The sequence below is a fragment of the Alcanivorax sp. UBA3183 genome (assembly GCF_002364155.1).
GTDB lineage: Bacteria > Pseudomonadota > Gammaproteobacteria > Pseudomonadales > Alcanivoracaceae > Alcanivorax > Alcanivorax jadensis.
On record NZ_DEXN01000044.1, the window covers coordinates 336 to 55,511 of the forward strand.

Annotated in this window: 48 protein-coding genes and 2 tRNA genes; 36 read left to right on the forward strand and 14 right to left on the reverse strand. The window is 57.6% G+C overall.

Features of this window, described 5'->3' with window-relative positions; translation table 11 throughout:
- The first annotated feature begins 163 nt into the window (after positions 1-163).
- The 13 genes from B3Q33_RS13795 (at position 164) to B3Q33_RS13855 (ending at position 18,856) form a co-directional block, all read left to right on the forward strand.
- Positions 164-239 (forward strand) — tRNA-Val (locus B3Q33_RS13795).
- A gap of 34 nt (positions 240-273) precedes the next feature.
- Positions 274-350 (forward strand) — tRNA-Asp (locus tag B3Q33_RS13800).
- Positions 351-1,020: 670 nt separating this feature from the next.
- Entirely contained in the window at positions 1,021-2,397 is a 1,377-nt protein-coding gene (locus B3Q33_RS13805; protein ID WP_273008810.1) for a hypothetical protein, read from the forward strand.
- A 110-nt stretch (positions 2,398-2,507) separates the two neighbouring features.
- Entirely contained in the window at positions 2,508-3,581 is a 1,074-nt protein-coding gene (locus B3Q33_RS13810; protein WP_273008809.1) for a cyclic nucleotide-binding domain-containing protein, read from the forward strand.
- Between the two features lie 78 nt (positions 3,582-3,659).
- Positions 3,660-4,589, forward strand: coding sequence for an NAD(+) kinase (locus B3Q33_RS13815; protein ID WP_273008808.1), 930 nt, complete (start codon positions 3,660-3,662; stop codon positions 4,587-4,589).
- A 143-nt stretch (positions 4,590-4,732) separates the two neighbouring features.
- The gene (locus tag B3Q33_RS13820; RefSeq protein WP_273008807.1) at positions 4,733-5,005 is read left to right on the forward strand and encodes a YeaC family protein; all 273 of its coding nucleotides are present in this window, start codon (positions 4,733-4,735) and stop codon (positions 5,003-5,005) included.
- Positions 5,006-5,260: 255 nt separating this feature from the next.
- Positions 5,261-7,633 (forward strand): hypothetical protein, encoded by a 2,373-nt coding sequence (locus tag B3Q33_RS13825; RefSeq protein ID WP_273008806.1) that lies wholly within the window; start codon positions 5,261-5,263, stop codon positions 7,631-7,633.
- Positions 7,634-7,742: 109 nt separating this feature from the next.
- Positions 7,743-10,355, forward strand: coding sequence for an aminopeptidase N (pepN, locus tag B3Q33_RS13830; RefSeq protein ID WP_273008805.1), 2,613 nt, complete (start codon positions 7,743-7,745; stop codon positions 10,353-10,355).
- A gap of 215 nt (positions 10,356-10,570) precedes the next feature.
- Positions 10,571-12,541 (forward strand): DUF1302 domain-containing protein, encoded by a 1,971-nt coding sequence (locus tag B3Q33_RS13835; RefSeq protein ID WP_273008804.1) that lies wholly within the window; start codon positions 10,571-10,573, stop codon positions 12,539-12,541.
- A gap of 45 nt (positions 12,542-12,586) precedes the next feature.
- Positions 12,587-13,993, forward strand: a complete 1,407-nt coding sequence (locus tag B3Q33_RS13840; RefSeq protein WP_286828144.1) for a DUF1329 domain-containing protein — start codon at positions 12,587-12,589, stop codon at positions 13,991-13,993.
- A 116-nt stretch (positions 13,994-14,109) separates the two neighbouring features.
- Positions 14,110-15,201 (forward strand): WD40/YVTN/BNR-like repeat-containing protein, encoded by a 1,092-nt coding sequence (locus B3Q33_RS13845; RefSeq protein ID WP_286828145.1) that lies wholly within the window; start codon positions 14,110-14,112, stop codon positions 15,199-15,201.
- Positions 15,202-15,211: 10 nt separating this feature from the next.
- A complete protein-coding gene (locus B3Q33_RS13850) occupies positions 15,212-17,593 on the forward strand; it encodes an efflux RND transporter permease subunit (protein WP_286828147.1) in 2,382 nt (793 codons plus the stop codon).
- 252 nt (positions 17,594-17,845) lie between these two features.
- Positions 17,846-18,856 (forward strand): quinone-dependent dihydroorotate dehydrogenase, encoded by a 1,011-nt coding sequence (locus tag B3Q33_RS13855; RefSeq protein ID WP_286828149.1) that lies wholly within the window; start codon positions 17,846-17,848, stop codon positions 18,854-18,856.
- A 316-nt stretch (positions 18,857-19,172) separates the two neighbouring features.
- Here the strand turns inward: B3Q33_RS13855 and rmf are convergent, their stop codons facing one another.
- Complete coding sequence (rmf, locus tag B3Q33_RS13860) at positions 19,173-19,379, reverse strand: ribosome modulation factor (RefSeq protein WP_035247144.1); 207 nt, start codon at positions 19,377-19,379, stop codon at positions 19,173-19,175.
- A gap of 252 nt (positions 19,380-19,631) precedes the next feature.
- Between rmf and rlmKL the strand changes: the two genes are divergently transcribed.
- Genes rlmKL through B3Q33_RS13875 form a run of 3 tightly spaced genes read left to right on the forward strand, consistent with a single transcriptional unit; the run spans position 19,632 to position 22,317 of the window.
- Entirely contained in the window at positions 19,632-21,743 is a 2,112-nt protein-coding gene (rlmKL, locus tag B3Q33_RS13865) for a bifunctional 23S rRNA (guanine(2069)-N(7))-methyltransferase RlmK/23S rRNA (guanine(2445)-N(2))-methyltransferase RlmL (RefSeq protein ID WP_277672776.1), read from the forward strand.
- Complete coding sequence (locus B3Q33_RS13870) at positions 21,743-21,967, forward strand: glutaredoxin family protein (RefSeq protein WP_035247149.1); 225 nt, start codon at positions 21,743-21,745, stop codon at positions 21,965-21,967. The genes rlmKL and B3Q33_RS13870 overlap by 1 nt, the downstream gene beginning before the upstream one ends.
- 44 nt (positions 21,968-22,011) lie before the next feature.
- Positions 22,012-22,317 (forward strand): DUF6482 family protein, encoded by a 306-nt coding sequence (locus tag B3Q33_RS13875; protein WP_035247152.1) that lies wholly within the window; start codon positions 22,012-22,014, stop codon positions 22,315-22,317.
- A gap of 105 nt (positions 22,318-22,422) precedes the next feature.
- Here B3Q33_RS13875 and B3Q33_RS13880 read toward each other — a convergent pair whose 3' ends face one another.
- Genes B3Q33_RS13880 through lexA form a run of 3 tightly spaced genes read right to left on the reverse strand, consistent with a single transcriptional unit; the run spans position 22,423 to position 24,254 of the window.
- Positions 22,423-23,244: a TatD family hydrolase gene (locus B3Q33_RS13880; protein ID WP_286828153.1), complete on the reverse strand. Its 822-nt coding sequence runs from the start codon at positions 23,242-23,244 to the stop codon at positions 22,423-22,425.
- On the reverse strand, positions 23,192-23,608 hold the full coding sequence (locus B3Q33_RS13885; RefSeq protein ID WP_052042703.1) for a DUF1499 domain-containing protein: 417 nt from the start codon (positions 23,606-23,608) through the stop codon (positions 23,192-23,194). The genes B3Q33_RS13880 and B3Q33_RS13885 overlap by 53 nt, the downstream gene beginning before the upstream one ends.
- 31 nt (positions 23,609-23,639) lie before the next feature.
- Positions 23,640-24,254: a transcriptional repressor LexA gene (lexA, locus tag B3Q33_RS13890; RefSeq protein ID WP_035247154.1), complete on the reverse strand. Its 615-nt coding sequence runs from the start codon at positions 24,252-24,254 to the stop codon at positions 23,640-23,642.
- Positions 24,255-24,572: 318 nt separating this feature from the next.
- Here lexA and B3Q33_RS13895 point away from each other — a divergent pair, with 318 nt between their 5' ends.
- Positions 24,573-25,223 carry a Crp/Fnr family transcriptional regulator gene (locus B3Q33_RS13895; protein WP_286828156.1) on the forward strand — a complete coding sequence of 217 codons (651 nt, stop codon included), beginning with the start codon at positions 24,573-24,575 and terminating at the stop codon, positions 25,221-25,223.
- A 137-nt stretch (positions 25,224-25,360) separates the two neighbouring features.
- On the opposite strand, the gene B3Q33_RS13900 is transcribed toward B3Q33_RS13895, so the two are convergent.
- Entirely contained in the window at positions 25,361-25,807 is a 447-nt protein-coding gene (locus B3Q33_RS13900; RefSeq protein ID WP_272963480.1) for a universal stress protein, read from the reverse strand.
- Positions 25,808-26,078: 271 nt separating this feature from the next.
- Between B3Q33_RS13900 and topA the strand changes: the two genes are divergently transcribed.
- The 17 genes from topA to B3Q33_RS13985 all read left to right on the forward strand — a co-directional run bounded on the left by topA (position 26,079) and on the right by B3Q33_RS13985 (position 44,783).
- Entirely contained in the window at positions 26,079-28,829 is a 2,751-nt protein-coding gene (gene topA, locus B3Q33_RS13905) for a type I DNA topoisomerase (RefSeq protein WP_286828159.1), read from the forward strand.
- 129 nt (positions 28,830-28,958) lie between these two features.
- On the forward strand, positions 28,959-29,489 hold the full coding sequence (locus tag B3Q33_RS13910; protein ID WP_035247165.1) for a hypothetical protein: 531 nt from the start codon (positions 28,959-28,961) through the stop codon (positions 29,487-29,489).
- Between the two features lie 278 nt (positions 29,490-29,767).
- Positions 29,768-30,556 carry an outer membrane lipoprotein-sorting protein gene (locus tag B3Q33_RS13915; RefSeq protein WP_272975332.1) on the forward strand — a complete coding sequence of 263 codons (789 nt, stop codon included), beginning with the start codon at positions 29,768-29,770 and terminating at the stop codon, positions 30,554-30,556.
- A 2-nt stretch (positions 30,557-30,558) separates the two neighbouring features.
- The gene (locus B3Q33_RS13920) at positions 30,559-31,842 is read left to right on the forward strand and encodes a hypothetical protein (protein ID WP_273008794.1); all 1,284 of its coding nucleotides are present in this window, start codon (positions 30,559-30,561) and stop codon (positions 31,840-31,842) included.
- Between the two features lie 366 nt (positions 31,843-32,208).
- Positions 32,209-32,844 (forward strand): TetR/AcrR family transcriptional regulator, encoded by a 636-nt coding sequence (locus B3Q33_RS13925; RefSeq protein ID WP_273008793.1) that lies wholly within the window; start codon positions 32,209-32,211, stop codon positions 32,842-32,844.
- A gap of 127 nt (positions 32,845-32,971) precedes the next feature.
- Complete coding sequence (locus tag B3Q33_RS13930) at positions 32,972-33,442, forward strand: L,D-transpeptidase (RefSeq protein WP_273008792.1); 471 nt, start codon at positions 32,972-32,974, stop codon at positions 33,440-33,442.
- A gap of 11 nt (positions 33,443-33,453) precedes the next feature.
- On the forward strand, positions 33,454-34,467 hold the full coding sequence (gene nagZ, locus B3Q33_RS13935; RefSeq protein ID WP_273008791.1) for a beta-N-acetylhexosaminidase: 1,014 nt from the start codon (positions 33,454-33,456) through the stop codon (positions 34,465-34,467).
- An 8-nt stretch (positions 34,468-34,475) separates the two neighbouring features.
- Complete coding sequence (locus B3Q33_RS13940; RefSeq protein ID WP_035247175.1) at positions 34,476-35,633, forward strand: mechanosensitive ion channel family protein; 1,158 nt, start codon at positions 34,476-34,478, stop codon at positions 35,631-35,633.
- A complete protein-coding gene (locus B3Q33_RS13945; protein WP_272963271.1) occupies positions 35,620-36,186 on the forward strand; it encodes a hypoxanthine-guanine phosphoribosyltransferase in 567 nt (188 codons plus the stop codon). The genes B3Q33_RS13940 and B3Q33_RS13945 overlap by 14 nt, the downstream gene beginning before the upstream one ends.
- 2 nt (positions 36,187-36,188) lie before the next feature.
- A complete protein-coding gene (locus tag B3Q33_RS13950; RefSeq protein ID WP_273008790.1) occupies positions 36,189-36,929 on the forward strand; it encodes an S-methyl-5'-thioinosine phosphorylase in 741 nt (246 codons plus the stop codon).
- Between the two features lie 48 nt (positions 36,930-36,977).
- Complete coding sequence (locus tag B3Q33_RS13955; protein ID WP_035247182.1) at positions 36,978-38,003, forward strand: CNNM domain-containing protein; 1,026 nt, start codon at positions 36,978-36,980, stop codon at positions 38,001-38,003.
- 32 nt (positions 38,004-38,035) lie between these two features.
- Positions 38,036-39,004, forward strand: coding sequence for a cysteine synthase A (gene cysK / locus B3Q33_RS13960; RefSeq protein WP_035247186.1), 969 nt, complete (start codon positions 38,036-38,038; stop codon positions 39,002-39,004).
- A gap of 153 nt (positions 39,005-39,157) precedes the next feature.
- Entirely contained in the window at positions 39,158-39,421 is a 264-nt protein-coding gene (locus tag B3Q33_RS13965) for a hypothetical protein (protein WP_273008789.1), read from the forward strand.
- A 126-nt stretch (positions 39,422-39,547) separates the two neighbouring features.
- Complete coding sequence (locus B3Q33_RS13970) at positions 39,548-40,738, forward strand: NAD(P)/FAD-dependent oxidoreductase (protein ID WP_273008788.1); 1,191 nt, start codon at positions 39,548-39,550, stop codon at positions 40,736-40,738.
- 166 nt (positions 40,739-40,904) lie between these two features.
- Complete coding sequence (locus B3Q33_RS13975; RefSeq protein WP_035247195.1) at positions 40,905-41,288, forward strand: DUF6394 family protein; 384 nt, start codon at positions 40,905-40,907, stop codon at positions 41,286-41,288.
- 5 nt (positions 41,289-41,293) lie between these two features.
- Entirely contained in the window at positions 41,294-43,012 is a 1,719-nt protein-coding gene (locus B3Q33_RS13980) for a potassium channel family protein (protein WP_035247198.1), read from the forward strand.
- Positions 43,013-43,091: 79 nt separating this feature from the next.
- Positions 43,092-44,783, forward strand: coding sequence for an alpha/beta hydrolase (locus tag B3Q33_RS13985; protein ID WP_272975337.1), 1,692 nt, complete (start codon positions 43,092-43,094; stop codon positions 44,781-44,783).
- Between the two features lie 60 nt (positions 44,784-44,843).
- Here the strand turns inward: B3Q33_RS13985 and B3Q33_RS13990 are convergent, their stop codons facing one another.
- From B3Q33_RS13990 to B3Q33_RS14020, 7 genes are all read right to left on the reverse strand, one after another.
- Positions 44,844-45,275 (reverse strand): thioesterase family protein, encoded by a 432-nt coding sequence (locus B3Q33_RS13990; RefSeq protein ID WP_272963266.1) that lies wholly within the window; start codon positions 45,273-45,275, stop codon positions 44,844-44,846.
- A 195-nt stretch (positions 45,276-45,470) separates the two neighbouring features.
- The gene (locus B3Q33_RS13995) at positions 45,471-45,830 is read right to left on the reverse strand and encodes a hypothetical protein (protein ID WP_272975338.1); all 360 of its coding nucleotides are present in this window, start codon (positions 45,828-45,830) and stop codon (positions 45,471-45,473) included.
- A 41-nt stretch (positions 45,831-45,871) separates the two neighbouring features.
- Positions 45,872-46,282 (reverse strand): roadblock/LC7 domain-containing protein, encoded by a 411-nt coding sequence (locus B3Q33_RS14000; RefSeq protein WP_035247212.1) that lies wholly within the window; start codon positions 46,280-46,282, stop codon positions 45,872-45,874.
- Entirely contained in the window at positions 46,279-46,830 is a 552-nt protein-coding gene (locus B3Q33_RS14005) for a GTP-binding protein (RefSeq protein WP_035247214.1), read from the reverse strand. The genes B3Q33_RS14000 and B3Q33_RS14005 overlap by 4 nt, the downstream gene beginning before the upstream one ends.
- Positions 46,831-46,834: 4 nt before the next feature.
- On the reverse strand, positions 46,835-47,806 hold the full coding sequence (locus tag B3Q33_RS14010; protein WP_035247216.1) for a hypothetical protein: 972 nt from the start codon (positions 47,804-47,806) through the stop codon (positions 46,835-46,837).
- Between the two features lie 374 nt (positions 47,807-48,180).
- Complete coding sequence (locus B3Q33_RS14015) at positions 48,181-49,716, reverse strand: glutamate synthase-related protein (protein ID WP_272975339.1); 1,536 nt, start codon at positions 49,714-49,716, stop codon at positions 48,181-48,183.
- A gap of 153 nt (positions 49,717-49,869) precedes the next feature.
- Positions 49,870-50,721 carry an SDR family NAD(P)-dependent oxidoreductase gene (locus B3Q33_RS14020; RefSeq protein WP_273008787.1) on the reverse strand — a complete coding sequence of 284 codons (852 nt, stop codon included), beginning with the start codon at positions 50,719-50,721 and terminating at the stop codon, positions 49,870-49,872.
- 251 nt (positions 50,722-50,972) lie between these two features.
- Between B3Q33_RS14020 and B3Q33_RS14025 the strand changes: the two genes are divergently transcribed.
- Positions 50,973-51,881, forward strand: coding sequence for an oxidoreductase (locus B3Q33_RS14025; protein ID WP_272975341.1), 909 nt, complete (start codon positions 50,973-50,975; stop codon positions 51,879-51,881).
- Between the two features lie 103 nt (positions 51,882-51,984).
- Positions 51,985-52,707, forward strand: coding sequence for a YebC/PmpR family DNA-binding transcriptional regulator (locus B3Q33_RS14030; RefSeq protein ID WP_035247227.1), 723 nt, complete (start codon positions 51,985-51,987; stop codon positions 52,705-52,707).
- 64 nt (positions 52,708-52,771) lie between these two features.
- Here B3Q33_RS14030 and B3Q33_RS14035 read toward each other — a convergent pair whose 3' ends face one another.
- Entirely contained in the window at positions 52,772-53,365 is a 594-nt protein-coding gene (locus B3Q33_RS14035; protein WP_035247229.1) for a peptidoglycan binding protein CsiV, read from the reverse strand.
- A gap of 248 nt (positions 53,366-53,613) precedes the next feature.
- A partial coding sequence (locus B3Q33_RS14040) for a TRCF domain-containing protein (RefSeq protein ID WP_286828170.1) occupies positions 53,614-55,176 on the reverse strand: 1,563 nt, incomplete at its 5' end.

A 55,176-nucleotide genomic window follows, 5' to 3' on the forward strand; every position in this document is an offset into this window, starting at 1 on the left:
GGAACTACGTGCGTTACTCCGCTACGCTCCGTTCCTACAGGGCTATTCTGTGCAAGATTTGCCCGTTCCGCCCATTTTCTAGGCAAACGGACTTTTTTCTGCAAAAAGCCGTTGACACCCCCGGCCCAATCCCTAAAATGGCGCCCACTTCGCAGCGCGATGCGGGTGGTTAGCTCAGCTGGGAGAGCATCTGCCTTACAAGCAGAGGGTCGGCGGTTCGATCCCGTCACCACCCACCATATTTTGTAAGTGAAGAGTTCCGTAAGGAAAAGTGGAGCGGTAGTTCAGTTGGTTAGAATACCGGCCTGTCACGCCGGGGGTCGCGGGTTCGAGTCCCGTCCGCTCCGCCACTATTCAGCATTAAAGGCTCCCATTTATGGGGGCCTTTTTTGTTTCTGCTCCCCTGTCATCCTTTGTCTGACGCCTGATCTATTGCGGCTGTGCGTTGTGCCTTGCTCTGTTTTATTGCATTCGACGTCGAGCATCAGGCGTGATGCGTTCTATTTCATGAACTTGTCACCTAAACCCTGTCTAATTTCAGGCCCACAACACTGAAAAAGACAAGGAGGGCAAGCAAATGGAAGACTATCTGGAAGAGCGACTGGAAGAGAAGCAGCTGATGGAATGCCTGGAAGAGTGGCAGGAAGAAGACAGCTGGGTGGACGACGGAGAGGAGCTCTGATTCCTCTCCGTACCACCCCTCTCTGATTTTCCAGTCTCCATCCCTATCTGTTAATCCTTCGCGGTTTGATCCTACCCCCCCCCCCTTCAATACACATTGATTCTGGCAACGTGATGCCGTTATTGGTCTTCGTCAGCTGCTTTGCGGCATAGTAATGGGCGCATTTTCGTATGCTTTTTTTTTACTGCCATTCAGGTCACACTCTTTTATTAGGGGCTGACTATAATTGGCAGCACCCTGATTTTGCCGTCGCTACTGTGTTTTCTGGATCTTGCAGGGAGTGATGTTGTGGCGAGTCAGTGGCCAACTACAATAATTCTCAAGGGAAGGAAGGACACATGCCTCTATCCTCCGTGACGTCCGAAGCGATTCTGTTTTTTGATCATCGGGGCATTACCAAAAGCATGCTGTATGCGGATTTTGAGGCGATCCTCGATGGCATGGTGGGTGTGCCGGAATTTGCAGATAAGGAAGTTCGCGGTGCCTACTGCCTGGTGAATGGTCAGTTACGGGTACGTTCGCTGGTCCTTTTTACGATCGATTTTGATGAAGACGGCATGGCCGACACCACCTGGAATGTGCCGCTGCGCCATCTGGCAGAACATGCCGGGCAGGGGCCGGATATGGGGGCCGGGCCGATTCGTCTGGCCTGCCGCAGCCAGTGTCCGGTGGCCTGGCACCAGGATCAGATGTGGGATCCGGGCATGAAGCCGGGAGCCAACGACTTTATCGCCATTCGCGACACCATTCGTGAGCGCGGTCCGAAACTGGGGCTGGAAATCGATGACGAGCTGGATTCGACCCCTGCCGCTGCGCCGCCAGTCATTGGTGCCGAAACGGCAGCGCCCACCATTGCCCCGGACGATGACGAGAGCAAGAAAGAGGCCGATGAAGAAAGGGTGCGACTGGCTCGCATTATCAAGGAGCTGCGCCTGCGGGTACAGACACTGGAAAATTCCCAGTCCGAAGAAGTGGGCCAACTCCGCTACGCCGCCCAGCAAAAGGAGGAAATCCTCAATGCTCAGCTGGAAAAGGTTCTGGGCCAGTTCAAAACGCTCAAATCCCAAAATGGGGCGTTGCGTGAACAGAATGATTCTCTCAAGGCTCAGGTGGTCTCACTGACTCAGAGCCTGGAGGAGCAGAGCCACCAAAGCCAGACTCAGGGCAGCGAACTGGAAGTGCTTACCGAACAGTACAAGCTGGCACTGGAGCAGCGAATCGAGGAGGAACGGGCGAAGCTTTCCGAGCAGATCCATGCCAAGGAAATGGATGTGCTGACCCGCGATGATCTGATTAACCAGCTCAAGGAGGAACTGGGCGAGCTAAAACGAAATCGGGTGAAGGAAGCCAGCACTGGAGCCCAGAAGATGCTGGAAAAACTGGAAAATCTCGGCCTCAGCTTTATCGCCTTCCACCCTGGTGCGGGACATATTTCCATTTCGGCCGATCAGATCGGCAGTTACATGGAAAATCCAGTGGCTTTCGCTGCGCGTAAATGTCTCGTCACTGAAGATCACTACCGGGCCTGGCTGGCCCATTATGAAAATCCCGTGTGCCAGGTATCGGTGGGCTCTGATCAACAGCCCTGCGGTAAGCGAGTGATCCGGGTGGAAGTGCCTAACCAGTTCAAACCCGGCGTCTCCGACTGCAATGCCAATCGTTGTCCAAACTGTCGCAACGACTCGGCGATCGATAACGTGCTGCGCTTTCGCTGATAAACAGATGTGACTCAGTGCCACTTCACTGAAAAATGGTAGGTTTTTTGCATTATCTACGCTGAAAGCATGATGTTGTTGTCACAATAAGAACACCGGGAGCGGCAGTTATGGCACAGGAATCCATTGATAAAAGCCTTTTACAGACCTTTGTGCCAGTGAATGCGCTGTCTGGAGACCAGCTGGACTGGCTCCTGGATCAGCAGGAGGTGTGCCGTTATTCGTCAGGAGATGCCCTTTTTTCGCTTGGCGACAAGGACAACACCACCATCTATCTGCTCAGCGGCAAGGTAGAGCTTACCGATGAAGCGGGCAAAACCCGTACCGTCAGTGCCGGAGATACCGCATCCTGGCATCCGCTGGAGCATGCCCAGCCCCGCCGCAGTACGGCTCGGGCTCTGACCGAAGTCAGTGTGGTCCGCTTTGACAGCTTTCGGCTGGACACCATTCTTTCCTGGGACCAGTCTGCCGGTTACGTGATTCTCGATATCAACGCCAACTCCGCTTATCAGAATGATCGGGAGTGGATGATTCGACTGCTTAAATCCAAGCTGTTTCATCGGGTACCGCCCAGTAATATTCTGGAAATCTTCCGGCGCCTGAAGGCTCATCGCCACAAGCAAGGGGATGTGATTATCCGCCAGGGTGAGGCAGCAGACTGTTGCTACATTCTCAAGGAAGGCGTCTGCGAGGTGGCCATCAGTATGGGCGACAATGCCCCAACCCCCGTGGCCATGCTGGAAGAAGGACAGTGGTTCGGCGAAGAGGCGCTGCTTTCCGGCAAGCCCCGTAATGCCACGGTGACCATGGCTACCGACGGGGTCTTGATGAAACTGGAGCGTCAGGACTTTGATGCCCTGCTGCGCGAGCCGATCATCAACACCATGCCCGCTGAGGATGTATTGGGCGCCGCAGAAAAGGGCGCCTGGTGGCTGGATGTGCGTACCAGCGATGAATTCGACCAGGAGCACCTGGTGGGCGCCACCAACATGCCGCTGAATGTATTACGGCTGAAATCCCGCCTGTTGGACCCCAGCAAGACCTATATTGCCTACTGTGATACCGGTCGACGTAGCGCCACAGCCGCTTTTCTGTTAAAAAACGCCGGCTTGGACGTAATCGTTCTGGATGGCGGCCTGAATGCCAATGCTGCTAACCTGAACGAGTACCTGACACAGGCCTGAATCCGCGGCTGCCATGCAGCAATCACGGATTCGGGCCAGGGTGGTCGCTCACCGGATGGAGGGCGAGCCCTTCACCGGATGCAGCTCCGGCTGCCCAGGATTCGTGTGGCGCAAGAGACTTTTAGCAATAAATTCCGCAATATCGGCTTGATTGCCCGTTCCGAAAGTGAACAGGCGCTGTATTCACTGCGCCAGTTGATTCACTTTCTCAACGGGCGTGACTGTACCGTTATCCTCGACAAGAACATTGCCGGCAGCCTGCCAGAAATGGGCCTGCAAGCGGCATCTGCCACGCAGATGGGTGAAGCCTGTGATCTGGTTATTGTGGTCGGTGGCGATGGCAGCCTGCTGGGCGCCGCCCGTACACTGGCCCGTTTTGATGTGCCGGTGCTGGGCGTCAACCGGGGTCACCTGGGGTTTCTCACTGACATCCTTCCCTCCGAAATCGAAAGCCGGGTGGGGCAGGTGCTGGACGGTGAGTACACCACTGAAAAGCGGTTCCTGCTCGATCTGGAAGTACGCCGGGGCAAGACCGTGGTGGGCGAGGGCTGCGCCCTGAATGATATCGTGCTGCTCTCCGGTGACAGTGTCCACATGATCGATTTCGAGCTGGTGATCGATGGCCATTTTGTCTATGGCCAGCGCTCCGATGGCCTGATCATCTCCACCCCCACCGGTTCCACGGCCTATGCGCTGTCCGGCGGCGGGCCCATCATGCATCCCAAGCTGGATGCCATGGTGATGGTGCCGCTCAATCCGCATACCCTTACCAGCCGCCCGCTGGTGGTGGCCGGGGACAGCGAGATCAAGATTCATATCACCACCGAAAAGGTCCGACCACTGGTCAGCTGCGACGGCACCGCCGGGATTCGCCTGCAGGTGGACGATGTAATCGCCATTCGCAAGAAGCCCCATCGTTTGCATTTGATCCACCCGCCTGGCCATGATTTCTACCAGGCCTGTCGCTCCAAGCTGGGCTGGAGTACGCGCCCCGGTGACAGCAGCTGAAACCCCGTTGATAGTTAACAGTGAATAGTTAATAGCTACAGGCAAACAGCGGCTTCCCTGTATCCGTCCCAGACTAGCCAGGCCGGAAACGGGCGTAAGCCACACCCGCCGAACTGGCGGGGTGCCTCAAACGAGTGAATGTCATGACCTACCAAAGCTTTGATGACCTGATCGCCGCCATGACGCAGGAAGTCTGTGACAACATGCGCCGCGCTATTGAAACCGGCAAGTGGGCGGATGGTCGGCCGCTGAGCCGTGAGCAGCGTGAAACCTGCCTCCAGGCGGTGATTGCCTGGGAGGCAAAGAACCTGCCAGAGGAGCAGCGCTCAGGCTACATGGAGCAGCAGTGCAAGAGTGGCAAGGACGAGCCAGAGGAGCAGCCGGTTACCCTGCGCGCCCCGGATCGTTTGCAGTAGCCAGACCGCCCGTCCCACGGGCGGTGACTGGCGGGTCGTCGCCCGGATACCGCCTGTCGGACCAACGTCAAGCTTTTCCTGCCAAAGACCGTTGGTGCTCTTCCAAACATACTGTATTCTTCCTAGGTGACAACTGTACTGTGTAAGTTAGCCGGCCTAGATTCGGCGCACGCGGACGATGTCTTTCTGGCTGCGTTATGGGAGATTGCGGCGCAGGCAGAAATAAAAAAGATAACAAACGGTTTGGGAGAACCCATGCATATCTATAAGAAAGTACTGCCTGCGGCAGTGGCCCTGGCACTGGCGGCCTGTGGTGGCGGCAGTGATACCGTCCCTGATCAAAGTGAGGGTGCGACCCAAATCGGGACTTTTCCCCGTTTTGACCCACTCGCTTCCGATCTGCCTCTGAATACAGACATCATCTTCGCAGACGCAGCAAGTAGCGATGGAACTGCGAATGTGGGCGCTCCAACCAATCCTGTGGAAGCGGCAATCAATAGCCTTGACGGCTTTTCCACCAATGCCTATTTCGATATCGCTTTTGCCGGTGGCAGCATTGATCCGACCAGCCTGTGCACAGTGACTGATGCACAGATCAAGATGCTCTGTGCGGAACCAAACGTTTTCCTTCTGCCGTTGAATACTGGTGATGCAGACGCTCTGGATCCCGGCAACATTGTGGCGGAAGACCCTGTGGCCATGGGCGAAGTCACGGCCTATACCGCCTCGGTAGTTTCCTTGGACGGTGGCCAGAATAATGTGCTGCGTGTGATTCCCGAGCAACCTTTGAAAGCCAAGACCAAATACCTGGTGTTTGTGACCAATGGTGTGCTGGACAGCATGGGGCAACCCATTACACCCTCTAGCAGCTATAACACGCTGGGCGAAACAGAGCCGGCGGTGACTCCAGCTCTACAGCCGGTGCGTGATGCGATAGCTGGCTGGGAAAACCTGGCTGCTGCAGTGCTGACTGGTGGTTTGGTGCCTCCGACATCTCCGGAATTTCAATCTGCGAAAGATGCAGTGGCGATTTCTTATACTTATACCACGACGGATCCTGTTGCTCCTTTGGTAGGGATGGCTGCACCAAGAGCTGCTCTGGCGGGCCTTGGTGTGCCAGCTGAAAATGTTAATGGCCTGCAGGCCGGAGGGTTCTTGCCTACTCCGGTAGCTTCCGAGCTTGTTGGTGTGCCGGCCGCGACAGAAACAGATATCGGTGGCTTGACCGGTCTTGCAGCTGATATTGCTAACCTGTACACAGGCTATATCCAACTGCCTTATTACCTGACCACCCCGGAAACCACCGCCAGCGCCAGTTATACCCAAGACAGCTGGGTGCCGGATGCTACGTTGGCGGGCGCGCTTGGTATGAGTGTGCCTGCGGATGTGGATGGGTCTACCAACGTCACTTACCGTTACCCGTTCGCCACCGAACAAAGTCTTGAGACCGTGCCGCTTCAGGTTACGTTGCCGGGCTCTTCAGCGGGTGGTGGTGCTTGTGCGGCTCCATATCCTGTTGTGATCTATATTCACGGGATCACCAGTGATCGTAGCTCTGTAGCTGCGCTTGCCCATAGCCTTGGCAATGCCTGCGTAGCAACAGTCGCTGTCGATCTGCCTTTGCATGGCGTCACCAACAATACTGACTCACCGCTCTATGGCCTGAATGTAGAGAATCCTGCAGGGTTGGGTGCGGCGTTTTCCGGTTTGGGTGAGGATGCTCCCCGTGAGCGTCACTTCAATGATGCGGCGGGCTCTGGCGGTCAGTTCATTAACCTGTCCGTGCTTCAGAATACTCGCGACAACCTGCGTCAGTCCGTCATGGATATGCTTAACCTCAATGCCAGCCTGACAGCTATCAGTGATAATCTCGATGCTCAGATGCTGGGGACCCTGGATACTAGCAATGTAAAAGTGGTTGGTGTGTCTTTGGGTGGCATCGTTGGTTCCGTGTATGCGACTGTGAACCAACTGTCCATTGGCGCGGATGGTATGGCAGGGTTTGCCAGCAACCTGAACTCGCTGAGTGGTGTTGTGTCTTCTGCCTCTGGCGGTCAATTGACCCAGATCCTCGCTAACTCACTGGCACTTGGTCCTACCGTAAATGGTGGTCTGGCTCAGGCGGGAGTGAATCAAGGGACCTCTACCTATGAGAAATTCCTGTACGCAGCACAAAGCACGGTTGATTCCGGTGACCCGGTGAACTTCGCGTCCACGTTGAGCGGTATCGGTGTACCGGTACTGATGCAGCAGATTGTAGGTGGCGGAGATGCCAGTGGGCTTGGTGATACCAAGCTCTACACGGCGGACAAGGTGATCCCTAACAGTGTTGAAGGTGCGCCGCTGGCTGGCACCTCCCCGTTGGCCGTCCTTGCAGATGCGTCATTGCCGGGTGCTGCACCGGGTGCAGCTTCAGCTAATCTGTTGATCAATCTGACTATTGGTCATCATGCCTCTCTGTTGCGACCAAGCGAAGATGGTGTGACGGCGGCCACCACAGGCGAGACGCTTGCCACAGGAGAGTTGCAAACCGAAGTGGTATCTTTTGTTCTAGATCCGACCCAAATTGCTGTTGGGACTGCGGGAAGCAATGCTGCGTCTGCGTTCGTTGAGGTCGCTGCGCCGTAATCCTTGTCTTCAGTAGCCTTAAAACGACAACACCCCGCTTCTGCGGGGTGTTGTCGTTTAGGGCAAGTGTCTAATATGGACGGCAACAGAAACGCAGCAGGAGTCATGCATGGAAACCGCGCATAGTGCAGTCAAGACCTCGCGATTGGAAGAGTATCAGCCTCCAGTCTATCTGGTGGACGAAGTGGTTCTGGATGTGGATATCCATGATGGTGTGACGACAGTTACCAGTACGCTGTCGCTCCAACATAACCCGGCTTCTCCGGTCCCGGCGGGAGAGATGAGTTTCAATGGCGAGGGGCTTGTCCTGCGCTCGTTGGTCCTGGACGGTGTTGTGCTTGAAGAGGAGAGGTACGAGTACAGGGATTCTCAGTTGATTGTCAGGGGGCTGCCTGAATGTTGCCAATTGACGTCGATTGTAGATATCGAACCGGAAAAAAATACCGCACTCGACGGACTCTACCGCTCCAACGGCATGTACTGCACGCAGTGCGAGGCGGAAGGCTTCCGCCGTATCACCTTTTTCCCGGATCGCCCGGATGTGCTGGCCCGGTTTACCACTACAGTGCGGGCTGACAAGAAGCGCTATCCGTTGCTGCTATCCAACGGTAACCCGGTAGAGCAGGGCGAAGAGGGCGATCGCCACTGGGTGACCTGGGAAGACCCGTTCCCGAAACCCTGCTATCTGTTTGCGCTGGTGGCCGGTGATCTGGCCTGTCTGGAGGACAGCTATACCACCGGTTCTGGTCGCCAGGTGTCGCTGCGTCTTTATGCAGAGCACCGCGATCTGGACAAGCTGGACCACGCCATGCTGTCGCTGAAGAATGCCATGCGTTGGGATGAAGACAGCTACGGGCGTGAGTACGATCTGGATATCTACATGATCGTGGCAGTAAGCCATTTCAATATGGGGGCCATGGAAAACAAGGGCCTCAATATCTTCAATACTTCCTGTGTGCTGGCTCACCCGTCTACTACCACCGATGCCGGTTTTCAGCGGGTGGAGTCCGTGGTGGCCCATGAATACTTCCATAACTGGTCGGGAAACCGGGTCACCTGCCGGGACTGGTTTCAGCTCAGTCTCAAGGAAGGGTTTACCGTATTTCGTGACCAGCAGTTTTCTGCGGACATGAACTCCGCCGCCGTGCAACGGGTGGAGAATGTGGATTTTCTGGTCAACCATCAGTTCCCGGAAGATCAGGGGCCAATGGCCCATCCTGTTCGCCCTGCGCAATACCAGAAAATCGATAATTTCTACACGCTGACGATCTATGAAAAGGGCGCCGAAATTGTCCGTATGCAGTATCACCTGCTAGGGGCCGATGATTTTCGTCGCGCTACGGATCTTTACTTCGATCGGTTTGATGGTCAGGCCGTCACCTGTGATGACTTTGTTGCCTGTATGGAGGAGATCTCCGGGCGAGATCTGACTCAGTTCAAGCGCTGGTACAGCCAGGCCGGTACGCCGGTGCTGACTGTGACGGATCACCTTGAGAACGGCCGGTACCAGCTCTCCTTCCGCCAACACACCCCCCCGACACCAGGGCAGGCTGAGAAGCAGGCGCTGATGATCCCGGTGCGTCTGGCCTTATTGGACGAAGCTGGTGAGCCGTTGCCGCTGGATGAGCAGGGCAATCGCGAGAAGGTCATTATTCTCGACAGGGAAGAGCAGACCCTCAGTTTTGATGCTGAAGGGCCGGTTACCCCTTCCCTGTTGCGGGGCTTTTCTGCGCCGGTGGTGCTCGACTACGCCTTCGACCATGACCAGCTAACCCGTCTGCTGGCCTACGACAGTGATGGCTACTGTCGCTGGAGTGCTGCCCAGCGGCTTTACTTCTCCGCGCTGGATCGTCTGGTGAAAGGGACTGGCGACGCAGCCGCCGAGGCGCAAGCACTGGTGCCGGTATTGGAGCAAGTGATCGGCCGGGCTGATGAGGATCCGGCCCAAGCTGCTCTGTTGCTGTCATTACCTGGCGAAGTGGCCCTTGGAGACAGGCATGCGCCTCTGGACCCTGGCGGCGTCCATGCTGCCCACCGTGCCATGAAGCAGGCCTTGGGCAAGGCATTGCAGAGTCACTGGCTGTCACTGGCTGAGAATCTGATTGCAACCGAGCTGGAGATGGATGGTAGGGCCATGGGGCGCCGCCAGTTACGCAATCTGGCACTGGATTACCTGGCAGCGTCCGGTCATCCGGAAGCGCCACGATTGGCAGCAGAACTGTTTGAATTGCCGTTATGCATGACCGAAGAACTGGCCGCACTGCGAGTGCTGGTGCATTACGATTTAGCCGGCGCCGATCAGGCTCTGTCCCAGTTCGCTGAACGCTGGTCAGATGAGGCCCTGGTAATGGATCAGTGGTTTGCCGTCCAGGCGGCGACTCCGGGGCCGGCCAGCTTGTCCAGAATAGAGACACTGATGAGCCATTCTGCTTTTGACTGGACAGTACCGAATCGGGTGCGAGCCTTGGTGGGTACTCTCGCAAATGGCAACCCGTCTGCCTTCCATTCTCCCGACGGCGAAGGCTATCGCCTTTTCGCGGCAGCATTGAGTCGGCTAGACGGGATTAACCCCCAGATTGCTGCCCGGCTGGCCAATGCGGCCGCGCGTCTGTCAAAGCTGGAGCCCGGGCGCCGCAAGCAGCTAGCGTCGGCCCTGGAGCGAGTGGAAAAGGATGCCTCGGACAATCTCAGCGAGGTCCTTGGGCGGATTTTGGCTGTTTGATGCGAATCGACTACAAGATGAAAAAATAGTGATGACTGGCTGGTCGTTAAATGTACACTGAGGGGGGATTTCTTTTTCGTCCCGATATGTAAGAATTAAGACTTAGTCTGGGTAGTGGTGTGCATCGGGGAGAATGATGGGACCGATGATACAACGGGAGAAGCCGCTGCCCGGGCAAGAACAATAAAGCCATGCATGGCAATTCGGAGAGCTACATGAATAATAATCCCCTGCGCAAAACCAGGTTAGCGATGGCTGTTGCTGGTGCTGCAGCCCTTACCAGCTTGTCACTTCCTGCCTCTGCAATTCAGCTTCAATTCGATAACCCTGACTGGACCGGTCGACTGGATACTGCCTTGTCCGTCGGTGCGTTGTTCCGCACAGAAGGGCAGGACCGGATGTTGGCGGCCAACGAAGACGTGGTTGACATGACCCTGAAAGGTTATGGCTCCCAGGTCAACAAGAACGATGCCAACAACAACTTTGACACTGGTCTGGCGTCTCTGGTCTACAAGATCACCCCGGAGATGGAACTGAACTGGCAGGGGCGTTATGGCATGTTCGTCCGTGCCACCGCGTTCCACGATGAGCAGATCATGGGCGGTGGTCATGATGGTGGCGCTCTGATGAAATCGGGCCCCTTCGTGCCGGGTAACGGGTTTACCCGTTATGCCACATACTCCGATTATGCCAACAACGGTATCGGTGACGATTTCAACAGTGATGCAGAGCGCTATGCGGGTCAGCGTGCTCGTATGCTGGATGCCTATGTCTGGGGGAGTTTCGATCTGTTCGAGAAGCCCTTGAACGTGCGTCTGGGTCAGCAGGTCATCAACTGGGGTGAAGCGCTGTTTATTCAGGGTGGCGTTAACACTGCCAACTACTTTGATCTCAATGCGCTGCGCTTGCCGGGCTCTGAAATCAAGGAAGCCCTGTTGCCACTGGATAGCTTGTACTTTTCCTACGGCCTGACCTTTAACGCGACACTGGAAGGTTTCTACCAGTTCGAGTGGGAAAATTCCGAAGATGCGCCAGCGGGCACCTACTTCTCCACTCATGATGGATTCCCGGGCAGGGGTGCTGACAACGTGATTATTGATGGTCGTGTCGTGGCTCTGGGGGCTGGTGCACCGGGTCTGGAAAATGCGTTCGCTGCCTACACGGCTCAGTTTGGTCCTGGCTACGAGTACGAAGCCACTCAGGTAACGGTTGATCGGATTCGTGATGAAGACGCGAAAGATAATGGCCAGTTTGGTTTGGCCTATCGTTATTTTGCCGAAGCCCTGAATGGTACGGAATTCGCGCTTTACTATACCCGCACTCATGCACGTACGCCTGTGGTGGGTTCCCGCATCAACAAGATCAACACCTCAGGCCTGGCGGGTGTGCCGGAAACCATCGACACCACTGAATACCAGATGGCCTATGTGGAAGACCAGGACATGTTCGGTGCCAGCTTCAACACTGTCGTCGGCACCATGTCTCTGGCGGGCGAACTGGCGTACCGCCCCAAGCGATCCATTATCAATGAAATCGGTGACAACCTGATCCAGTCTCTGGCAGGAGCAGCAGCAAATCCGGCCCCAACCCTGGGTGATCTGACTCCGCACTGTGTGCGGGCAGAGCTTGGTGGTAGCTGCCTGAGTTCCAACACGGCGGTGCAGGAAGGTCAGCTCTATTACTTCTACGACGAAGTGGAAAGCTATAACGGCTCCCTGGTCAGCATTTTCAACTTTGGACCGACCTGGGGAACCGATGGTTTGATCGCACTGGTTGAACTGGGCGTTGAGCATATTGAAGGTCTGGAAAACCCGGAGCTGGAATATAACTCCACTGCTGCCATTCTTGGTTCCGAGGCCCAGATTCTGAGCCCGGATGACCCCAATAAATATAATCTGGATGACACATCCTGGGGTTACCGTGCGGTCTTGAAGGCAGACTACAACAACATTTTCGCCGGTATTTCCATGAGCCCGAGCGTGCGGATTGCCCACGATGTAAGTGGCAATTCACCCATCGGTGGTAACTTCATGGAAGACCGCAAAGCCGCTACCCTGGGGCTGGATTTTGTGTACCTGAACAACCTGGAAGTGGGCATGTCTGCCACCAGCTTCTGGGGCGCCAAATATTCCAACAAACTGGCGGACCGGAACAACGCTTCGGTTTCTGTTAAGTACTCTTTTTAATTTTTTCCGGGCCGGGTTTCCGGCCCGTTTATTCGGAGAGCAATCATGTTGAAGAAATTGACCGCCATGGGCAGCGCGCTTGCGCTGTCACTGAGCGTAGCGGCCAATGTGCAGGCTGCCGTGTCCGCGCAAGAAGCGGCAAAGTTGGGTAAATCCCTGACTCCGTTCGGGGCTGACGTCAAAGGTAACGGGAAAGCCGTTTCCACTGGCCTTGGCATTCCGGACTGGACCGGTGGTATCCAGAAGAAGGATATCCCCAAGGAATATACCCGCCCCGGCCAGCACCACCCGGACCCTTTCAAAAATGACAAGGTAGTGTTCACCATCACCGCCCAGAACCTGTCCAAGTATGCGGACAAGGTGCCTGAGGGTGTGCAGGGTATGCTGAAAACCTACCCGGATACTTTTAAACTCAATGTCTACCCGAGCCGTCGCTCTACCTCCGCACCGCAATGGGTTTACGACAATACCAAGAGCAATGCTACCAAGGCTTCATTGGCAGAAACCGGTGTTAACAACGCATTCGGCGGGATTCCTTTCCCGATTCTGAGTGGTAGCAACGAAGACAAGGCCCAGCAGGCGATCTGGAACCATATCCTGCGGTGGCGCGGTCTGTACGTGGTGCGTCGTGCTTCAGAAGTGGCGGTGCAGCGTAACGGTGCCTACTCCCTGATCACTTCTCAGCAGGAAGTGTACTTCCGTTACTACGATCCCAAGTACAACTTCGACAGCCTGGACAACATCATTTTCTACTACCTGTCCTTCACCAAGGCGCCGGCACGTCTGGCCGGTGGGGCGGTGCTGGTTCATGAAATGCTGGACCAGAAGAAAATGCCGCGTCAGGCCTGGGGTTATAACGCCGGCCAGCGTCGTGTTCGTCGTGCTCCCAACCTGGCTTACGACACCCCGATCGCTGCAGCCGACGGCCTGCGTACTGCCGATGACACCGATATGTATAACGGTGCCCCGGACAAGTACAACTGGAAGCTGGTTCATGAAAAGCCGGTGGAAATGTTTATCCCCTACAACAACTACAAGATGGACAGCCCGGATGTGAAATACGAAACCCTGCTGCAACAGGGCCACGTGAATTCGGACTACCAGCGTTGGGAGCTGCACCGTGTATGGGTAGTGGAAGCGAACCTGAAGGAAGGTGAGCGCCATATCTACGAGAAGCGTCGCTTCTACATTGATGCGGATTCCTGGCAGATCGCCGCCATCGACCAGTATGACCGTCGTGATGAGCTGTGGCGTGTAAGCCTTGCCTACATCAAGAACTACTACGAAGTACCGACCCAGTGGACCGCTCTGGACACCTTCCATGATCTGCGGGCCCAGCGGTACCACGTACAGTTCCTGGATAACGAAGAACCGTCCATTCTGGATTACAGCCAGCCGGTACCGGATGACCGCTACTTCCATCCGGCCGCCCTGCGCCGCCGTGGACGGTAATGACAAGAAAAGGCTGACCGTTTAACGGCAGCACTGGCAACGCGACCGGGACGCCCATGGCCCCCGGTCGTTTTGCACTCGGCTCGGCAAACGAGCCTTCGGGAAGAGATGGGACAATGAAAAAAACACTTTTGCTGGCTGCTGCAGCCATGCTGTCTGCCCCTTTGCAGGCACAGTTTATTGATAGCAAATCGCCGCTGGTTACAGCCAACAACTATCTGGACCTGGCCAATGCCAATGGCCGGATTGTGGCAGTGGGTGACCGCGGAAAAATTCTGTACTCCGATGATGATGGGGACCACTGGCAGGCCGCCAAAACGCCTGAAGAGGTGCTTCTGACAGCGGTTTGTTTTGCGGATGCCCGCAACGGCTGGGCCGTGGGCCACGATGCCGTGGTACTGGGTACCCGTGATGGCGGAGAAAGCTGGACGCTTCAGTACAGTGATCCGCTGGGTGGCAGCGATGATAGCGAACCCGCTGATGAGAGCATGGATGATCTGTCCATGGACGATATCTATGGCGACCCCTATGAGGACGATGCCTACGGGGATGACCTCTACAGCGATGATCCCTACGAGGAAATCGCTGCTGCACCTGTTGATACCTCCGGTGCGCCGCTACTGGATGTGCACTGTGAAAGCCGTGACAAAGCCGTGGCAGTGGGTGGCTATGGCTACTATCTGGAAACTTCCAACGGTGGCGATACCTGGAAAAAACGAACCGCTGCCCTGAGTAATAATGATGGCTGGCACCTGTACGGCTATGCGGCCGCTCCTGCCAGCAGCGATCGCTATCTGGTTGGTGAAAAAGGCGTCATCTTTCGCTCTGCTGACAAGGGCCAGAACTGGGAGGCACTGACCAGCCCCTATGAAGGCACCCTGTTCGGTGCCACCCCGATATCCGATTACCAGGTGCTGGTTTACGGCCTGCAAGGCAATGTGTGGTTAACCGCCAATCGCGGCAGTAGCTGGGTCAAGGTACCCACCAAGCTGACCCGTGGTGTGAATGACGGCACGGTACTGGACGACGGCACCGTGGTGCTGGTGACCAATGCCGGCGGTATTCTCACCAGCCATGATGGTGGTCAAACCTTCTCCCTGCGGTTCCTTCCGGACCGTGAATCCATCTCCGCAATTTTGCCCCGAAAAGCGGGCGGCGTTCTTGTCGCCGGCCAGGGCGGAGTGCGCGTGATTGAAGACGTAAAATAAGGGGCACAGCATGTCAGGTCGTATTTCCAAAACCATTGCCGGCGGGCTGTTTTCCATTCGTCCCGTTGTGCTGCTGCTGTTTATTGCAGCGACTGTCTTCCTGGGCTTTCAGGCCAGCAAGATTCAGCTTAATACCGATATCCGAAAGATGGTCCCGCTGGGTCACCCTTATATCCAGAACTTTCTGGAACACAAGGATGATATGAGCCTGGGCAACGATGTACGTGTCATCGTTGCAGAAACCCAGAGTGACGACATTTTCAATCCCGAGTACATGACCGCCCTGAAGGAAATCACCGACGAGGTGTTTGCTCTGGATGGTGTGGATCCCAGCAAAATCAGTTCCCTCTGGACCAGCAATGTACGCTGGAATGAGGTAACCGAGCAGGGCTTCCAGGGTGGTGAAGTGATTCCCGCCGGTTACGATGGCAGCGAAGCGACGCTCGAAGATCTGCGCACCAATGTGCTTCGCTCAGGCCAGGTTGGCCGTCTGGTGGCGGATAACTTCCAGTCCAGTGTGGTGCATGCCCATTTGCTGGATGCGCTGGGTGAAAACGGCGTGGATATTCCCGTGCTGGCAGCGCGTCTTGAAGAGATTCGTGCTACCTATCAGGACAAGTATCCCAACGTTCGAATCCATATCGTCGGCCTGGCCAAAAAAGCCGGTGATGTGATGGCCGCCGCAGAAGAAGTGGCCATGTTCTTCTTCTTCACTCTCGCTCTGATTGCAGTACTGCTGCTGCTGGATACCCGCTGTTTGCGCAGTGCAATGACAGTGACCGTTTGCTCTTTTGTGGCGGTTATCTGGCAATTGGGGATTGTCAGTACGCTGGGCTTCACCATTGATCCTTATTCGATGCTGGTGCCGTTCCTGGTGTTTGCCATTGCGGTCTCCCATGGTGTGCAGATCGTCAACACCCTGGCGAACTACGCTGCAGAAGGGCAGACCCCACTGGATGCGGCGCGTAATACCTTCCAGTCCTTGTATGTACCGGGCATGGTGGCGCTGGTGTCAGATGCCATCGGCTTCCTGACGCTCTATATCATCGATGTGGGCGTGATCCGGGAACTGGCCATGGCGGCCAGTATCGGGGTGGCGGTGATTATCATCACCAACCTGATTGTGGTGCCGATGGTGCTTTCCTACCTGGGTGTCAGCGGTGCATCAGTGCGCAAGATTCAGGCGGGAGAGAAGAAAGAGCACCCGCTGGCCGGGCTGTTTGCCCGCTTTACCCGTAAGCCTTTGGCGGCTCTCTCCATCGTGATCGCAGTGGCCGGTTACGGGGTGGGCATCTACATGAGCCAGGATCTGAAAATCGGTGATCTGGACAAAGGTGCACCAGAGCTCTGGCCGGACCCGTGTGAAGAAATGGATTGCCCGCGCGGTTATGAACCCAAGCCCCGCTATCGCTATAACCACGACGTGAATTTCCTGGTGTCCAACTACTCTGTCAGTGCGGATGTGCTGGTAGTGATGGGCAAGACGCCGGTGGAGTCCTGTAACACCTATCCCGCCATGCAGACCGTGGATGATTTGTCCTGGACCCTGCGCAATGTGGAGGGAGTGCAGGATGTTGTTACCATCTCGTCGGCAACTAAACTGATCTCCACCAACATGAATGAAGGCTCCCTGAAATGGGCTACCATTTCCCGGGACCAGTATGCGCTCAACAATGTCATGAGCTTCATGCCGGACAGCCTCTACAATCTGGACTGTTCCCTGGCCCCGGTGTACGTGTTCCTGGATGACCACAAGGCGGAAACCCTGGACCGTGTGACCGCAGCGGTGGCCGATTTCGCCGAGAAGCGGAACAATGAAGAGGTTATCGAGTTCAAGCTGGCGTCAGGTAATGCTGGCGTGGAAGCCGCCACCAACCAGACCATCGAGGCCAATCAGTATCCCATGCTTGCCCTGGTGTACGCGGTGGTATCGATTCTGGTGCTGATCGCCTTCCGCTCCATTCGTGCGGTGATCTGTATCATCGTGCCGCTGGGGCTGACTTCCATCCTTTGCCAGGCGCTGATGGCGCATCTGGGCATTGGCGTGAAAGTGGCGACCCTGCCGGTGATTGCTCTGGGCGTCGGTATCGGTGTGGATTACGGGATTTATATCTACAGCAAACTGGCTCATTACCTGAAACAGGGTATGGATCTGGAATCCGCCTACCGGGAAACTCTCAAGACTACAGGCAAGGCGGTGGCCTTTACGGGCATCACCCTGGCCGTGGGCGTGATCTTCTGGGCATTCAGTTCCATCAAGTTCCAGGCGGATATGGGCATCCTGCTGACCTTCATGTTCCTGTGGAACATGATCGGTGCCCTGTGGCTGCTGCCCGCTCTGGGCTGCTTCCTGCTCAAGCCTGATGCGGCCCGCGCTCGTCAGAACAGCTAACTGACGCGCTGGTTTCTGTTGGTTATTTTCAAGCCCGGCTCTGCCGGGCTTTTTTTGTATTGGTAAAGTCTGGGCTATCTGGCAAACCCCCTGCTTCAGTTGGAGCCTTTTTCACAAGGCGAAGATTCCCGCCCAGCCAGATTCTCTAAGGCGGCGCGAGCTCGTACTACCCCAGGCTGTCCGACACAAAACATCGAAGTGACGGGGTAGCTTGGCTATAATGCCGGCCATTATCACAATCCGGGTTGTCCCATGCTGTACTCCCTTGCTCGCCCTCTGCTGTTTTCCTTGTCTGAAGAACATGCCCATGAGCTGACTCTGGCCATGCTGCGCAAGCGGGCGGGCAAACTGTGGCCAGGCAGTGTGCCGGCATCCCCGCGGGAAGTGATGGGCATTGAATTCCCCAATCCGGTGGGCCTGGCAGCGGGCCTGGACAAGAACGGTGACTGCATCGATGGTCTGGCGGATCTGGGTTTCGGTTTTATCGAGGTGGGCACGGTAACCCCGCGTCCGCAGCCGGGTAACCCCCAGCCCCGCCTGTTCCGTCTGCCCAGCGCCGAGGCGCTGATCAACCGCATGGGGTTCAACAATCTGGGGGTGGACTATCTGGTCGGTGCGGTTAAACAGAGCCGCTACAAGGGCGTGCTGGGTATCAATATCGGCAAGAACAAGGACACCCCGGTGGAAGACGCGGTTCAGGATTACCTGAGCTGTCAGCAGAAAGTCCACGCCTATGCGTCCTACCTGGTGGTGAATGTCTCCTCACCGAATACTCCCGGCCTGCGTAGCCTCCAGCACGGCGACGCGCTGAATGCATTGCTTGGCACCTTGCGCGAAGCTCAGACCCGTCTGGATGCGCAGCATCGTCGTCGGGTACCGTTGGTAATCAAGATTGCTCCGGACAACAGCGAAGAAGAGCTGCAGGCCATGGGCGAAGCGTTTGTGCAGCACGGCATCGACGGTGTTTGTGTGGGTAACACCACCCTGTCTCGCGAAGGGGTACAGGGTCTCCCCAAGTTCGATGAGCAGGGTGGCCTTAGCGGTGCCCCCCTGAAACCCATTGCCAACCAGGCACTGGCTACCATGAGCCAGACCCTGAAAGGGCGAATCCCGATAATCGGGGTAGGGGGTATCAATAGTGCCGCGGACGCGCTGGAGAAGCAGCAGCTGGGCGCCGACCTGGTACAGATTTACAGCGGCTTGATCTATCAGGGGCCGGGCTTGATCGGTGATATCGCCCGCGCCTGGCCCAAAGCTATCTAACTAAGCTACGAGCTATGCTGCTTGGATAGGGAAGGTCTGGAAAGTTCCGAGCCTTCGTGATTTCTTACGAAGCCGCTGTAGGAACGGAGCGTAGCGGAGTAACGCACGTAGTTCCGTGCGGCCCGAAGGGTGAGCGAAGCGAATAACCCATGCTTGTCCCCCAGGGGATCTGCGACATGCGAACCGTGCGAAGCACGGCATCGTCCGCAGGACGATCAAAGCTAGAAGCTAGAAGCTGGAAATTAAAAAGGGCCCGGGAGGGGCCCTGTGAGTCGGCGCTTGATGCGCCGGCGGGGTGTTGAACGGGTTTAAGGTGTTAGCCGATATTTTTCAGGTTCTGAATGCTGGATACCCCCAGCATCCCATGTGCGAAATCGGTGCGACCTTCGCGCCAGCCGCCCATCCAGTTGGTGCGTGCACTGAGGGCGCCAAACGGGCATTCCTCACGAGATTTTCCATCCAGGCCGGCGTTGTATCCCCGGCTGTAGGCGCGGTCGTCTTTGTTTCTTTTTTGTCGCTTCATAGACGCTTTCCCTTTCACAGATAGCGGTAGTGAAAATGACCCCTGGCAGAGAACAAGGCCAGTTATTGGGGTCGACTCATTCAGTATGGGAAAGCGCTGGGGTAGTGTCGAATATCATGTAGCAATATGGTTCGTGCCTGTTAAGCATATGACGTATAAAGGACAGCTTGACGACGATTTGTGTAACGCATTGAAAGTTAAATAGTTAATTTTACCGTTACGCATAAAACAGTCACTTACGAGGTATCAGTAATGGAATTTGTGGCCACCAGCATGCCCGGTATCGCCGAGTTGCTGGCCGATGAACTGTCGTCACTGGGCATATCGGTAACAGAAACCGGTCGTGCCCATGTGGCATTTACCGGCGGTACCGCGGATGCACTTCGGGTCTGCCTGTGGTCGCGGCTGGCGGAACGGGTGCTGTTGTCCCTGGCGACCCTCGGGGTCACCCCGGATATCGCACCGGAAAAGCTGGTTGCCAGCCAGGACTGGCTGTCTCTGGTGGGCAATGATGCGCCGCTGCATATCCATCTTGAGCACGGACCGGGTGTTCGTGGTGATAACCGCATCAGCACCAAGCGCTTTATTCAGGCCCTGCCACCACAATTCACGGTATCCCGGGATGCCCGTGGCAGTTGCTGTATCCGTGCCCGGCTGGATCCCAATGAAGCCCATCTGTGGCTGGATCTGGCCGGCGATCCCTTGCATCGGCGTGGTTACCGGTTGGCCGGTGGTCGGGCGCCGCTTCGCGAAACTCTTGGCGCAGCCATGCTGTGGGCCGCCGGCTGGCGCCAGGGCAATCATCCGGCAGTGTTAATGGACCCGTTTTGCGGCTCCGGCACCCTGTTGATAGAAGCCGCGCAGATCGCCGCCGGCTGGGCAGCGGGTGCCCAGCGCCAGCATTATGGTTTCCAGCAGTGGCGGGCGTGTCGCCGTCAGCTCTGGCAGGATGCCATGGAGGAGGCCGCCGAAAGCGCCCGCCAGCCGCTTCCTGAGATGTCCCTGAAGGGATTCGACGTGGACGGCCGGGCTATCCAGCTGGCCCAGCAGAATGCCGAGCGGGCGGGGGTTCGTCAGGCCATTCATTTTGAACGTCGGGAACTGGGCGCCCTGCGTTCCCGGGATTTTGCCGATCAGGGCCTGTTAGTAGCTAACCCGCCCTGGGGCGAGCGTCTGGATGAGCAGCAACAAGCTGGCTGGCTGCATTTCGCCCTGGGCCGGTTGCTGGCCAAACTGGCGCCGAACTGGCAAGCGGTGTTGTTGGGCGCCGACGCGGAAGTGATGGATCGCTCCGGTATGGATCTGCAGAGCCAGTGGCGACTGAAGAACGGGCCGTTCAATAACTTCATTCGTCTGTACCACTCTCGCCAGCCAGCGCAAGTGGAGGTGGTGACGATTGCTGAGTCATCCGCTTTCGAGGTGCCGGAAGGGGCCCAGCCGCTGGTGAACCGCCTGCGCAAGAATGGCAAACACCTGCGCCGCTGGCTGGAACGCGAAGATATCCAGTGCTATCGCCTCTACGATCGGGATCTGCCCGAGTTCAATGTGGCCGTGGATATCTATGGCGATCAGGTACTGGTGCAGGAATTCAAGGCGCCGAAAACCGTGGACCCGGAGAAGGCCAAACAGCGACGGGATCTGGCAGTGACCGCTGTTCGCGCGGCCCTGGGTGTACATCGCGAACAGGTGCACCTGCGAACCCGGGAGCGTCAGAAAGGCAATCAGCAGTACCAAAAGCTGGATGGCCAGGGGCGTTACCGGTTGGTGCGAGAAGGCCAGGCTCAGCTGCTCATCAACCTGCAGGACTATCTGGACACGGGTCTGTTCCTCGATCACCGTCCCACGCGGCTGAAAATTGCCGAGGAAGCCAGCGGCAAGCGCTTCCTCAACCTGTTTGCCTACACCGGCTCGGCCACCGTGCATGCGGCTGTTGGCGGCGCCAAGCGCACTGTTACCGTGGATGCTTCCAAGCGCTATCTGGAATGGGCAGCCTGCAATCTGGCCGCCAACGGCTTCTCCACCGAGCAGCATGAGCTGGTGCGCGCCGATACCATGCGCTGGCTGGACGAATGCCAGGAACAGTTCGATCTGGTGTTCTGTGATCCTCCGACCTTTTCCAACAATAAGTCGCGCAGTGACTTCGTGGTGGAAGAGCACCATGGGGAGTTGATCCGCAAGATCATGCGTCGGCTGGAGCCGGGCGGGGTACTGTATTTTTCCTGCAACTACCGGCGTTTCCAGCTCGACCCGAGTATCAGCAAATGGTATCAGGTAGAAGATATTTCCCGCTGGAGCATCCCGGAAGATTTTCGCCGCAATGACAAGATTCATGTCTGCTATGCCATTCGGCATGTGGAGGACTGATGAGCGTAGTGCTTTATACCACGGTGGGCTGTCACCTCTGTGAACAGGCCTGTGAACTGGTCGCCATGGTGTCACCGGACCTTACGCTGACACTGGTTGATGTGGCCGAGGACGATGAGCTGCTGGCCCGCTATGGCGAACGCATTCCCGTGCTGATGAAAGAGGGGCGGGAGCTGGGTTGGCCATTCGGTCTACTGGATGTGCAGCAGTTTCTGGCAGGCTGAGTGATTGATGCGGGCTTCACAGCGGCAAGATCATCATTGCTGTTATGGAAACGATCAGCCCCAAAAAACTGCACAAGCGCAAGGCCGATGAAGTCGAGATTTTCTCGGCCTGCCTGTCCGTGTGCACCGTCAAAGTCCGCTTCGCGGATACCTGGTACTGGGTGACCGACGACAGCGGTAAAATCATGCGCTTCAATGGCCCCGAGCACGCCAATAACCAGCTTCAGACCCTGTCTACCGACTCCGCACATTTGCTCCATCATTCTGCCCATGCGGAAATGGTCGGTCAGCCGGAAGGGGAGGTGATCCCTCCGCTTCGTGTGCGCTTTCACTGGCGAAGCCAAGCCTGACCTGTTGGAGTCTTGCTCGCAAGGGGAAGGCTTGAGCCTGGTGCCATTACCTGCTCAAGAGAGATTTCGCTTTGTGAGCAAAGCTCCAACGGTTTCGGGTTTCGGTTATCTGAACAGCACCCGCGCATTATCACTCGTCATACCCGCCACCCGGGCCACATCTTGTCCCCGTAAACTCGCCACCCGCTTACCTATCCAGGGTAACAATGAAGGCTCGTTGCGCCGCTTTTTCGGGGGCGCTTCCGGCAGATCCCGGGGTAGCAGATAGGGCGCGTCGGTTTCCAGCAGCAGCCGGTTATCGGGGATGTTGTGTACCAATTCCGCCAGCGGCTTGCCGCGGCGCTCATCGCACACCCAGCCGGTGATGCCAATGTGGCAATCCAGATCCAGATAATCAAAAAGCGCCTGGCGTGATCCGGTAAAGCAGTGCACGACCGCACCGACAAGGTGATCCCGGTAGGCTTTCAAAATGGGCGCGAAGCGTTCGTGGGCATCGCGCTCGTGGAGAAACACCGGAAGCCGGTATTCCACTGCCAGGGCCAGCTGGGCCTCGAAGGCACGTTCCTGATCCGGGCGTGGGGAAAAGTCACGATTGAAATCCAGGCCCATTTCGCCGGCGGCTTTTACGCTGTGGTGGCTTAACAGTTCCCGCATCTCCTTTTCCAGGGCCGGGGAATAGAAGCGGGCGCTATGAGGGTGAAGGCCAGCGGTGGAAAACAGATCATCGTGCTGGCTGGCCAGCTCCATGGCCTGGCGGGATTCGTCCACATTAGTGCCGGTGAGAAGTTGCCAGTTCACCCCGGCAGAACGGGCCCGCTCAAGTACCTCATCCTGATCATCGCGGAACTGCTTGTCGGTCAGATTAACGCCGATATCAGCCCAATGGGGAATGTCGGTCTTGAAGTGAGTAGTGTGAGGTTCTTGCATCAGGGGCCTGCTCCGCCAGTTGTTCGCGCAGGGATTCTACCCGACGACGGTTGGCACCTAAATCCCAGTAGCCGACCCGTGATGCGGAGCGTACCTCTACCACGCCGTCTTCACGAATATAGAATGTCACATCATCCACGAAACGCAGCAGTCGGCTTGAGAAGCGGGCCTGGATACGGGACTGGCCGACCACATCGAACTCGACGCGGTCAAGTTGCCGCAGCAGGGCCTGTAGGCGAGTCATGCTGGCCTGGCGAGTTTCTGCTACCTGCAGAGGCGCCACCCGGCGATCTTCGTCTTTGGCCAGGCTGGAGACGCAGTTGGGCGAATCCGGGCAGGGGGCGAGCAGATGCGTATCGGACATGGCGGCAACACTCATAAATAGCAGAATGGCACTAGAAAGAATTCGGATCACGGATCAACCCCACGAAAATACCCTCGATGATCAGTTGATCAGCCGGCACCTTGATCGGCTCATAAGCCTCGTTAGCCGGTAACAGGGTGGCGCTGGACTTGTTTAACTTTAGGGTCTTTACCGTGACTTCTTCGTCAATGCGGGCAACCACGATCTCACCGGAACGGGCCACGTTGGATTTGCGTACGGCGATCAGGTCGCCATCGAAGATGCCTGCCTCGATCATACTGTCGCCCTGTACCTTCAAGAGGTAAGTGGGGCGTTGCTTGAACAGCCCCTGGGGCACCGGCACGGTACGTTCCACATTTTCGATGGCCTCGATGGGAACCCCGGCGGCCACTTTGCCGACTATCGGCAGTTCTTCTTCCGACCAGTAGGCGTTGTCGAGCAATTGAATGCCACGGGAGCGGTCACTGTGGAGTTTGATAAAGCCCTTTCTTTCCAGGGCTCGCAAATGGTCAGAGGCGGCATTCTTGGACTGAAAGCCCATGATGTCGGCAATTTCCGCGCGAGTGGGTGCCATACCGGTATCGGCGATGCATTCGCGGATACAGTCCAGCACCTGTTGCTGGCGATCGGTGAGTTTGCTGCTCATAACCTTCTCCATGTTTCCCGCAGGATTTCGGTTCCATACCCGGGCGTCATCGACGCTTCTGGCTAACCAGGCTGTCAGCCAAGGCTGACAAACAGTGCTACAAAACCGATGCTAGCATAGGTACTGATAATATGAACAGTGCTATTTGAACAGTTGTGGCGGGCTGAATTTTACCAGTTTCGGGAGGATATCGTTGCCCTGTGGTAGCGGTGGCACTAGCATATTGCAGGGAGCATCTGAATGGTTGCGGGTCTTTGTGTTGATTCGCCCGGCAGGCGGACGCTTCGATAATAATTCCATCAGACCTGGGGATAGTAGATGGAGCAGGCCAATAATAATGACTTCGGCCAACAACGGATCCGGCAGCTGTTATCCGGTGTCCCGTTTTTCAATGAAATTGCCCGTGATGATCAAAGCGAATTTGCCCAGCTTGAGCATAATACCCGCCTTTGGGTAGCCGGTTCCGGTGACACTGTGATTCGTGCCGGGGATGTGGATTCCACCCTGTATTTCCTGCTGCGAGGGCAGCTTGAGGTGCTATCTGATACGACTGGAGACGCGCCGCTTTATTACGTATCGCCGGGGGAGGTTTTTGGTACTCTTTCCATGTTGCTCGGTACTCCCCGGAGCGCCACGATCAAGGTGTCAGAGACGGCCCGCGAAGCGGTATTGGTGAGCCTGGATTTCAATGAATTCAACGAGGATGACAGCCCTTATTCATTGAGTACCCGGCTGGCGTTCTTCCACATGATCGTTCACCACATCCGCTGGACCCTGGAAGTCAAACGTATGCAGTCGCCGGACCATGAGCTGGTCCAGTCCATGCGCAAGCTACCGGTGTTTCATGGAGAAAAAGGCACCCGGGAAGAACTGGCCGCCCTCAAGGTTCAGGCCCAGGGACTGGCGGAGCTGCTATGTCGCTGGAACGAGGAAGGGCCGGAAGGGACAGGGGCGTTGCAGCTCACTTGAAGGCAGTGAATAGTTAACAGTTTCGCGGAACAGGTTTTCTGTTTTGTGAACGTAAGAGGCCGCGTCCAGGGGATGGACGCGGCCTCTTACGTTTCAGTCAGGGATGCGCCGGCACGCACGCTATTAACTGTTAACTATTAACTGCCTTTCTGATCCACCTTAACCGCCAGCACATCACAATGCGCCCCCGGTACCAGGCCGCGGGCAGTTGAGCCCAGTAGCAGGGCCAGGCCGCTGCGGGTGTGGCTGCCTACCACGATCAGGTCGGCGTCCAGCTTGTCGGCCTGATCGAGGATGGTCTTCTCGATGGAACCCAGCTCCACATGGACATTATCGGCGGGTATCTGGTAACGGTCGGCATAGGTGTCGGCGGTTTCCCGGGCCTGTGTCATTAGCCCGCTTTGCAGGTCGGTCACATCCATGGGCACATCGGCGCCATAGGCCAGTGCCAGTGGCTCGATCACATGGATCAGATGCAACTCTCCGTCGTTGCCGGAGAGCACCCCGGCCGCCCGGGATAGCACCTGGGCAGACTCGTCACTGCAATCAATGGCGACCAGAATTCGGCGATAGGGGCTTGTCACGGTTCTCTCCCTGAAATGGTGTCTTTTCCGCAGTATAACGCTCTTTGGGCGGCTTGCCAGAACCTGTTTCTCACTGGGAGGGTTGCCCAAGACCCTCTCTCTGGTCTACTACTAAAAAAGGACGGTCGGTGACAGCAGAGCTTGACCCGGCCATACCGGCGCTGTCTAAATAGCGCCCGAAGAAGACTGGCGCCGCCTGTGTGACCGCCATATCGGGGCACTGTAGTCGGTGCGCTCTGTTCAACAAACCGCCGCCATTGAGAACCTGAGAATGGGAAAAACTCTTGTTATTGTGGAGTCGCCTGCCAAGGCCAAGACCATCAACCGCTACCTGGGCGACGACTTCGTAGTGAAGTCCAGCGTCGGCCACGTACGCGATCTGCCGGTCAGTGGTGGCTCCAAGAAGAGCACCCCTCAGGAACGCGCCAAGGAAGCGGCCTACACCCGCTCCCTGCCCAAGGAGGAGCGCGAAGCCTATAAAAAGAAGAAGGCCAAGGCCCAGTTGATCAACCGTATGGGCGTGGACCCGGAACACGGCTGGAAGGCCCATTACGAGATTCTTCCCGGCAAGGAAAAGGTGATTGATGAACTCAAACGTCTTGCCGCGAAAGCCGACCGCATCTATCTCGCAACGGATTTGGACCGCGAAGGGGAGGCGATTGCCTGGCACCTGCGGGAAGTGATCGGTGGTGACGATACCCGCTTTGACCGGGTGGTGTTCAACGAAATCACCAAGAAAGCCATCCAGGCCGCCTTCGAGCAGCCCGGCAAGCTGGACCTGAGCCGGGTGGAAGCCCAGCAGGCTCGCCGCTTCCTGGACCGGGTGGTGGGCTTCATGATCTCGCCGTTACTGTGGGAAAAGATTGCCCGTGGCCTGTCCGCCGGCCGGGTGCAGTCCGTCGCCGTGGAACTGGTGGTGGAGCGTGAGCGGGAAATCCGTGCCTTCATCCCGGAAGAATTCTGGGAAATGCACAGCGATACCCACAGCGAGCAGGGTGAAGCCCTGCGTCTGGAAGTGGCCAAACACAAGGGCGTGAACTTTCGCCCGGACAATGGTGACGACGCGGAGCAGCACCGCCAGGCGTTGCAGCAGGCCGGCACCCTCACCATCAGCCAGCGCGAGCAGCGACCCACCCGGTCGAAGCCTTCCGCACCCTTTATTACCTCCACCCTGCAGCAGGCAGCCAGCACCCGCCTCGGTTTCGGGGTGAAGAAGACGATGATGATGGCCCAGCGCCTTTATGAGGCCGGCCATATCACCTATATGCGTACCGATTCCACCAACCTGAGCAGTGATGCGGTAGCCGCCTGCCGGGAATGGATTGGCGAGAAGCTGGGTGACAAATACCTGCCCGAGAAGCCGCTGTCCTACAGCAGCAAGGAAGGCGCTCAGGAAGCTCACGAAGCGATCCGCCCCTCTGATGTGCGCCGCACTTCCGATTCTCTCAAGGATATGGAGCGTGATGCCCAGCGTCTGTACGAGCTGATTCGCCGTCAGTTCATTGCCTGTCAGATGCCGCCGGCGGAGTACCTGAGCTCCACGCTCACCGCCACCGGCAATGACTACGAGTTGAAGGCCAAGGGTCGCATCATGAAATTCGACGGTTGGACCCGTATCCAGCCGCCGGCCTCGCGCAAGGGCCAGGAAGATACCCTGCTGCCGGATGTGAAAGAAGGCGACACACTGACCATCAATCAGGTGGACATCGATCAGCATTTCACCAAACCGCCGGCACGCTTCACTGAGGCCAGCCTGGTGAAAGAGCTCGAGAAACGCGGCATCGGGCGCCCATCAACCTATGCAGCGATCATCTCCACCATCCAGGATCGTGGTTATGTGCGCCAGGATAACCGCCGTTTCTATGCGGAAAAGATGGGCGATATCGTCACCGACCGGCTGACGGAAAGCTTCCCCAATCTGATGGATTACAGCTTTACCGCCCGGATGGAAGAAACCCTGGATGAAATCGCCGAGGGCCGCCGCAACTGGCAGGATGTGCTCGACGATTTCTATCGCGATTTCGTGGGCAAACTGGAAGCCGCCCAGGGCGAGGGTAGTGGCAAGCAGGCCATCGGTGGTATGCGCGCCAACCTGCCCACCGACACTGACATTGATTGCCCCAAGTGCGGGCGTCCCATGCAGATTCGCACCGGCTCAACCGGGGTCTTCCTGGGCTGCTCGGGCTACAGCTTGCCGCCGAAGGAGCGTTGCACCGCCACCCTGAATCTGCTGCCGGGCGAAGAAGCCGAGTCGGTCAATGCCGATGACGAGGAAGCGGAAGCCAAGGAACTGCGCAACAAGAAGCGTTGCCAGAAGTGCGGCACGGCCATGGAAAACTACCTGATCGACGAAAAGCGCAAGCTGCACATCTGCGGTAATAACCCGGACTGTGACGGCTACGTGATCGAGAAGGGCGAGTTCCGCATCAAGGGCTACGATGGCCCGGTGCTGGAGTGTGAAAAGTGTAGTCACGAGATGCAGTTGCGCACCGGCCGTTTTGGTAAGTTCTTCAAGTGCACCAACGAAGAGTGCGGAAATACGCGCAAACTGCTCAAGAGTGGCGAGCCGGCACCGCCGCGGGCGGACCCGATTCCCATGCCGCACCTCAAGTGCGAAAAATACGATGACGACCACTATCTGCTGCGCGACGGTGCTTCCGGCCTGTTCATGGCGGCGAGCAAGTTCCCGAAAAACCGGGAAACCCGGCCACCGCTGATTCTGGAAATCCAGAGTGTTGCCGAGCAGCTCGATCCCAAGCACAAGTACCTGGCCGAGGCGCCAGCGAAAGACCCGGACGGCAATCCCGGGGTGCTGCGCTACAGCCGCAAGGCCAAAGAGCAGTACGTGATGAGCGAGATCGACGGCAAAGCCACTGGCTGGATGGCCTTCTATCGGGACGGCAAATGGGTCGAGGAACAGACCAAAAAGGCCCCGGCGAAGAAAAAAGCCGCCGCGAAGAAGAAAGCGGCAGCTAAAAAGAAGGCCCCGGCAAAGAAAAAGGCCGCCACCAAGAAATCCTGACCGCCGTTATTTGTAGGAGCTATGCTTGCATGGCGAACCGGCTCGCGACGGCCATGTTTTTTCGCCATGCGAGCATAGCTCCTACGGTCAGGTTAATCCGTTATACCCATAGTATCTGCGAGTCTTCTCATGTCCCGAATGGTCCGAGAAAATGCCGTCAGTGGTCTGCGTGAGCGGATCTACTTTGCTCAGGCCCTGCTGCGCCAGCTCACCCGTGAACAGGCGGGTGCGGTGCCTGCGGTACGCCTGGCCCTGCGCGGTGCCGTGGTATTTCATCTTTATTCGGCGCTGGTCGGTCTGGCTCGCCAGTCTGCCAGCACTTATCAGGTAGCTGGTGCCGACCATTTGTTCAGCCTGGCCGCCCTGGTTCAGGCGTTTCGTGACTCTGAAGTGGAAGCACCGGAAATGGCCATCCTCGGCCAGGCACTGGCCGACCGCGCAGACCTGATCGCCTGGCTGGACGGTGAGATGCAGAACGCCATGGGCGCTGCCGGCCTGGCCCGCCGCCCAACCCCACCCAGCGACGCCAACGCCCTCAACCTGATGGCGGAAGACCGCTATGCCCCCCTGGCAGAAGGCGACATGGAGCGCCTGAGCAACGCCATCCAGCGGGTCAGCGAGCTGGTGGAGCATTGTGTGGGGTATCTGGAAGAGTGGTGAGGGGGGCAATGGATAATTGAGAATGGATAATTGATAAGGCGCGATCCACATTCTCTGCTTTTAAAACGTCAGAGGCCGCGCCTAAGCTATGAACGCGGCCTCTGACATACAAGACATTTGCTCGCTTTCCCGCGCAGTTATCAATTATCCATTCTCAATTATCAATTGCCTTTTTTTGTCCTCTTCAGCATCCCCCTTTCCGTTATCCTCCCTATCATGGTAAACACACTGTTACCCATAGCGGTGTGATCAACACGACAACCAAACCGAGGTTCACCATGAAAGTTCGCCTGCTGCTGGCCGGCCTGGCTCTGGCCTGTGCCGTTCCTGTTCTCCACGCCCAGACGCCGGAAGAGAAAGGCCTGGAAATTGCCCGTGAAGCGGATCGTCGCGGGGAAGGGTTTGGTGACTTTCAGGCGGACATGCGCATGGTGCTGATCACCCAGCGCGGCGATACCTCGGAGCGGGAGCTGCGGGTCAGTACCCTGGAAGGGACGGGCGAGGAGGGTGACAAGAGCCTGACCATCTTCGATACCCCTCGCGATGTGCGTGGCACCGCCTTGCTCACCTACAGTTACAAGACCGGTGATGATGATCAGTGGCTGTATCTTCCTGCCCTGCGCCGGGTGAAGACCATCGCCTCGCGCAACAAGTCCGGCCCTTTCATGGGCAGCGAATTCAGCTTTGAGGACATGCGTGGCCAGGAAGTGGAGAAGTACACCTACAAATACCTGCGCGACGAGCCCTGCGGCGAGCTGACCTGCTTTGTCATGGAGCGGTATCCCACCGATGAGAATTCCGGCTACACCAAGCAGATCGCCTGGATCGACCAGAAGGAGTATCGGACCTGGAAAGTGGAGTACTACGACCGCAAGGAAAGCCACCTGAAAACGCTCACCATGAGTGACTTCGCCCGGTACCAGGACAAATTCTGGCAGCCCGGCAAGATGGCCATGGTCAATCACCAGACCGGCAAGGCCACCGACTTGTTCTGGAGCAACTACCGCTACGACACCGGTCTGAGCGAAGCGGACTTCAACCAGAACAGCCTGAAACGGGCCCGTTGATCGTGCTGTTGCGACAAACCCTGGTGGTATTGCTGGTGCTGCCTAGCCTGGCCGCTGGCTGGGAGTTTCGTGGCGAAACCGGCCTGGAAGGACGTTATTTCACCCAGGCTTCTCCTTACGAGGCGGCGGACTATTCAACCAATAGTTCCCTGTATCTGAAAGGCGAGGTCTTCCACGAGTGGAACAACCGGGACGACCAGTTCATCTTTATTCCCTATGCGCGGGTTGACGAAAACGATAGCGAGCGCACCCATGCAGATATCCGCGAGCTGTCCTGGATTCACGTGGGTAGCGGCTGGGAATCCCGGGTAGGGATTCGCAAGGTGTTCTGGGGCGTCACGGAAGGGCGTCACCTGGTGGATATCATCAACCAGACCGACCTGGTGGACCAGGTGGATGGCGAGGAAAAGCTCGGCCAGCCCATGCTGAACCTGTCCACGGTACGTGACTGGGGTATCGTCGACCTGTTCGTGCTGCCGGGCTTTCGTGAGCGTACCTACGCCGGGGAAGAGGGCAGACCGCGTACACCGTTGCCGGTGTCCGACCATGCTCGTTACGAATCCGGTGCCGAAGACAAGCGCGTGGATGTGGCATTCCGCTACCAGCAGTATTTCAATAATGGCTTGGAGCTGGCCCTCTCCCATTTCTCCGGCACCAGCCGCGAGCCATTACTGCTTCCGGAAGCGCTCAGCCCCCAGCAGTTGCAAAGCCTGCTGCTCACCGGCAGCTTGCCCGCCGGCAGCGATCCGGAGCTGGTACCGCTGTATAACGTGATTGACCAGACCGGCCTGGAGCTGCAATACCTGAACAACGGCTGGCTGTGGAAGCTGGAAGCCATTACCCGCTCCGGGCAGGGGGATCGCTTTACCGCGCTGGATGGCGGCTTCGAATATACCCAGGTGGGCGTCCTCGACAGTGCCGCGGACTTGGGCTGGCTGCTCGAATACCTGTGGGAAGATCGGGATGAGTTACTGGCGTCGCCTTTCCAGGATGATGTCCTGTTGGCGACCCGATTCACCTTCAACGATGTGGCGTCTACGGAGATTCTCGCCGGTGTGATCTACGATCTGGAGAATGACGAGAAGGCCATCAACCTGGAATCCAGCCGCCGCTTCGGCAATAACCTCAAGGCCAGCCTGGAGGCCCGCTTTTATACTGATACTGCGAAACCTCTCTCCGCCTCGGAACTGTACCTGTCAGCCCTGCAGGGCAGGGCGGAAAATCCGGGCCTGAGCCCGGTCAGCCGCTCGGACTTCATCCAGGCGGAAGTGGTGTATTACTTCTGAGTTCCCGGTATTCGCGTCGCTGGCGGCACGATTTGCTGGGCTTGGTCAAAAGCAGTTTCACCACAGAGGGCACAGAGGTCACTGAGTGAAAACAGGATTGCTCGGTGGGTTTTGTGCCACTGTGTGAAATCCTGGCGGCTCGGGCGATCTCGCTTTACGGGTCTGGTGGGTACCGCGCTTTTTCAACGATGCCTATCTCATCAGCGCTGAGGCTGGGCATAGCGCTGTCTTTTTCTCAGTGACCTCTGTGCCCTCTGTGGTGAAATCGCTTTTCCGTCTACGGCGGCGTCTCCGAAACCACCCCTTGACCGCCTTCACACCCAAACGTATGTTTGAAACGTATGTTTTGAACACAGGGCAGGGCGCATGGCACAGGCGGGCACGGTAGACCGGATTCTGGATACCGCAGAGGTATTGTTTGCCCAGAAGGGCTTTGCGGAGACCAGCCTGCGTGCTATTACCAGCAAGGCCGGAGTGAACCTGGCCGCGGTGAACTACCATTTTGGTTCCAAGGAAGCACTGATACAGGCGGTATTCGAGCGCTTCCTGACGCCGTTCAGTGCGGCACTCGGTGCCAAGCTGGATGAAATGGAAGCGACCGGCACCCCGGACACGCCGGAAAACGTGCTCGGCATCGTGTTTCGTCTGGCCCTGGGCACCCACCCGGAAGACCCGCAGCGCGCCGCCATCTTCTTTCGTCTCTCCGGGCAGGCCTACAGTCAGCCTCAGGGGCACTTGCGTGACTATCTGCACACACACTACGGCGCCGTCTTTAGACGCCTGCAGGAGCACTTACAGCGAGCGGTGCCGAGCGTACCGCCCATGGAATTGTTCTGGCGCGTTCAATTCAGTCTGGGCGCCGTGATCTTTACCCTGTCCGGCATGCAGTCCCTGCAGGCTATCAGCAAGGCCGATTTCAACCTGGATGTGAGCACCGCGGATATCACCCGGCGGCTGCTGCCGTTTCTGGTCGGAGGCATCCAGGCCGATGTACCGGAATAACCCGCTTTTCTGTAGGAGCTATGCTTGCATGGCGAACTGAGCGTAGCGAAGGTAATGTTCTAGCTGGCTGATCCCTGCGGCCAAACGGTTTTTCGCCCTTCAAGCATAGCGCCTACAAAAGGATGGTATGGAACTGATCATCAACCTCTCTGAACAATGGCTGGAACTGCGCGGTGAGCGCACCGAGCGTTTTCCCGTGTCCACCGCCCGCAACGGGGCAGGGCAGGCCATGGGCAGCGAAGCCACGCCGCTGGGTCAGCATCTGATAAGGGCCCGTTTCGGCGACGGTCTACCGGAAGGTGCGGTGTTCAGCGGGCGCAAATTCTCTGGAGAGATCTGCGATGCGGCCAGGGTCCGTGAGCATCCGCAACGGGATTGGGTACTCACCCGCATCCTCTGGCTGGGGGGCATGGAACCCGGCCACAATCTGGGCGGTGACGTGGATAGTTTCCGACGCTTTATTTATATTCACGGCACACCCGACAGTGAGCCCATGGGGACGCCTGCCTCCCATGGCTGCATACGCATGCGCAATGCGGATATGATTCGCGTCTTCGATCAAGTGCCTGTGGGCGCCGCTGTCACCATTACCGAATAACCAGGATTGCCATGCCATCCGTTTCCCCCCTGCTGATGCTCGATCTGGAAGGTCTCCAGGTCAGCGATGTGGAGAAAGACTTGCTCAGCCACCCGGGTACCGGTGGGCTGATTCTCTTTACCCGTAACTACCAGGACCGGCAGCAGCTTGCTGAGCTGGTTCGCCAGATTCGCGCGGTACGGCCAGAGATACTGATCGCCGTAGACCAGGAAGGGGGGCGCGTACAGCGTTTCCGTGACGGGTTCGTGCGCCTGCCGCCCATGGCCGCCCTGGGGCGTCGTTACGACCAGACCCCGCAGTTAGCGATGGCGGAAGCCTCCCTGGTCGGTGAGCTGATGGCCTCTGAGCTGACCGAGCTGGATATTGATCTCAGCTTTGCGCCGGTGCTGGACCTGGACTACGGCACCAGCACGGTAATCGGTGACCGCAGCTTCCATGGCGATGCGGATGCCATGATCGCCCTGGCCGGTGCCTTTATCGACGGCATGAGCGCCGCCGGCATGGCAGCCACTGGCAAGCACTTCCCCGGCCACGGCCACGTGGTAGCGGATTCCCATCTGGAGTTGCCGGTGGACCCACGCCCGCTGGCCGAAATCGAAGCGGCGGACTTGCGGCCTTTTGTGGCGCTGGCACAAAAGCTGGACGGCATCATGCCTGCCCACGTGATCTACAGCGCGGTAGAAAACCAGACCGCCGGTTTTTCCCGCTACTGGCTGCAGACCCGCTTGCGCGAGCAAATGGGTTTTCGCGGCGTGATCTTCTCCGATGACCTGTCCATGGCCGGTGCCCACGGCGTGGGCGGCTATGCGGAGCGGGCCCGGGCGGCGCTGGCAGCCGGTTGCGATATGGTGCTGGCCTGCAACAACCGCACAGGGGCTGAAGAGGTGCTGGATTTCCTTGCCGGCACTCCCTTCAGCGGCCAGGTGCCGGCCAGCGGCCTGCGCGCCCGTCCGCGTCGCCCCATGGAAACCACCAAACGACACGCTGCCACGGAGCTGGCGGCGGCATTGACTGAACCTCGCTAAGGACTCACATGAACTGGGACTGGAACCAACTGCTGCAATGGCCGAACGTGGAGACCCCCACGGATATCTGGCTGACTCAATTGTTCATCATCGTACTGTGTACGGTGTCGGTGAACTTCATCCTGATGCGCGTCATCGATGTGCTTGACCGGTTGATCAACAAGACGGAAACCCTGTGGGACGATGCTCTGCTGGAAGCAGCGCGGATTCCGCTGCGGCTGGTGTTCTGGGTCATTGGTTTGTCGATCTCCGTGGAGCTGCTGCAGGCAGTGACCGAGCAAGCCAATGAACTGTTCGACCTGGCTCCCAAAGTCCGTCAGATCGCCTTCATCATCATCATTGCCATGTTCCTTAACCGGTTTATCTCCTACACGGAGAAAAATCTGATCGACGCCTCGCGCATGCGTAAACCCATGGACAAGTCCACCGCCGCGGCGGTAGCTAAATTGCTGCGGGTGTCGGTGATCATCACTTCCTTGCTGATCATCCTGCAGACCATGGGCTACAGCGTGTCGGGGGTGCTGGCTTTCGGCGGTATCGGTGGCATGGCGGTGGCCTTTGCCGCCAAGGATCTGCTCGCCAACTTCTTCGGCGGCATGATGGTCTACCTGGACAAGCCGTTTCGGATCGGGGACTGGGTGCGGTCACCGGACCGTTCTATCGAAGGTACCGTGGAGCATATCGGCTGGCGGCTGACCTGTATCCGCACCTTTGACCAGCGTCCGTTGTATATCCCCAATGCCATGTTCACCACGGTGGTGCTGGAAAACCCGTCACGCATGTTTAATCGTCGTATCAACGAGAAGATCGGTATCCGCTATGACGACTGGCAGAAAATGCCGGGCATTGTGGCGGAAGTGAAACAGATGCTGATCGACCACGAAGAGCTGGAAACCGACAGCCGTACCCTGATCGTCAACTTCGACAGCTATGGCGCGTCGCACCTGGAGTTCTTTATCTACACCTTCACCAAGACCACCCAGTGGGTGCGTTACCATGAGATCAAGCAGGATGTGCTGATGAAAATCATGGCCATCGTCAACGAGCACGGGGCGGAGTTTGCCTTCCCCACTCGCACCCTGCATCTTGTCAGCCACAACGACGATCATCCCGCCACGGGTCTGGAAAACGACAACACTGAGGACGCACAGCATGTCCATCGCTGAGGAGCTGCAACAGGAACTGATGCGGGTACGCCGCGAGGCCATCGAGCTGCATTCTGCCGATCAGGTTCAGGAAGCCATCGCCAAGCTGGCCTTCGCGGTCACCGAAGCTTACTCGGGCAAGGTGCCGGTGATGCTGACCATCATGAACGGGGGGATGATCTTCGCTGCCGAGTTGGTCAAGCGCCTGGATATTCCGCTGGAGATGGATTACCTGCACGCCAGTCGTTATCTGGGGGAAACCAGTGGCGGCGATGTGGAGTGGATTGTCACCCCCAATGCCAGCCTGGCCGGGCGGGATGTGCTGATTGTGGATGACATTCTTGATGTGGGTACCACCTTGCTGTCCATCATCGACGCCTGCAAGGCTCAGGGTGCTGCCTCGGTGAAGACCTGTGTGCTGGTGGACAAGCAGCATGACCGCAAGGCAAAGCCGGGCCTGAAAGCCGACTTCACGGCCCTGGACGCGGCGGATTATTATCTTTTCGGCATGGGTATGGACTACAAGGGTTTCTGGCGTAATGCGCCGGGGATCTACGCGGTAAAGGAACACTGAGTATGTTGGCGTTTATTGGCGGCACCGGTCTTACGCGCATGAATAATCTGCGCATCATCCGCAGACAGGCGATTTCCACCCGCTTTGGCGATCCGTCCGCTGCGGTAGTGGAAGGGGAGCTGGATGGCCAGAACGTGCTGTTCCTGGCCCGCCATGGCGACCCCCATGTACTGCTGCCTCATCAGGTGAACTATCGGGCCAATATGACGGCCCTGAAAGAGGCGGGTGCCACCGCCATTGTGGCGGTGAACGCGGTAGGCGGCATCACCGCCCAGGCCCCCACCGGCGCCCTGGTGTTGCCCGACCAGATTATCGACTACACCTGGGGCCGAGAGATGACTCTGTTCGACGACCCGGCGGAGCCGCTGGTGCACGTGGACTTCAGCTGGCCGTTCGATAGCGCTTTGCGCAATAGCCTGAAGGAAAAACTGGCTGCGTCGGAGCTGAAATGGAACGACGGCGGCTGCTATGCGGCTACTCAGGGACCACGGCTGGAAACCGCCGCAGAAATCATTCGCCTGGAGCGTGACGGTTGCGACATCGTCGGTATGACCGGCATGCCCGAAGCGGTGCTGGCCCGGGAGTTGGCATTGCCCTATGCCATGCTGTCGCTGGTGGTGAATCCGGCAGCGGGCAAATCAAGCCATGAGATCACCATGGCGGAAATCGAAGCTGTCATTCACGATGGCATGGCCAATGTGTGCCGGGTGTTGATGGATTTTGCCGGTGGCTACACCGCCTGATTATCACGGCCGCTGCCGAGCAGCGGCTTTTGGAAGGAGCTTCGCACAGTGACCCTGCTGATCATCTTCGCCGCCGTCTCCATCGGCTTTTCCTTTCTTTGCTCGATTCTGGAAGCGGCATTACTGTCGATTACGCCGAGTTTCATCGCCGGCCTGCGGGAAACACGGCCCAAGCTCTATGAGACGCTCCGTTCCTACAAGGACGATATCGACAAACCCCTGTCCGCCATTCTTACCCTCAATACGGTCGCCCATACCGTAGGGGCTACCGGGGTCGGCGCCCAGGTGGCGGTGGTGTTTGGCGAAGCCTGGCTCGGCGCGGCCTCCGCGGTGATGACCCTGGCCATTCTGGTGTTGTCGGAAATTATCCCCAAAACCATTGGGGCGAAATACTGGCGCGCTCTGGCGCCCATGCTGCCGCCGGTTCTGCAGTTCATCATGATCGCTCTGATGCCCTTTGTGTGGCTGTCCAAGCTGATTACCAGCCGCATTGGTGGTGGCGAGCACGATGTGGACGTGCGGGCGGAAATCCGCGCCCTGGCTGACATGGGCAAGGATCAGGATGCTCTGGACGACAACGAATTCCAGGTGATCCAGAACGTCCTGCGCCTGCACGACATCAAGGTCGGCACCATCATGACCCCGCGCACGGTTTGTCGCACGGTGACCCCGGAGATGACCGTGGCCGAATTTCTGGAAAAAGAGAAAGACCAGCCTTTTTCCCGCTTCCCGGTGATGACGGAGAAGGGCGAGGGCAAAGGCTATATCCACAAATCCGACCTGCTGGGCTGCAACCCGGAGCAGACCATGAGCGTACTGGCCCACGAAGTGCCTCTGGTCCATACCGGGATGGGGATCGACAAGCTGTTTCACGCCATGTTGGCCCAGCGCCAGCACATGGCGGTGGTCTATGACGAGCACGGCACCTGGGTAGGGCTGATCACGTTGGAAGATATTCTGGAAAGTATTCTCGGCCGTGAGATCATGGATGAAACCGATCACGTGGCAGACCTGCGACTCTATGCCCGCCAGCGCTGGAGCCGGCGGTTGAAAAAGCAGGAAAAGCCACAATAGGAAGTAACAAGCCAGATTGAGGAGAAGCAACCATGACGGAGATCTACAAGGACAACAGCGAAACCATTGGCAAGACCCCGCTGGTGCAAATCAACCGCATTAGCCAGGGAAAAATTCTCGCCAAGCTGGAATCACGCAACCCGGCGGGTAGCGTGAAATGTCGTATTGGCAGCTCCATGATCTGGGACGCGGAAAAGAGCGGCAAACTGAAACCCGGCATGACCCTGGTGGAACCCACCAGCGGCAACACCGGTATTGCCCTGGCTTACGTGGCAGCGGCGCGGGGGTACGACCTGACCCTGACCATGCCCGACACCATGAGCCTGGAGCGGCGTAAAATCCTTAAGGCTCTGGGCGCCAAGCTGGTGCTTACACCCGGCGCCAAAGGCATGCCTGGAGCTATTGCCAAAGCCGAGGAACTGGTCAGCGAGAATCCGGACACGTTCCTGATGCTGCAGCAATTCAACAACCCGGCCAATCCGGAAATCCACGAGAAAACCACCGGCCCGGAAATCTGGGATGCGACCGGTGGCGATATTGACGTCCTGGTGAGTGGTGTGGGCACTGGTGGCACTATCACCGGGGTATCGCGCTACATCAAGAACCAGAAGGGCAAGGCCATTACCTCCATTGCCGTAGAGCCGGATTCCTCCACCATGATCAGCGCAGCCCTGAAAGGGGATGAGCCCACCCATGGCCCGCACAAGATCCAGGGCATCGGTGCCGGCTTTGTGCCGAAGAACTTGGATCTGTCTGTGGTGGATCGTTGTGAGCAAGTGAGCAACGAAGACGCCATGGCATGGGCCCACAAACTGATGCAGGAAGAGGGCATTCTTGCTGGCATCTCCTGCGGGGCAGCCATGTGTGTGGCGGACCGTATCAGCCAGCTGCCGGAATTCGAGGGCAAGACCATTGTGGTGGTACTGCCAGACTCCGGCGAACGCTACCTGACCTCCCCGTTGTTTGCGGATATGTTCAGTGACCAGGAGCTGAACCAGTAGGGCCCGGCTTGCTGGCGATCTTCACCCTGCGATGGTCGCCAGCCGCAACGCTGGCGGGCTTTGCCCGCCGGCGCTGTACAGCGCTGGCCCTGTGCCGTATAAATGCAAATTATTGAGTTAAGAAAACCGTTGGCAAAGCGGTCTGGGGGAAGCATGAAAGCATCAATATTGTTGTTGGGCAGCCTGGTTTTACTGGCCGGTTGCTATGGAGATAGTAGTGATGTGAGCCGTAGCGGTGAGGTGGAAAACCGCCCGGCACTGGGCCAGCAGCAGCCAGCTGCACGGCTGGTACCCGCCGACCAACAGATGGCCAGTGGTCGTTACCGCACTGATATTCAGGTCGCCAACGGCGCCCAGCCGGTATCCTCCAGCAGTGAAAATTACACCACCACTGCGGAAGTCTCCGTGATCCGCTAATCACCAAACCCGAATCCTCCCACGCTCTTTTTGGGCGGATCAGCCGTCGGCGACATTCACCGTTCAACTGCGATGGCCTCAGCCTCTGATCCCCGCTATCCTTGCGGCCGGTAACCGGAGGGCCCCATGGCAGTCAGTACAGAAGTGGATATCGTCGTTATCGGCGCCGGAGCGGCTGGACTGATGTGTGCTGCCACGGCTGCCTATCAGGGCTATCGGGTGCTGGTGCTGGATCACGCCAACAAGGCGGGCAAGAAAATCCTCATGTCCGGCGGAGGTCGGTGCAACTTCACCAATCTGAATACCACCCCGGAACATTTCGTTTCCGCCAACCCCCATTTCTGCAAATCCGCCCTCAAGCGTTACAGCCCCTGGCACTTCGTGGAGCTGGTGGAGCGCCATGGTATCGAGCATGTGGAAAAGGCGGCGGGGCAACTGTTCTGCGCAGAATCTTCCAAGGATATTCTCGGCATCCTGCTCACCGAGTGTGGCTGGGCCGGTGCGGAGATTTCGCTGAAGACTCAGATTCGCCGGGTGGAGCGGGCGGGGCAGGGCTTTGTGCTCACTACTTCCGCTGGCGTCATTCGTTGCGCCAAACTGGTGGTGGCCTGCGGGGGGCTGTCGATTCCCACCATGGGGGCCTCGGGCTTCGGCTATCAGCTTGCTGAGCAATTCGGGCTCAGTGTGCTGCCCACCCGTGCCGGGCTGGTACCGTTCACGCTGCAGCCGGATGACAAGGCCTGGCTGTCCGCCTTGTCCGGTATCAGTACCGAGGTGGTGGCAGAGGCCGGTGGCACCCAATTTGCCGAGCCCATGCTGATCACCCACCGGGGCCTGTCTGGTCCAGCCATGTTGCAGGTCTCCAGTTTCTGGGCACCGGGCCAGCCGGTGACTGTGGACTGGCTACCCGGTGTTGCCGATCCTTTCGCCGATCTGGTCGCCGAGCGCAACCAGCATCCCAACCGTGGCATGGAGCGGTGGCTGCGCCAGTATTTCTCGCAACGGCTGGCTGGGGCCCTGGTGGAGCGGTTTGGCTGGCAGGGCAACCTGCAGCAGTTCAGCAACGAGCGCCTCAGTGGTCTGGCAGCCACCCTCAAGGGCTGGCAATTCAAACCCTCGGGCACGGAAGGCTATCGCACCGCAGAGGTTACCCTGGGCGGGGTCGACACCGATGCCATCTCTTCCAAGACCTTTGAAGTGAACACCGTACCGGGGCTGCACTTCATTGGTGAGGTCCTCGATGTCACCGGTCAGCTCGGTGGCTTCAACTTCCAGTGGGCCTGGGCCAGCGGTTGGTGCACGGGGTTGGCGTTGTAAAGTTTGCCAGCCCGCTGAGAGGCATGGCCCCACCGCCGGCAGCTACGGATAAACCGTATTTCGCGGTCGGCTCTGTAGGTAAGTCATCCTGGGGCAAGCCTGTAGCCCACCAGTCCATTCCCTGACACAATGATCCCCAACACCTCGGGCAAAACAAGGATGCACGATGAACCTCGAGAAGGTGGTTTTTGGTTTTTTCATTCTGCTTGCGCTGACGCTTAACTTCGGGTTTTTCTACGGGGAGATTGATAACCCGCAGCACCATGACGTTTATGAGTTGTTTGCGGCCCTGGTGGTCAGCCTGATAGCCACCGTGCTCAAGTTCGGTGAACGCACGCAGATTGGCGCTGTGTTGTTGGCTTCCTCCCTGGTGGCAGATCTTCAGTTAATCGTGGCCGCCATTGTCTGGGCGGTCGCGGTGCATGTGCTTGAAGTCGGGCTGACGCCGGCGGTAATGGCGTCCATTGTGTCCCTGTCAGGTGGCGCCCTGTTGGCCAACCTGGTATCCGCCGTGCTGTTGACGGTGGAAACCATCACCCTGCAGCGATAACTGCCATGCCCTCTGTCGTTCCCATGATCCTGCGGCGCATGCGTGTGCCGCTGGTGGTGCTGATTGTGGCGTACAGCATCGCCACCGTGGGTTTCACTCTGATTCCCGGCGTGGATGATCAGGGTAACCCCTGGCGGATGAGTTTCTTCGAAGCCTTCTACGTGGTCAGCTACACCGGTAGCACCATTGGCTTCGGTGAGGTGCCATACGATTTTTCCGGTGGCCAGCGCATGTGGACCATGGTCAGTATTTATCTGACCGTGTTCTCCTGGCTGTATTCCGTGGGCATCATTATTTCCCTGCTGCAGGACAAGAATTTCCGGCAGGAACTGAGCCGAGTGCAATTGCAGCGCAGCCTGCGCCGCTTTCGTGAACCTTTCTACGTTATCTGCGGCTACGGTGATACCGGCAAACTACTGACCCGGTCTTTGCTCAGTCGAGGCATGCGGGTGGTCATCGTGGACAAGGACCCGGAAGCCATTGATTCTCTGCGCATCAAGGATCAGGGGCTGTATGTGCCGGGTTTTACGGTGGATGCGGAAATCCCCGGGAACCTGGTCAAGGCCGGCCTCAAGCACCCGCTGTGCCGTGGCGTACTGGCGGTGACCGACAACAATCACACCAATTTAAAAATCGCCACTACGGTGAAATTGCTGAACAAACACAGCCAGGTGTTCTGTCGCGCCGGTAGCGAAGAAAATGCCAACAATATGTTGTCCTTCGGCACTGATCTGGTGGTCAATCCCTATCAGGATTTTGCCCGTCGTCTGTTGTTGGGCATCCGCCAGCCGGATACCCACCGGGTGTATGATTGGCTCACCTCCTTGCCCGGTGCCGGCTTGCCGGAGCGGCCAATGCCTCCCCAGGGTCGCTGGATACTGTGTGGTTTCGGCCCTTTTGGCCGCGCTGTGTACGAGGCGCTCAGCAAGGAGGCGGGTATTGATCTGGTGGTGGTGACGCCACACCCGAATCAGCCGGATGTGCCTGCTGGCAGCGTGGAAGGGAAGGGCACGGAAGCAGTGACTCTGCGTGAAGCGGGTATCGACAAGGCCGTGGCCCTGGTGGTGGCGACACCGGATGATGCCGATAACCTGTCAGTCATGATGACGGCGCGCGAATTGAACAGCAGTATTTACATGGTGGCCTTGCAGAACCGCCTGCATAACCGCCTGTTGTTTCAGGCCGTTAATCCTGAATTGCCCGTGCAAACCAGCTTTCTGGTGGCCAGTCGTTTCCTGTCTGTGCTCAATGCGCCTCTGTTGAAAGAGTTTCTCCAGGAGGCAGAGAAACAGGGTAATGAGTGGAATGAGCAACTGCTGGAGCGTATGGCCGGGATCACGACCACGATCACCCCGGAAAGCTGGCACGTGCAGATAGGCGATGAAGAGACCCCCGCAGTGACCCTGGCTCTGCGTCTGGGGGAGCCGGTTACCCTGGGCAATCTGTGTCGTAGTCCCCGTCATCGGCTCACTTGTCTGGATGCCATTCCCCTGATGCTGCGCCGCAATGGCCGCAATACTCTTCTGCCCGATGAAACGGAAAAGCTGGAGCCTGGTGACCGCTTGCTGTTTTGCGGCACGGACAAGGCCAATAATCTGATGCAATGGAGCCTGCGCCACCTCAACGCCTTGCGTTACGTGCAGACGGGCCATCAGCGACCGGATGGCCTGGTCTGGCGCTGGCTGGCCAAACGCCGGGCAGCACCGGTGGACGTGCGGGAATAGTCGCCGGTAGTTGCTTGCCTGCTTGCCGTGGTTCCCGGCACTTCCTATGATCGTTGCTGCAGACTATGGGCGAGACTGAGTGGAAGACGACAACAATAACGATGCGCTGATCGGTAAAATCTACGAAACAGCGCTGTCCCCCGGCGACTGGGTCGAGTTGCTGGATACCATTGCCGGCTGGACGGATAGCCGGCCGCCATCCGCCGATCCCGGCAGCTCTCTGGCAACGCGACAGACTTCCAGCGAAGTGGATCAACTGATTGACCACCTGGAACGGGCGGTGCGTAGCAGTGCCTACATGCATGCCCTGGAAGATCGTACCCAAGTGCTCAATGCCATGTACAACCAGATGCCCTGGCCCATGCTGATGCTGGATGATGGCATGCAGGTACTGGAATGCAATCCAGTGGCCAGGCAGGTGCTGGCGGATGGCCCGGTGCAGTTGCATGAAGACGGCAGCCTGCTGTTTGCCGATCGGGAATTGAAACAGGCCCTGGACCGCATCAACCGGATGGCTGAGGGCCGTGAAACCCGCTTGATCAGTTCTTCCCAGGACGGGGTGTCCCTGTTATGTCTGCCGGTGCAGAAATCCGATGCGCCGGGGACAATTTCCCAGCTGCGTACTATCGTCTGGGTGTTGGCGGGCCATAGCGTGGTGACGCCATCCCCGGAGATGCTTCGCTCCCTGTTTAATATCTCCCAGGCGGAATCCCGCCTGCTGCACCTGCTGTGCAAAATCGGCAACCTGAGCCAGAGCGCCAAACTGCTGAATGTCAGCATTCACACCGCCCGTACCCAGCTCAAATCCACCATGGCAAAACTCAATGCCAACAGCCAGGTACAGCTGGTCAGTCACGCCATGGGCCATGCTCTGGTGCAAGCTGCGAAACTGCCACAAATACAGCAGGAACAGGAATACACCCTGAGTCTGCCAGATCGTCGAGTGCTTAGCTGGTACGAATATGGCGACCCCAATGGTCGTCCGGTACTCACCCTGGACAACCTGGGTGCGGCCATGCCGGATCATGGCTACTTTGATGGCTGGTATCGTGAAAAAGGGCTACGCATGATCATGATCGTGCGGCCCGGCTACGGCATTTCCACCTACAAGGCGGGTATGGAATTCCGGGATTTTGGCCCGGATATTCTCGCCTTGTGTGAGCATCTGGACCTGAATCGTCCACCCATGGCGGCCTACTGTGGGGGAGGCCCCTATGCCCTCTGTGCGGCAGCGCTATACCCGGACATTTTCGATCGACTTGGCCTGTTGGCCAGCACTGTTCCTATCGGGCACTTCGAATTGGACAAGCTGGACCCGCTGCACAACATGTTCTTGCGTCTTTTCCGTCGTGACCCGAGGCTATTTGTGTTGGTAGGGCGGTTGGGCATACGCGGTGTGCAGAAGGCGCCAGAAAAATTCTTCGCCATGATTGCAAAAGGGTTGTGCGATCAAGACAAGGCTGTGCTGGGTAATCCGGATCTGTTGCAGCGCACCATCAAATCCATGCGTCGCAGCCATTTCCAGGGTGCCCGCATTATGATTGATGAGTATCTACGCATGCAGCATCCCTGGCAGGTGGACCTGGGCAAGATTACCGTGCCGGTCATGCAGTGGCACGGCGAAGACGACCGGATTATTTCCATCGGCAGCGCCCGCGGCCTGGCGAGTGATTTGCCCGGCGTGGCGTTTCGCAGTTTCCCGGGACTGGGGCGCTTTATGGTCTATCCGATGTGGAAGGCGTTTCTTACAGAGTTGCTGGAACTGGACTGATTCAGAACAGGCGTGAATTTGTCGACGGTGCAGTGCGTTTCAGCAGACGCCCTTACCTTGTCATGCAAGATCGGCAAACTGCTCTCGAAACGCCGTTGGCACGGGCATGATTGCGTGGCTCTGATGATCGAAAAAGACAAAGCCCTGCTTGGCTAACACTACCAGCTGACCGCCAGGCTGTTTGCTGACCCGGAAAATCAGATCGGCCCCGTACTTGTTGAAATCCATCAATCCCACTTCGAACTGAAGATCATCTTGAGCGAAACTTTCCGTCTTGTAGGTGGCCACCAGGTCAGTCACCACAATGCTCTGCTTGTCGGTATCGAACTGGTCGAAGCCGATATGGCAGAAAAACCGGTAACGGGCTTCGGAGAGCAGTGAGATCATCTGGTCGTTGCCCACATGTTTACCGGTATTCAGGTCTGTCATGCGCACATTGATGGTGTGGGTGTAGATGAACTGTTCAGGCAAGTCGAGAGTAACGCGGGCCATACTGCAGTCTCCAGCGGGGAAGGAGAGGAGTGTAGCAAGGTCTATCGGGTTTAGTGAAAAAGGATTATGTATTGGGCGGAGTGGCATTCTGGCAACACATGCACCAGCTCAGGAAGTGGTCTGAAAGCACCGTGCCATGGAAGAACGTATGGTACGGAGCAGCAATGGTGCTGCTCCATACCCACGACGTGATGGTTAAACGCTCAGGTCAGCTTCAACCGATTGGCAATTGCGCCGAGCCAGTGCCAGATTGGATTTTGCCTTGTCCAGCACCAGGTACATGAACAGACCTTCATTTTTCGCCACCGGACGGATGATGTGATACTGGGTTCCCAGTGTGATCAGAATATCCTCGATGGTGTCTTTGAGTCCCAGTGATTTCATGGTTTTAAGCTTGGCACGAACCACCTCGGTGTTGCCGGCGGCGGCCAACTCAAGATCCAGTCCGGTCCCATCCTGACCCAGCACCATGCCACTGTTTGAATCAACAATAGCGGCACACATTGCACCATCGGATTCCAACAGGGTTTTCAGACTCTCAGTAACGTTGCCCATAACTAACTCCTATTATTTTATATTTTCCCTAAAGAGGGGAACTAACTGGCTGCTTTCAATGATTCCGATAGAGCTGCACAACAGTTTTTGGCGCCCCAGATCAGTTGCCCGAGCTTGGAGGCGTCATTGGCGACTACGGCCAATGCCAGGGGAGGTGAGCTGTTGGGCACTTTCATCACGGCCACAACGCCCTCCTCGGATTCGACAATCAGGCGGCTGCACTCAGAAATGCCCGCTTCTTTTGCTATTGCCGAGCTGATTGCCGCAAGGGAGCTTCCCATTGCGGCAAGCCGGCTGGCTTTCCCCTTATCGTTTTCCAACGTGGCTATTTCAAAGCCATCACTGCTCAATAGCACGGCAGAGGTGATCCCCGGGGTGGAGTCTTGCAGGATGTGTAGCTGTTTCTGCGCCATTGCCACGGCAGAATCGCTAAGAGGGTTCCTGTCTTTCATACTTGCATCAGTTCCATTTCGTTGGCTTCGATCTGACAGAGGAGGGTTTCAACCAGAAGCAGAACGTCTTCACACTCCCTGACGTCCACGGAAATCACTGGGACAAACAGATGTTTGGCTGCCAGTTTTTCCGTAACCCGGTCGATACGTGTGAAGTCATCACTGGAAATCCGGCCAATACCAATAACCAGAGGCGTTTCCCCGTTGTTGGAAAAAGCGTTGGTGTAAAGTTCCAGGTGTTCTTCAAGGTCCGGGTGTTCGCCGTTCAGAAGGAGGATAACTCCTGCTGCATTGGTAGCCAGAATTGGCCACATGAACTGAAAACGCTCTTGCCCTGGTGTGCCGTAAAGGCGCACGCCACTACCGTCAGGCAGGCTGATATAACCGTAATCCAGACCGGCGGTCGTCATTTCCTTGTTGCACTGCTCTAAATCAGTGTTTATCACATCCGTGGAGACACATTCCTGATCACTGAGTTGAGTGATTGCCGTAGTCTTACCGGCGCCCATCGGGCCGGTGAAAAGGATTTTGAATTCGTTGCTTATCATTATTTCAGCTCAATCCCAGACGTGTTCTCAGGCCTTTGATCATCCCACCGAGGCGATGGTGTTCCGCGCCAGCTTGTACTGATGGGGCTATAGCAGAGGGCGGTCTCACCTGACTGACCAGTAACCCGCTAATTTCACAAGCATTGATGAAGTGATAAAGCGCCTTGTCATCACAATGTGAAAGTGTCTTCAGCTCTGACAGCGTCAGTGCACGGCGGGTCATCAGGGCACACAAGGAGAGCAACTGCCGGGATTTATTCAGCGCTGCAGCACTGGGCCAACGGCTCAATTTGAAATGGCTGTCTTCATCCAGCCAGGGCAGCAGGTCATTGCAATGGTTAGCTCCGGTTAGCCAGGCGAGCTCAAACAGTGGCCGTGGCACCATGCCCTCGGAAACGGGTTCGCTGCTGGGGCTTAAAGGGCTAAAAGACACCGGGCCCGCGGACAAGGCGTGTAGCAATGCGGGCCGTGCGTAAAACCGGTGGCTTCCGGGTTTTACCAGTAAAAGGCCTTCCGGACTTTGGCTGCTGTACAGTTCAGTCGACCCCTTGTTATTGATAACCCGGTATAAACTGGCACAAAAATCGACGCTAGGTAGTGATGAGTTTCCTTCTGATTCAGACACTTCACGATTATGCTCAGCATGACTGGATGAAGTATCCAAAGATCGCAGTACCTCATCCAACACATCCAGCAGCTGCATGACTCGAAATGGGTGTGGCAGCGCAAAAGCGGATGCTGGTTTTTCCTCAGAGCTGGGGTAAATGACGATACAGGGTTTTTGGCTCAGGTCGTCCTGGCTGGTTTGTGCCTCTTGCAGACTGGACACCATGAGAACATCCGCCATCGCAGGTGTTGCCTGGCTCCAGTGTACTGAGGAACGGCCATCAATGATTTTCAGCATGGAAAGACAGGCACTGACCGTGTCTTCTCCCAATCCGATAAATCCAAGACGCTGTGTTTGCATTTGTGCCATCCGAGATCCGGTAGTACCGGTTACTGCAATAGTGGCGAAAACTGCTGATCGCCATCAGTTAGTGATCTATGTCTCAATTATTAGTAGCGGGACGCCCAGCAGGGCAAAGGGATCGCGACAGGCGGAGACTTTCAAGGGATGAGTTGATGTTGCGATCACGTCATATTGACCGTCTTTGTTGGCGGTTTTCTGAAGCGAAGGAACGATTTTTTTATAACAGGATGATTAATAAGGAAAATATTATTATTTGAAAAAATAAGTGACGTTGGTTGTGAGGTAACGAAATAAATGTACGCCTTTTCCTACATTTGCCATTCACTTGTAAGACATTGCTTACCGATGGTTGAAATTTCTCCCTCTGTTATCTCTGGAAGCTAGCCGATTCCGCCATAACGAACCCCGGCCAGGGCAGCCATTTCCCGATCAAAGGTTGCCAGGTCTTCCAGGGTAAATTGATTCAGATGGTGGTGGCCGCAGGCGCGGGCCATGACTTGCATCAGCTCTGTTGAGGCATGGAAGAAGTTGGCCAGCCGGTGGGCAGCGTGGTCCACGTCCAGACGTTTTCGCAATTCCTCGTTCTGGGTGGCGATGCCGGCGGGGCATTGGTTGGTATTGCACATGCGGGCGCCAACGCAGCCAATGGCCTGCATGGCGCTGTTGGACAGGGCAATACCATCGGCCCCCAGGGCCAGAGCTTTGACGAAATCCATGGGCATGCGCAGGCCGCCGGTGATCATCAGAGTGACGTTGCCGCTGGCGCCCTGGTCATCCAGATAGCGGCGGGCGCGGGCCAGGGCGGGGATGGTGGGCACGCTGATGTGGTCGCGGAACATGGCGGGTGCAGCCCCGGTGCCGCCGCCCCGGCCATCCAGAATGATGTAGTCGGCGCTGGCATCCAGGGCGAACTGGATGTCTCTTTCGATATGGTTAGCGCTCAGTTTGAACCCCACCGGTATGCCGCCGGACACTTCCCGCACCCGGTCGGCGAAACGTTTGAAATCATCGCTGCTGTGCAGCTCCCTGAAGGTGGCAGGGGAGATGGCCGGCTGGCCTTCGGGAATGTGGCGCACCTGGGAAATCTTGCCCACGTTCTTGTTGGCAGGCAGATGGCCGCCGGTGCCGGTCTTGGCGCCCTGGCCACCCTTGAAGTGAAACGCCTGCACCTTCTTCAGATGGTCCTCGGTATAGCCAAACATGGCGCTGGCCAACTCGTAAAAATAGCGGGAATTGGCGGCCTGTTCTTCCGGCAGCATGCCGCCCTCGCCGGAACAGATGCCGGTGCCGGCCAGGTCTGCGCCCCGTGCCAGTGACACCTTCGCCTCCTCGGAAAGTGCACCGAAGCTCATGTCCGAGACCATCAGGGGAATCGCCAGCGTTAGTGGTTTGTCCGCTCTGGGACCGATCACCAGTTCGGTGCCTACGGGTTGGTCATCCAGCAGCGGCTGGGTGGCCATCTGCGCCACCATGATCTGGATATCATCCCATTTGGGCAGGCAGTCACGGGGGACACCCATGGCGGTCATGGGGCCATGATGGCCGACATTATCGAGCCCGTTTTCCGCCAGGTCGTGGATCAGGGCCACGTTGGGTTCCTCAGCGGTGGCCTTGGGCTGTGGCATGCCGTCCCGCTGGATACTCTCCGGGCCGGGGCCTTCTTCGCCGACCTGGTCTTTGCTGAACCGGGCGTGGGTGCCATCGCAATAGGGGAAGTTGCCGCTGTGTTTGCACATGCACAGGTAGCCTTCGTCCTTGTCGGCTTCGAAGCCGAGGGGAGTGATATCGGTGCCCGCATGGGAGCCATCGCAGAAGGGCTGGTTGGCGGAACGACCGCAGCGGCAGAAGTGGTAGGTTTCACCGGGTTTGAGTTCGGTTTTCCGGGGCTTGATATCGGCGATGACGGGCTTGGACATGGGGACTCCTGGCTGGCACTGCTGGCTGGGATACTTCGATCATGCCAGCGGTGGCGGGGGAGTCAACGCTTTGGAAAGGGCAGGATAGAGAGCACTCGCTATTCGACTCTGCCTGCCTCATCGCGCGGCAGGAAGAGTCGAGTGAAGCGCTTGCTAGCGGTTCGATTCGATGTTTCGAACCAGGCGGTGAATCTTTTCGCTGCGATCCAGCAGCGCATCGCTGAGTGGGCTCATCACCCCCCGCAGCATGGACAAGGGTTTCCAGCGGGCCGGGGCAATGATGGCGGCGGAGCGGGTTGTCAGTCCGGCAACCAGGGCAGTGGCAATTTCCTCGGGTTGCACCTGCTTTCTCAGTACGGCAGGAAAGGCGCTTTCAATCAGCTCGGAGGCGGTGGCATGACCACCGAAGGCCAGCTCGGTGATAGGTGTTGCCGTCCAGCCGGGGTAGAGCACGCTGGCGCTGGCGCCGGTACCGGCCAATTCAGCCCGCAAGGCTCTGCCGAGCATTTCCACTGCCGCCTTGGAGGCGGCGTAGGGCGCATTGACCATGCCGTTGACGAACGAATAGATCGAGGAGGTGATGACAATCTGGCCATGATTTCGCTGAACCTCCGGCAGGGCCGCACGAAGAGTGCGCCAGACGCCGAACAGATCCACGTCGATAATTTTTTCGAACTCGGCCTCATCGCAGCTGGCGATAGTCGCCGGGTTGTTCCGCCAGGCAATGCCGGCGTTGGCAAAGGCGATATCCAGCCGGCCAAAGTGCTCCACGGTTTGCAGAACGACAGCTTTTGAGGCGGCTGCATCCGTTACGTCGAGAGGCAAGGCGAGTACCCGTGCGGGATCAAATTCTGCGGCAAGCAAGTCCAGGGACTGCTGGGATAAATCCGTCAGCACCAGGTTGGCCCCTTTTGTGTAAAGCGCTCGAGCGCTGGCAGCACCAATCCCGCCGGTTGCGCCGGTGATGAGAACCACCTTGCCATTCAGGTCATACTTCTTGCCCACGTGCGGATCTCCCTGTAAGTCGTTGCGTCCGGTAACCATGACAGTGGCCACCGGTGGGTCAAAACAAGCACAGAACCATACCACTGATGCTCAGTGAGAGTCCTGTGGGATTCAGTAGCCACCGGCCTCAAGCCGACCTGTGAGTTTTCCTTCATCGTGTGGCGTCAAACGATTGGCCCAGCAGGAAGGGGTGATGGTAGCCGGTGCCGTGCACAATCATTTTCATCGCAACCACAGGAAAGGATTTTCTCATGGGCAAATCAACCTGGCGGCCGGAGATGATGGCAGACCTCACCGGCAAGACGATTCTGGTAACCGGCGCCAACAGCGGCATCGGCCTGGAAGCGGTGAAACTGTTCGCCGGCAAAGGGGCCGAAGTGATCATGGCCTGCCGTAATGTGGACAAGGCCAAAGCGGCCGCGGAGGCGGTGAAAGCCATGGTGGCTGACGCCAGGCTGGTGATTATGGCGCTGGATCTGGCTGATCTTGCCTCGGTAAAGGCGTTTTCCGAGGCGGTAAAGCAGCGCTTTGCAAAGCTGGATGTGCTGCTCAACAACGCTGGCCTGATGGCGCCGCCATTGCAGCGAACACGGGATGGTTTCGAAATGCAGTTCGGCACCAATCACTTGGGACATTTTGCGCTGACCGGCCAGCTTGTTGAGCTTCTCGAGTTTGCCAGCGATCCACGGATTGTGCAGATATCCAGCCTGGCCCATCGGGGCGGGAAGTTGATGTGGGGGAATCTCAATGCGGAAAAAAACTATTCCCGTTGGCCCTTCTATTGTCAGAGCAAGCTGGCCAACCTGATTTTCGCCAGGGACCTGCAGCGTCGGCTGCAGGCATCGGGGTCGAACATCAGGGTAATGGCCGCTCACCCCGGCTATTCCGCTACCCACCTTCAGGATACGGTGCCCGGTGGAGGCCTGTTCAACAAGATCATGGCTCAGTCTGCTCAGATGGGGTGCCTGCCCGGCGTCATGGCCGCCACCAGCGATGCGGTGGAGGCGGGCGGTTATTACGGCCCGGAGGGAAAGGTGATGGAATTACGCGGCTATCCGGCCCCGGCCTTTGCCCGCAAGATCACTGACAATCAGGCCGTTGCACAGCGGTTGTGGGAAGAATCGGAGCGGTTGACCGGGGTACATTATCTTAACGATTAGACTGTTTGTCTGATGTTGAGGGGTGTTATTTCCCGGGCGTAGGTAATTTCCCGTTTTTCCCCTAGAATCTGCGGCTGACTATCAATCTCGGAGTAAGTATCCCATGGGCCGCGCCTATCAGAACCGTAAAGAATCCATGGCGAAAACCTCGGACATGAAGGCCAAGGTTTACAGCCGCTATGGTCGAGAGATTTATGTGTGCGCCAAGGCGGGTGGCCTGGATCCATCTGCCAATCTGGCCCTGCGTGGTCTGATTGACCGGGCCAAGAAGGATCAGGTGCCTGGCCATGTGATCGATAAAGCCATCGACAAGGCCAAAGGCGGCGGCGGTGAAGATTTTGCCCCGGCTCGTTACGAGGGCTATGGCCCTGGCGGCTGCATGGCGATCATCGAGTGTCTTACCGACAATCCCAACCGTACTTTCGGCGATGTGCGCGTGGCGTTCACCAAGACCAAGTGCAAGATCGGTACCCAGGGCACCGTGGCTCACATGTTCGATCATGCGGCGATTTTCGTGTTCCGTCATGATGACGAAGAAGCGGTGCTGGAAGCACTGATGGACGCGGATGTGGATGTCACCGATATCGAAAGCGAAGACGGCATGCTCACTGTGTTCACCCCCAACACAGAATATGCCAAGGCCCGCCAGGCGCTTGCTGGCGCTTTCGAAGGTATCGACTTCGAGGTGGATGAAATCCAGTTTATTCCGCAGAGTTTCACCACGGTGAGCGGCGATGACCGGGAGCTGTTCGATAAATTCCTGGCCATGCTCAACGATCTGGACGATGTGCAGAACGTGTATCACAACGTAGATTTGGCCGAATAAATTTGATGTCTCTTCCGCCTGGACCACTTACTGGGCGGTGCCCGCCTGTTTCATTTGATCGGCCTTAACGAGTGATTCGCACCAGCATGCCGAACATGGGGTGGTCGAAGTAATAGACTTCATGGCCGGTGAGGCGACGGCTTTCGTCGATATCCACGTAGAAACGCTGGCCGTTACTCTGGGTATTGAACCAGATGCGTGGCTCCACGTGGACGTAGCGGGATTCGCTGAAGTGCAGTGTGCCTTCCAGTTCTGGCACGTTGCCGTCACCCGTTGTCAGGGTCTGACCACCGCTCAGATACACTGGCAGAGTGTCGCTCTTGTCACCAATGGGCTGGCTCCAGGCCTTGTGGTAAAGCTGTCGGTAATCACCGGTGCCGGCCATGCGCTCCATCATGTATTGCAGCACGGTCTCGTCTTCCGGCAGAGGTTGCCAGGCACCGCGGGACAGTGCGTCCGGGTCGGCGTATTCGCTGGCTTCCGGTGCGCCAATAGTCACTGACCGGGAGGCGTAGCGAGGTTGCAAATCGGCGGGCCAGATTTCTTCGCTGCTGCCGTGATCACGGGCGAATATCAGGACCTCAACGTTGTACCAGCTCTGGGCAATGACAGGGGTGGCCATGAGGGCCAGCACAGCCAAAAAGAATGCGCGAAGCATCGGGATCTCCTCTGGTGGCCTGTATGCAGGCCTTATCTTGATACTGACGTGGAGGTGTGCCCCTCCTGCTGCCTGTCGGATGCTCCGCTGGGGGCGGAGAGTCCGGTGATTTCCTTACACCTGTACGCCTTGGCTGAGACAAGGCGACGCCCTGGAAATTGCACCCACGTCATTTTTTATTTCAACGACTATAACCAGTTCACATCGCCAATTCACGATTAACCGCCTGGCCGGTCGTTTTTCACGAATTAGCTGCCGGTGTCCTGTTTGATGCTCTGGGCTGCAAGGCGCTTGAGCAGGGCCTCTACCACCTCGATACGTTCCTCTGGCGTTTCACTGCCTTCCACAAAACGCAGTGCATTGGCACCCTCGAGCTTGTAGCGGTTGGGGCCGGACTGGACCAGTTTTACGATAGTCAGCGGATCCACCGGGGTGCGCTCGCCGAATTCCAGCTTGCCGCCGCCGGCGTGAGCATCGAGTCGAGTGATGCCCAGGCGCTCCGCCTGCTGGCGCAGTTCGGTGACCGCAAACAGGTTTTTCACCGGTGCCGGCAGCAGGCCGAAGCGATCGATCATTTCTACCTGCAGTTCTTTCAGGCCATTGCGGGTCTTGCAGCCGGCAATGCGCTTGTAGAGGGTCAGGCGGCCGAACACGTCAGGCAGGTAATCCTCAGGGATCAGAGCGGGGATACGCAGGTTCAGTTCCGGACCACCGCTGAGCGGTTTTTCCACGTCCGGTTGTTCGCCCCGTTTCAGAGCTTCCACCGCCTGTTCCAGCATTTCCATGTAGAGGCTGAAACCGATGGTGTGGATGTTACCGTGCTGCTCTTCGCCGAGCAGTTCCCCGGCGCCACGGATTTCCAGATCCTGGCTGGCCAGCATGAAGCCGGCGCCCAGGTCGGTGGCCTGTTCGATGGCCTCCAGGCGCTTGAGTGCGTCCTTGCTCATCGCCTTGGGGCTGGGGGTGATCAGGTAGGCGTAGGCCTGGTGATGGCTGCGGCCCACGCGGCCTCGTAACTGATGCAGCTGTGCCAGGCCGAGCTTGTCGGCCCGGTCGATGATGATGGTGTTGGCGCTGGGCACGTCGATGCCGGTTTCGATGATGGTGGAACAGACCAGCACATTGAAGCGCCGGTGATAGAAGTCGCTCATCACCGCTTCCAGTTCCCGCTCGCGCATCTGCCCGTGGGCAATGCCGACGCGGGCGTCAGGGACCAGTTTGCGGATGTCGGCCGCGGTCCTGTCCATGGTGTCGATATCGTTGTGCAGATAGTACACCTGACCGCCACGAAGCAGCTCGCGGAGCAAGGCTTCCTTGATGGTGGTGTCGTTGTGCTGCTGCACGAAGGTTTTTACCGACAGGCGTTTTTGCGGTGGGGTGGCGATGATGGAAATGTCGCGCATGCCGCTAAAGGCCATATTCAGGGTACGGGGGATCGGAGTGGCGGTGAGGGTGAGGATGTCGCATTCAGCGCGCATCTGTTTGAGGCGCTCCTTGTGACGCACCCCAAAGCGGTGTTCCTCGTCCACGATGATCAGCCCCAGGTCGCTGAAGGAGACGGTTTCCTGCAGCAACTGGTGGGTGCCGATCAGGATATCCACCTTGCCTTCCTTCAGACGCTTCAGCACCTGGGTCTTGTCCTTGGCACTGCGGAAGCGTGACAGCACTTCGATGTTCACCGGCCAGTCGGCAAAGCGGTCAGTGAAGGACTCGTAATGCTGCTGGGCGAGCAGGGTGGTGGGCACCAGCACCGCCACCTGGGTCTGGTTTTCCACTGCCACGAAGGCGGCGCGCATGGCCACTTCGGTCTT

Coding starts and splice junctions, on each gene's coding strand:
- B3Q33_RS13805 (WP_273008810.1), top strand. CDS start 1,021: ATGCCTCTATCCTCCGTGACGTCCGAAGCGATTCTGTTTTTTGATCAT.
- B3Q33_RS13810 (WP_273008809.1), top strand. CDS start 2,508: ATGGCACAGGAATCCATTGATAAAAGCCTTTTACAGACCTTTGTGCCA.
- B3Q33_RS13815 (WP_273008808.1), top strand. CDS start 3,660: ATGCAGCTCCGGCTGCCCAGGATTCGTGTGGCGCAAGAGACTTTTAGC.
- B3Q33_RS13820 (WP_273008807.1), top strand. CDS start 4,733: ATGACCTACCAAAGCTTTGATGACCTGATCGCCGCCATGACGCAGGAA.
- B3Q33_RS13825 (WP_273008806.1), top strand. CDS start 5,261: ATGCATATCTATAAGAAAGTACTGCCTGCGGCAGTGGCCCTGGCACTG.
- pepN (WP_273008805.1), top strand. CDS start 7,743: ATGGAAACCGCGCATAGTGCAGTCAAGACCTCGCGATTGGAAGAGTAT.
- B3Q33_RS13835 (WP_273008804.1), top strand. CDS start 10,571: ATGAATAATAATCCCCTGCGCAAAACCAGGTTAGCGATGGCTGTTGCT.
- B3Q33_RS13840 (WP_286828144.1), top strand. CDS start 12,587: ATGTTGAAGAAATTGACCGCCATGGGCAGCGCGCTTGCGCTGTCACTG.
- B3Q33_RS13845 (WP_286828145.1), top strand. CDS start 14,110: ATGAAAAAAACACTTTTGCTGGCTGCTGCAGCCATGCTGTCTGCCCCT.
- B3Q33_RS13850 (WP_286828147.1), top strand. CDS start 15,212: ATGTCAGGTCGTATTTCCAAAACCATTGCCGGCGGGCTGTTTTCCATT.
- B3Q33_RS13855 (WP_286828149.1), top strand. CDS start 17,846: ATGCTGTACTCCCTTGCTCGCCCTCTGCTGTTTTCCTTGTCTGAAGAA.
- rmf (WP_035247144.1), bottom strand. CDS start 19,379: ATGAAGCGACAAAAAAGAAACAAAGACGACCGCGCCTACAGCCGGGGA.
- rlmKL (WP_277672776.1), top strand. CDS start 19,632: ATGGAATTTGTGGCCACCAGCATGCCCGGTATCGCCGAGTTGCTGGCC.
- B3Q33_RS13870 (WP_035247149.1), top strand. CDS start 21,743: ATGAGCGTAGTGCTTTATACCACGGTGGGCTGTCACCTCTGTGAACAG.
- B3Q33_RS13875 (WP_035247152.1), top strand. CDS start 22,012: ATGGAAACGATCAGCCCCAAAAAACTGCACAAGCGCAAGGCCGATGAA.
- B3Q33_RS13880 (WP_286828153.1), bottom strand. CDS start 23,244: ATGCAAGAACCTCACACTACTCACTTCAAGACCGACATTCCCCATTGG.
- B3Q33_RS13885 (WP_052042703.1), bottom strand. CDS start 23,608: ATGTCCGATACGCATCTGCTCGCCCCCTGCCCGGATTCGCCCAACTGC.
- lexA (WP_035247154.1), bottom strand. CDS start 24,254: ATGAGCAGCAAACTCACCGATCGCCAGCAACAGGTGCTGGACTGTATC.
- B3Q33_RS13895 (WP_286828156.1), top strand. CDS start 24,573: ATGGAGCAGGCCAATAATAATGACTTCGGCCAACAACGGATCCGGCAG.
- topA (WP_286828159.1), top strand. CDS start 26,079: ATGGGAAAAACTCTTGTTATTGTGGAGTCGCCTGCCAAGGCCAAGACC.
- B3Q33_RS13910 (WP_035247165.1), top strand. CDS start 28,959: ATGTCCCGAATGGTCCGAGAAAATGCCGTCAGTGGTCTGCGTGAGCGG.
- B3Q33_RS13915 (WP_272975332.1), top strand. CDS start 29,768: ATGAAAGTTCGCCTGCTGCTGGCCGGCCTGGCTCTGGCCTGTGCCGTT.
- B3Q33_RS13925 (WP_273008793.1), top strand. CDS start 32,209: ATGGCACAGGCGGGCACGGTAGACCGGATTCTGGATACCGCAGAGGTA.
- B3Q33_RS13930 (WP_273008792.1), top strand. CDS start 32,972: ATGGAACTGATCATCAACCTCTCTGAACAATGGCTGGAACTGCGCGGT.
- nagZ (WP_273008791.1), top strand. CDS start 33,454: ATGCCATCCGTTTCCCCCCTGCTGATGCTCGATCTGGAAGGTCTCCAG.
- B3Q33_RS13940 (WP_035247175.1), top strand. CDS start 34,476: ATGAACTGGGACTGGAACCAACTGCTGCAATGGCCGAACGTGGAGACC.
- B3Q33_RS13945 (WP_272963271.1), top strand. CDS start 35,620: ATGTCCATCGCTGAGGAGCTGCAACAGGAACTGATGCGGGTACGCCGC.
- B3Q33_RS13950 (WP_273008790.1), top strand. CDS start 36,189: ATGTTGGCGTTTATTGGCGGCACCGGTCTTACGCGCATGAATAATCTG.
- cysK (WP_035247186.1), top strand. CDS start 38,036: ATGACGGAGATCTACAAGGACAACAGCGAAACCATTGGCAAGACCCCG.
- B3Q33_RS13965 (WP_273008789.1), top strand. CDS start 39,158: ATGAAAGCATCAATATTGTTGTTGGGCAGCCTGGTTTTACTGGCCGGT.
- B3Q33_RS13970 (WP_273008788.1), top strand. CDS start 39,548: ATGGCAGTCAGTACAGAAGTGGATATCGTCGTTATCGGCGCCGGAGCG.
- B3Q33_RS13975 (WP_035247195.1), top strand. CDS start 40,905: ATGAACCTCGAGAAGGTGGTTTTTGGTTTTTTCATTCTGCTTGCGCTG.
- B3Q33_RS13980 (WP_035247198.1), top strand. CDS start 41,294: ATGCCCTCTGTCGTTCCCATGATCCTGCGGCGCATGCGTGTGCCGCTG.
- B3Q33_RS13990 (WP_272963266.1), bottom strand. CDS start 45,275: ATGGCCCGCGTTACTCTCGACTTGCCTGAACAGTTCATCTACACCCAC.
- B3Q33_RS13995 (WP_272975338.1), bottom strand. CDS start 45,830: ATGGGCAACGTTACTGAGAGTCTGAAAACCCTGTTGGAATCCGATGGT.
- B3Q33_RS14000 (WP_035247212.1), bottom strand. CDS start 46,282: ATGAAAGACAGGAACCCTCTTAGCGATTCTGCCGTGGCAATGGCGCAG.
- B3Q33_RS14005 (WP_035247214.1), bottom strand. CDS start 46,830: ATGATAAGCAACGAATTCAAAATCCTTTTCACCGGCCCGATGGGCGCC.
- B3Q33_RS14010 (WP_035247216.1), bottom strand. CDS start 47,806: ATGGCACAAATGCAAACACAGCGTCTTGGATTTATCGGATTGGGAGAA.
- B3Q33_RS14015 (WP_272975339.1), bottom strand. CDS start 49,716: ATGTCCAAGCCCGTCATCGCCGATATCAAGCCCCGGAAAACCGAACTC.
- B3Q33_RS14025 (WP_272975341.1), top strand. CDS start 50,973: ATGGGCAAATCAACCTGGCGGCCGGAGATGATGGCAGACCTCACCGGC.
- B3Q33_RS14030 (WP_035247227.1), top strand. CDS start 51,985: ATGGGCCGCGCCTATCAGAACCGTAAAGAATCCATGGCGAAAACCTCG.
- B3Q33_RS14035 (WP_035247229.1), bottom strand. CDS start 53,365: ATGCTTCGCGCATTCTTTTTGGCTGTGCTGGCCCTCATGGCCACCCCT.